Source organism: Nocardia puris (assembly GCF_003315035.1).
Lineage (GTDB): Bacteria > Actinomycetota > Actinomycetes > Mycobacteriales > Mycobacteriaceae > Nocardia > Nocardia puris.
On sequence record NZ_QNRE01000001.1, the window covers coordinates 97224 to 154894 of the forward strand.

At 69.4% G+C, this 57671-nt stretch carries 49 protein-coding genes and 2 pseudogenes (1 of these 51 only partly in view); 14 read left to right on the forward strand and 37 right to left on the reverse strand.

All coding sequences use genetic code 11. The annotated features are described in order from the left end of the window. The coding region (locus tag DFR74_RS00425) for a non-ribosomal peptide synthetase (protein ID WP_113974899.1) at nucleotides 1-9499 on the reverse strand (9499 nt) is incomplete at its 3' end. Nucleotides 9500-9720: 221 nt separating this feature from the next. On the opposite strand from DFR74_RS00425, the pseudogene DFR74_RS37885 reads away from it, so the two are divergent. Next, a pseudogene (locus tag DFR74_RS37885) lies at nucleotides 9721-10008 on the forward strand (cytochrome P450); the annotation flags it as partial. 162 nt (nucleotides 10009-10170) lie between these two features. On the opposite strand, the gene DFR74_RS00435 reads toward DFR74_RS37885, so the two are convergent. Further along, entirely contained in the window at nucleotides 10171-11916 is a 1746-nt protein-coding gene (locus DFR74_RS00435) for an ABC transporter ATP-binding protein (protein ID WP_067514502.1), read from the reverse strand. Then, the gene (locus DFR74_RS00440; protein WP_084538242.1) at nucleotides 11913-13757 is read right to left on the reverse strand and encodes an ABC transporter ATP-binding protein; all 1845 of its coding nucleotides are present in this window, start codon (nucleotides 13755-13757) and stop codon (nucleotides 11913-11915) included. The genes DFR74_RS00435 and DFR74_RS00440 overlap by 4 nt, the downstream gene beginning before the upstream one ends. Nucleotides 13758-14139: 382 nt before the next feature. Between DFR74_RS00440 and DFR74_RS00445 the strand changes: the two genes are divergently transcribed. Both DFR74_RS00445 and DFR74_RS00450 read left to right on the forward strand, forming a co-directional pair. Beyond that, complete coding sequence (locus DFR74_RS00445; RefSeq protein ID WP_067514499.1) at nucleotides 14140-15729, forward strand: NAD(P)/FAD-dependent oxidoreductase; 1590 nt, start codon at nucleotides 14140-14142, stop codon at nucleotides 15727-15729. Next, a complete protein-coding gene (locus DFR74_RS00450; protein WP_067514495.1) occupies nucleotides 15726-16997 on the forward strand; it encodes a salicylate synthase in 1272 nt (423 codons plus the stop codon). Before DFR74_RS00445 ends, DFR74_RS00450 begins: the two co-directional genes overlap by 4 nt. Before the next feature lie 98 nt (nucleotides 16998-17095). Here the strand turns inward: DFR74_RS00450 and DFR74_RS00455 are convergent, their stop codons facing one another. The 3 genes from DFR74_RS00455 to DFR74_RS00465 form a co-directional block, all read right to left on the reverse strand. Then, a complete protein-coding gene (locus DFR74_RS00455) occupies nucleotides 17096-18370 on the reverse strand; it encodes a cation:proton antiporter domain-containing protein (protein WP_067514489.1) in 1275 nt (424 codons plus the stop codon). A 114-nt stretch (nucleotides 18371-18484) separates the two neighbouring features. Continuing rightward, nucleotides 18485-18919 carry a Fur family transcriptional regulator gene (locus DFR74_RS00460; RefSeq protein ID WP_067514486.1) on the reverse strand — a complete coding sequence of 145 codons (435 nt, stop codon included), beginning with the start codon at nucleotides 18917-18919 and terminating at the stop codon, nucleotides 18485-18487. Nucleotides 18920-18938: 19 nt separating this feature from the next. Next, nucleotides 18939-20417 (reverse strand): MFS transporter, encoded by a 1479-nt coding sequence (locus DFR74_RS00465; RefSeq protein WP_232331943.1) that lies wholly within the window; start codon nucleotides 20415-20417, stop codon nucleotides 18939-18941. Nucleotides 20418-20493: 76 nt separating this feature from the next. Between DFR74_RS00465 and DFR74_RS00470 the strand changes: the two genes are divergently transcribed. Both DFR74_RS00470 and DFR74_RS00475 read left to right on the forward strand, forming a co-directional pair. After that, nucleotides 20494-21246, forward strand: coding sequence for a TetR/AcrR family transcriptional regulator (locus DFR74_RS00470; protein ID WP_113974900.1), 753 nt, complete (start codon nucleotides 20494-20496; stop codon nucleotides 21244-21246). A 498-nt stretch (nucleotides 21247-21744) separates the two neighbouring features. Further along, complete coding sequence (locus DFR74_RS00475) at nucleotides 21745-22356, forward strand: TetR/AcrR family transcriptional regulator (RefSeq protein WP_067509401.1); 612 nt, start codon at nucleotides 21745-21747, stop codon at nucleotides 22354-22356. 38 nt (nucleotides 22357-22394) lie between these two features. Here the strand turns inward: DFR74_RS00475 and DFR74_RS00480 are convergent, their stop codons facing one another. The 11 genes from DFR74_RS00480 to DFR74_RS00530 are packed head-to-tail and all read right to left on the reverse strand — an operon-like array spanning nucleotide 22395 to nucleotide 32974. After that, nucleotides 22395-23354 (reverse strand): MlaD family protein, encoded by a 960-nt coding sequence (locus DFR74_RS00480; RefSeq protein ID WP_067509403.1) that lies wholly within the window; start codon nucleotides 23352-23354, stop codon nucleotides 22395-22397. Continuing rightward, nucleotides 23351-24415 carry an MlaD family protein gene (locus DFR74_RS35780; RefSeq protein WP_170160683.1) on the reverse strand — a complete coding sequence of 355 codons (1065 nt, stop codon included), beginning with the start codon at nucleotides 24413-24415 and terminating at the stop codon, nucleotides 23351-23353. The genes DFR74_RS00480 and DFR74_RS35780 overlap by 4 nt, the downstream gene beginning before the upstream one ends. Next, complete coding sequence (locus DFR74_RS00490; protein WP_147265711.1) at nucleotides 24412-25446, reverse strand: MlaD family protein; 1035 nt, start codon at nucleotides 25444-25446, stop codon at nucleotides 24412-24414. Before DFR74_RS00490 ends, DFR74_RS35780 begins: the two co-directional genes overlap by 4 nt. A 50-nt stretch (nucleotides 25447-25496) precedes the next feature. Beyond that, complete coding sequence (locus tag DFR74_RS00495; protein WP_084537674.1) at nucleotides 25497-26504, reverse strand: MlaD family protein; 1008 nt, start codon at nucleotides 26502-26504, stop codon at nucleotides 25497-25499. Continuing rightward, nucleotides 26492-27493, reverse strand: coding sequence for an MlaD family protein (locus tag DFR74_RS00500; RefSeq protein WP_067509411.1), 1002 nt, complete (start codon nucleotides 27491-27493; stop codon nucleotides 26492-26494). The genes DFR74_RS00495 and DFR74_RS00500 overlap by 13 nt, the downstream gene beginning before the upstream one ends. Then, nucleotides 27490-28527, reverse strand: a complete 1038-nt coding sequence (locus DFR74_RS00505) for an MlaD family protein (RefSeq protein ID WP_067509412.1) — start codon at nucleotides 28525-28527, stop codon at nucleotides 27490-27492. The genes DFR74_RS00500 and DFR74_RS00505 overlap by 4 nt, the downstream gene beginning before the upstream one ends. Next, on the reverse strand, nucleotides 28524-29390 hold the full coding sequence (locus DFR74_RS00510; RefSeq protein ID WP_067509413.1) for an ABC transporter permease: 867 nt from the start codon (nucleotides 29388-29390) through the stop codon (nucleotides 28524-28526). Before DFR74_RS00510 ends, DFR74_RS00505 begins: the two co-directional genes overlap by 4 nt. Further along, nucleotides 29387-30235: an ABC transporter permease gene (locus DFR74_RS00515; protein ID WP_067509415.1), complete on the reverse strand. Its 849-nt coding sequence runs from the start codon at nucleotides 30233-30235 to the stop codon at nucleotides 29387-29389. The genes DFR74_RS00510 and DFR74_RS00515 overlap by 4 nt, the downstream gene beginning before the upstream one ends. A gap of 40 nt (nucleotides 30236-30275) precedes the next feature. After that, on the reverse strand, nucleotides 30276-30707 hold the full coding sequence (locus tag DFR74_RS37890) for a 2Fe-2S iron-sulfur cluster binding domain-containing protein (RefSeq protein WP_147265712.1): 432 nt from the start codon (nucleotides 30705-30707) through the stop codon (nucleotides 30276-30278). Between the two features lie 60 nt (nucleotides 30708-30767). Beyond that, nucleotides 30768-31955 (reverse strand): oxygenase MpaB family protein, encoded by a 1188-nt coding sequence (locus DFR74_RS00525; RefSeq protein WP_232331755.1) that lies wholly within the window; start codon nucleotides 31953-31955, stop codon nucleotides 30768-30770. A 2-nt stretch (nucleotides 31956-31957) separates the two neighbouring features. After that, a complete protein-coding gene (locus DFR74_RS00530; protein ID WP_067509417.1) occupies nucleotides 31958-32974 on the reverse strand; it encodes an oxygenase MpaB family protein in 1017 nt (338 codons plus the stop codon). Between the two features lie 186 nt (nucleotides 32975-33160). On the opposite strand from DFR74_RS00530, the gene DFR74_RS00535 reads away from it, so the two are divergent. Together DFR74_RS00535 and DFR74_RS00540 are read left to right on the forward strand one after the other, a co-directional pair. Further along, entirely contained in the window at nucleotides 33161-33817 is a 657-nt protein-coding gene (locus DFR74_RS00535) for a hypothetical protein (protein WP_232331756.1), read from the forward strand. A gap of 400 nt (nucleotides 33818-34217) precedes the next feature. Beyond that, complete coding sequence (locus DFR74_RS00540) at nucleotides 34218-34979, forward strand: SDR family oxidoreductase (protein WP_067509419.1); 762 nt, start codon at nucleotides 34218-34220, stop codon at nucleotides 34977-34979. A 42-nt stretch (nucleotides 34980-35021) separates the two neighbouring features. On the opposite strand, the gene DFR74_RS00545 is transcribed toward DFR74_RS00540, so the two are convergent. After that, entirely contained in the window at nucleotides 35022-35810 is a 789-nt protein-coding gene (locus DFR74_RS00545; RefSeq protein ID WP_147265713.1) for a hypothetical protein, read from the reverse strand. A gap of 123 nt (nucleotides 35811-35933) precedes the next feature. Here DFR74_RS00545 and DFR74_RS00550 point away from each other — a divergent pair, with 123 nt between their 5' ends. Together DFR74_RS00550 and ku are read left to right on the forward strand one after the other, a co-directional pair. After that, entirely contained in the window at nucleotides 35934-37034 is a 1101-nt protein-coding gene (locus DFR74_RS00550; protein ID WP_084537677.1) for a lycopene cyclase family protein, read from the forward strand. Next, complete coding sequence (gene ku, locus DFR74_RS00555; RefSeq protein ID WP_067509424.1) at nucleotides 37034-37954, forward strand: non-homologous end joining protein Ku; 921 nt, start codon at nucleotides 37034-37036, stop codon at nucleotides 37952-37954. The genes DFR74_RS00550 and ku overlap by 1 nt, the downstream gene beginning before the upstream one ends. A 19-nt stretch (nucleotides 37955-37973) precedes the next feature. Here ku and DFR74_RS00560 read toward each other — a convergent pair whose 3' ends face one another. The 3 genes from DFR74_RS00560 to DFR74_RS36540 are packed head-to-tail and all read right to left on the reverse strand — an operon-like array spanning nucleotide 37974 to nucleotide 39038. Next, nucleotides 37974-38255: a hypothetical protein gene (locus tag DFR74_RS00560; RefSeq protein ID WP_147265714.1), complete on the reverse strand. Its 282-nt coding sequence runs from the start codon at nucleotides 38253-38255 to the stop codon at nucleotides 37974-37976. Then, nucleotides 38245-38694: a MerR family transcriptional regulator gene (locus tag DFR74_RS36535; RefSeq protein WP_067509427.1), complete on the reverse strand. Its 450-nt coding sequence runs from the start codon at nucleotides 38692-38694 to the stop codon at nucleotides 38245-38247. The genes DFR74_RS00560 and DFR74_RS36535 overlap by 11 nt, the downstream gene beginning before the upstream one ends. Then, complete coding sequence (locus DFR74_RS36540; protein ID WP_067509429.1) at nucleotides 38691-39038, reverse strand: hypothetical protein; 348 nt, start codon at nucleotides 39036-39038, stop codon at nucleotides 38691-38693. Before DFR74_RS36540 ends, DFR74_RS36535 begins: the two co-directional genes overlap by 4 nt. Before the next feature lie 146 nt (nucleotides 39039-39184). Between DFR74_RS36540 and DFR74_RS00570 the strand changes: the two genes are divergently transcribed. Continuing rightward, the gene (locus tag DFR74_RS00570; RefSeq protein WP_067509431.1) at nucleotides 39185-39739 is read left to right on the forward strand and encodes a GNAT family N-acetyltransferase; all 555 of its coding nucleotides are present in this window, start codon (nucleotides 39185-39187) and stop codon (nucleotides 39737-39739) included. Nucleotides 39740-40024: 285 nt separating this feature from the next. Here the strand turns inward: DFR74_RS00570 and DFR74_RS00575 are convergent, their stop codons facing one another. Next, a complete protein-coding gene (locus DFR74_RS00575; RefSeq protein WP_067509555.1) occupies nucleotides 40025-41632 on the reverse strand; it encodes an alkaline phosphatase D family protein in 1608 nt (535 codons plus the stop codon). 290 nt (nucleotides 41633-41922) lie between these two features. On the opposite strand from DFR74_RS00575, the gene DFR74_RS00580 reads away from it, so the two are divergent. Both DFR74_RS00580 and DFR74_RS00585 read left to right on the forward strand, forming a co-directional pair. Continuing rightward, nucleotides 41923-43278: a lipase family protein gene (locus DFR74_RS00580; RefSeq protein ID WP_067509434.1), complete on the forward strand. Its 1356-nt coding sequence runs from the start codon at nucleotides 41923-41925 to the stop codon at nucleotides 43276-43278. A 191-nt stretch (nucleotides 43279-43469) separates the two neighbouring features. Beyond that, nucleotides 43470-44756 (forward strand): hemolysin family protein, encoded by a 1287-nt coding sequence (locus DFR74_RS00585; RefSeq protein WP_067509436.1) that lies wholly within the window; start codon nucleotides 43470-43472, stop codon nucleotides 44754-44756. On the opposite strand, the gene DFR74_RS00590 is transcribed toward DFR74_RS00585, so the two are convergent. After that, entirely contained in the window at nucleotides 44757-46307 is a 1551-nt protein-coding gene (locus DFR74_RS00590; RefSeq protein ID WP_067509556.1) for an acyl-CoA carboxylase subunit beta, read from the reverse strand. A gap of 130 nt (nucleotides 46308-46437) precedes the next feature. Beyond that, the gene (locus DFR74_RS00595; RefSeq protein WP_067509438.1) at nucleotides 46438-46662 is read right to left on the reverse strand and encodes a hypothetical protein; all 225 of its coding nucleotides are present in this window, start codon (nucleotides 46660-46662) and stop codon (nucleotides 46438-46440) included. On the opposite strand from DFR74_RS00595, the pseudogene DFR74_RS00600 reads away from it, so the two are divergent. Further along, nucleotides 46616-46957, forward strand: a pseudogene (locus DFR74_RS00600) (ABC transporter permease subunit); the annotation flags it as partial. The gene DFR74_RS00595 and the pseudogene DFR74_RS00600 sit on opposite strands and share 47 nt — an antisense overlap. A 40-nt stretch (nucleotides 46958-46997) precedes the next feature. On the opposite strand, the gene DFR74_RS00605 reads toward DFR74_RS00600, so the two are convergent. The 7 genes from DFR74_RS00605 to DFR74_RS00640 form a co-directional block, all read right to left on the reverse strand. Continuing rightward, the gene (locus DFR74_RS00605) at nucleotides 46998-47348 is read right to left on the reverse strand and encodes a winged helix-turn-helix transcriptional regulator (RefSeq protein ID WP_067509441.1); all 351 of its coding nucleotides are present in this window, start codon (nucleotides 47346-47348) and stop codon (nucleotides 46998-47000) included. Nucleotides 47349-48082: 734 nt separating this feature from the next. After that, on the reverse strand, nucleotides 48083-48973 hold the full coding sequence (locus DFR74_RS00615) for a CE1 family esterase (protein WP_067509446.1): 891 nt from the start codon (nucleotides 48971-48973) through the stop codon (nucleotides 48083-48085). A 250-nt stretch (nucleotides 48974-49223) separates the two neighbouring features. Continuing rightward, nucleotides 49224-50027 (reverse strand): esterase/lipase family protein, encoded by an 804-nt coding sequence (locus DFR74_RS00620; protein WP_147265715.1) that lies wholly within the window; start codon nucleotides 50025-50027, stop codon nucleotides 49224-49226. Nucleotides 50028-50125: 98 nt separating this feature from the next. After that, nucleotides 50126-50632 carry a GNAT family N-acetyltransferase gene (locus DFR74_RS00625; protein ID WP_067509450.1) on the reverse strand — a complete coding sequence of 169 codons (507 nt, stop codon included), beginning with the start codon at nucleotides 50630-50632 and terminating at the stop codon, nucleotides 50126-50128. 90 nt (nucleotides 50633-50722) lie between these two features. Next, on the reverse strand, nucleotides 50723-51166 hold the full coding sequence (locus DFR74_RS00630) for a DUF4189 domain-containing protein (protein WP_067509456.1): 444 nt from the start codon (nucleotides 51164-51166) through the stop codon (nucleotides 50723-50725). A gap of 71 nt (nucleotides 51167-51237) precedes the next feature. Next, a complete protein-coding gene (locus DFR74_RS00635; RefSeq protein WP_228788896.1) occupies nucleotides 51238-51648 on the reverse strand; it encodes a DUF4189 domain-containing protein in 411 nt (136 codons plus the stop codon). A 281-nt stretch (nucleotides 51649-51929) separates the two neighbouring features. After that, nucleotides 51930-52139 (reverse strand): hypothetical protein, encoded by a 210-nt coding sequence (locus tag DFR74_RS00640; protein WP_067509461.1) that lies wholly within the window; start codon nucleotides 52137-52139, stop codon nucleotides 51930-51932. Nucleotides 52140-52230: 91 nt separating this feature from the next. Between DFR74_RS00640 and DFR74_RS00645 the strand changes: the two genes are divergently transcribed. Further along, entirely contained in the window at nucleotides 52231-52668 is a 438-nt protein-coding gene (locus DFR74_RS00645) for a hypothetical protein (RefSeq protein WP_067509463.1), read from the forward strand. Between the two features lie 175 nt (nucleotides 52669-52843). On the opposite strand, the gene DFR74_RS00650 is transcribed toward DFR74_RS00645, so the two are convergent. The 6 genes in view from DFR74_RS00650 to sufB are tightly spaced (at most 34 nt apart) and all read right to left on the reverse strand, a layout consistent with a single transcriptional unit that may run on beyond the window. Further along, nucleotides 52844-53218, reverse strand: coding sequence for a metal-sulfur cluster assembly factor (locus DFR74_RS00650; RefSeq protein WP_067509466.1), 375 nt, complete (start codon nucleotides 53216-53218; stop codon nucleotides 52844-52846). Further along, nucleotides 53215-53673: a Fe-S cluster assembly sulfur transfer protein SufU gene (gene sufU, locus DFR74_RS00655; RefSeq protein WP_067509467.1), complete on the reverse strand. Its 459-nt coding sequence runs from the start codon at nucleotides 53671-53673 to the stop codon at nucleotides 53215-53217. Before sufU ends, DFR74_RS00650 begins: the two co-directional genes overlap by 4 nt. 3 nt (nucleotides 53674-53676) lie before the next feature. Continuing rightward, nucleotides 53677-54939: a cysteine desulfurase gene (locus DFR74_RS00660; RefSeq protein ID WP_067509468.1), complete on the reverse strand. Its 1263-nt coding sequence runs from the start codon at nucleotides 54937-54939 to the stop codon at nucleotides 53677-53679. 1 nt (nucleotide 54940) lies between these two features. Beyond that, nucleotides 54941-55717, reverse strand: coding sequence for a Fe-S cluster assembly ATPase SufC (gene sufC, locus DFR74_RS00665; RefSeq protein ID WP_067509469.1), 777 nt, complete (start codon nucleotides 55715-55717; stop codon nucleotides 54941-54943). A 34-nt stretch (nucleotides 55718-55751) separates the two neighbouring features. Next, nucleotides 55752-56960: a Fe-S cluster assembly protein SufD gene (gene sufD / locus DFR74_RS00670; RefSeq protein WP_407675059.1), complete on the reverse strand. Its 1209-nt coding sequence runs from the start codon at nucleotides 56958-56960 to the stop codon at nucleotides 55752-55754. Beyond that, nucleotides 56960-57671 carry the 3' end of a Fe-S cluster assembly protein SufB gene (sufB, locus tag DFR74_RS00675; protein WP_067509470.1) on the reverse strand. It continues 725 nt past the right edge of the window, so 712 of the gene's 1437 nt are visible here — the last part of the coding sequence; the start codon falls outside the window, past its right edge; the stop codon is at nucleotides 56960-56962. Before sufB ends, sufD begins: the two co-directional genes overlap by 1 nt.

Here is a 57671-nt window from a genome sequence, read left to right on the forward strand (position 1 = left end):
ACAGCGAGTCGCCGCCCGCGGCGAAGAAGCTCGTGTCCCGGCCGGGGAGTTCGCCGCCGACGATCTCCTGCCAGAGGCGGCCGATCCGGGTTTCCAGTCCGGGCCGCAGCGGTTCCGCCGGGCCGGACGCGGCAGTGCCGGTGGAGGTTTGGGCACGGTGCACGAGTGCGGCGTGGTCGATCTTGCCGTTGCCGGTCAGCGGCGGGTCGGGCAACGCGATCAACTCCGGCAACCAGCCCGACGGCAACCTCTCCGCCACGAACTCCGAAAGTCCCTCGGGTACAGCAGGTTCCACGAACGCCACCAGTCTCATCCGAGACCGCTCCCCCACCGCCACCGCGAACGCCCGCCGCACCTCCGGATGCGCCGCGATCGCCTGCTCGACCTCACCCAACTCCACTCGATGCCCGCGCACCTTCACCTGACGATCGGCCCGGCCGAGGAATTCGAGCGTCCCGTCGGGGCGGTATCGGCCCAGATCGCCGGTGCGATACCAGCGCACGCCGTCCGCTTCGGAGAACTTGGATCGGGTGAGTTCGGGGTCGCCCCGGTACCCGTGCGCGACGCCGAGGCCGCCGATCAGCAGTTCGCCCGGCACCCAGTCGGGCCGGTCGTGACCGGACTCGTCCACCACGCGGTATCGCTGGTTGCGCAGGGGGCGGCCATAGGGGATGGACGTCCACTCCGGGTCCACCTTCTCGACCTCGAAGTAGTTCGACCAGATCGACGCCTCCGTCGCCCCGCCCAGTGCGATCAGGCGACAGTCCTGGGACAGGGCCGCGAGTCGGCCGGGGAGGTCCAGGCCCACCCAGTCCCCGGAAACCAGTGCCAGGCGCAGCGTCGCGGGAAGGCCCGGCCCGGACTCGGCGGTGGTGAGCAGCATGTCCAGCATGGCAGGCACGCTGTTCCACACCGTCACCCCGTGCTGGTGAACCCGCTCCAGCCACCGACCCGCGTCGCGCCGATCCTCGTCGGCGATCAGAACGGCACGGCCACCCGCACCCAGCACGCCGAACAGATCGAACACCGACAGGTCGAAATCCGTTGCCGCCACAGCCAAGACACGATCGCTCGCGCAGAGTTCGTAGCGGCAGCGCAGGTCTTCGAGGGTGTTCACCGCACTGCCGTGCGTGATCTCGACGCCCTTCGGGGTTCCTGTGGAACCGGACGTGAAGATCACGTACGCGAGATCGCCGGGCGCACCCCGGTGCACCGGGGCCGGAGGCATCCGCGACGCGTCCGATATCGCCACGACGGCCACACCTTCGGGGAAGCCTCCGTGTCCCGCCACATCATCGCTGAGCACCACCGACACCTGCGCCTGCCCGAGGATGGCGTTACGCCGTTGCGGCGGTTGATCCTTCGCCACCGGCACATACACCGCTCCGGCGGCCAGCACCCCGTAGAGCGCCGCGACCTGCGCCGCACCGCGTGTCGCCGACACCGCGACGGCCACGCCGGGCCGCACGCCGTGCTCGCGCAACAGCGCCGCGATCCGGGCGGCCCGGTCCGCCAGCTCACCGAAGCCGACGGTCATGTCGTCGTGGTCGATGAGCGCCACACGGCCGGGGTCGGTGGCGGCGATGTCGAAGAGCGGCGCGTGCAGCAAGCCACCCCACCGGCTGTGTTCCGGTCCGGGCCCGGCGGTGTCGTTGACCCGCGCGCGGGCCGACCGTTGCCGCTCCGGCAGCACCGGCAGCGCCTCCGGCAGCGGGTGTTCCCAGTCGAGATCGCCGAGCCGGGTCAGGTGGTCGCGGTACCGGGCGAACATGTCGTCGACCAGGTCTTCGGGGAACAGTTCGTCCACCGAATCCCAGCTCAGCAGAACACCTTCCGGCAACTCGATGACCTGGTGGTCCAGCCACACCTGCGGCGTCTGCGTGCGCGTGTGGTCGGGCCAGCGGACCGAGCGCGCCAGGTCGTCGTCCACGCCGAGCATGGACGTGAACACCACCGGCACCGGCTCGGCCATCGTCGCGCTGTCCCTGGCCAGTTCGCGCAGCACGCGGACGGCGGACACCTGCTGGTGGTCGAGATCGCTCCACAGCTGTTCTTGCAGGCGCCGGGCGCGCGACAACCAGGTCTCCCCGGCGGCGGGCCGGTCGGCCACCAGCAGCAGCGAACTGAAATCGCCCACCACCCGCATGATGTCGGGATGCGCATCCCGGCGATCGAACCGGGTCAACGTGACCGTCAGATCACGCTGCGCACTCCACCCGCCGAGCACCCACGTATAACAGGACAGCAGAACAACACTCGGCGTCACACCGTAGTCCCGCGCACGGGCCACGATCCGCCGCCACGTGTCGAGGTCGAGGCGGAACTCGCGGCGACTGAACCTCGGACGCTCCACCGCCGCCGGTGAAACCCGCAACGGCAACTGCGGTCCGGGCGGCAGCTCGGGCAGGCGGGCGCGCCAATAGGACAGCGCCGCTCGCACTTCCGCCTCCGAGGGCGCAGAGCTGGTGACGTAGTCGCGGAATTCGAGGGCCAAGGGCGGCAATTCGAGATCGGGGTCGTCATAGAGCCGGGTCCACTCGGCGATGAGGACCAGCGCGCTCAATCCGTCCACGACCAAGGTGTCGAAGACCGCGCACACCCGGCTGCGCTCGCCGTCGCGGACGACACGGATATCGAACAGCGGCCAGGTGGTGGCGTCGAGGCACCCGTTCGCCATCTCCTCCCGCACCGCGACGGGGGCCTGCGCGCCCTCGAGCACCGGAATCCGGTAGGCGGGAACGTTTTCGAGTACGCGCTGCCGGCCGTCGGCGGTGAGCACGGCGCGCAGCATCGCGTGCCGGTCGACCACCCGCTGCCACGCCCGCGCCAACCGGGGCACGTCCACGCCGGGCCAGTCGTACTCGACGTACAACTGCGCTCCGACGCCGCCGAGATCGAAATCCGGTGATCGGCCCAGCCAGTAGGCCACCTGAATGTCCGTGAGCGGGAACGGTTCCCACCGGCGCGAGGGGTCGGCGGTGGCCAGCGGGGCCGGTGTCGTCGCCTCGGTGAGCGATCGGCCGCGGGCCAGGCCGGCGACCGTCGGGTTGGTGAAGAACTCGCGCAGGGTCACCGTCCGGCCGAGTTCGCGGGCGAGGCGGCTCACCAGCCGGGTGGCGGACAGCGAATCGCCGCCCGCGGCGAAGAAGCTCGTGTCCCGGCCGGGGAGTTCGCCGCCGACGATCTCCTGCCAGAGGCGGCCGATCCGGGTTTCCAGTCCGGGCCGCAGCGGTTCCGCCGGGCCGGACGCGGCAGTGCCGGTGGAGGTTTGGGCACGGTGCACGAGTGCGGCGTGGTCGATCTTGCCGTTGCCGGTCAGCGGCGGGTCGGGCAACGCGATCAACTCCGGCAACCAGCCCGACGGCAACCTCTCCGCCACGAACTCCGAAAGTCCCTCGGGTACAGCAGGTTCCACGAACGCCACCAGTCTCATCCGAGACCGCTCCCCCACCGCCACCGCGAACGCCCGCCGCACCTCCGGATGCGCCGCGATCGCCTGCTCGACCTCACCCAACTCCACTCGATGCCCGCGCACCTTCACCTGACGATCGGCCCGCCCCAGGAACTCGAGGACCCCATCCGGGCGGTACCGGCCCAGATCGCCGGTCCGGTACCAGCGCACGCCGTCTTCCTCGAAGAACCTGGCCGCGGTGAGCTCCGGGTCGCCCCGGTAGCCGCGCGCGACGCCGAGGCCGCCGATCAGCAGTTCCCCGGGCACCCAGTCGGGCCGGTCCCGTCCGGACTCGTCCACCACCCGGAAGTACTGGTTGCGCAGGGGACGGCCGTAGGGGATGGACGTCCACTCCGGGTCCACCTTCTCGACCTCGAAGTAGTTCGACCAGATCGACGCCTCCGTCGCCCCACCCAACGCCACCAGACGGCAATCCCGCGACAGTGCCACCAAGCGACCGGGCTGGTCCAGGCCCACCCAGTCCCCGGAAACCAAAGCCAGGCGCAGCGTCGCGGGCAGACCCGGCCCGGACTCGGCCACGGTGAGCAGCATGTCCAGCATGGCCGGCACGCTGTTCCACACCGTCACCCCGTGCGCGTGCGCGGCCGCCAGCCAACCCGCCGCGTCGCGCCGATCCTCGTCGGCGACGATCACGGCGCTGCCCCCGGCACCCAGCACACCGAACAGGTCGAACACCGACAGGTCGAAATCCGTTGCCGCTACCGCCAACACGCGATCGCCAGGACCGAGGTGGTACCGCCCCCGCAGATCGTCGAGGGTGTTCCGCGCACTCCCGTGCGTGATCTCGACGCCCTTCGGGGTGCCGGTGGAACCGGACGTGAAGATCACGTACGCGAGATCGCCGGGCGCACCCCGGAACACTGGGGCGGGGCGATGCCGGCTCGCCTCGGCGATCGGCACGATCGGCATTCCGTCGGGGAATCCGGCGACGTCGTCGGTGAGCACCGCCGACACCTCGGCCTGTTCGAGGATGCCGTTACGCCGTTGCCATGGTTGGTCTTTCGCCACGGGGACGTATGCCGCCCCGGCGGCCAGCACGCCGTAGAGCGCCGCCACCTGCGCAACGCCCCGCGCCGCCGACACGGCGACCGCAGCACCGGGACGCACTCCGTGCTCGAGCAACAGCGCCGCGATCCGCCGCGCGTGATCGGCGAGTTCCCCGAAGCCGACTTCGCGCGAACCGTCGATGATCGCGACGCGGTCCGGATCGGCCTCCGCGATACCGAACATCGGCGTATGCAACTGCGGGGCAGAAGAATTCACGGCAACGGGCTGGCCGGCCATGTTGACTTCGTCCCGGACGGCCCGCTGCCGGGCGGGCAGTACCGGCAACGCATCGGGCAGCGACGCGTCCCAGTCCAGATCCGCCAGCCGGGTGAGGTGTTCGTAGTAGGTGGCCAGCATGGCATCGACCATCCCGTCCGGGAACAGCTCGTCCACCGAATCCCAGCTCAGCACAAGCCCTTCCGGCAGCTCGACGACCTGGTGGTCCAGCCACACCTGCGGCGTCCGGGTGCGCATCCGGTCCGGCCAGCGCACCGAATGCGCCAGGTCGTCGTCCACGCCGAGCATGGACGTGAACACCACCGGCACCGGTTCCACCGGGGCGTCGTTCTCGCGGGCGAGTTCGCGCAACACGCGAACGGCGGACACCTGCTGATGATCCAGGTCGCGCCACAGTTGCTCCTGCAACCGCCGCACACGCCCCAGCCAGCTCTCCCCCGCCGCGGGCTGATCGGCCACCAGCAGCAACGAACTGAAATCGCCCACCACCCGCATGATGTCGGGATGCACGTCCCGGCGATCGAACCGCGTCAACGTGACCGTCAGATCACGCTGCGCACTCCATCCCCCCAACACCCACGTATAACAAGCGAGCAGAACAACACTCGGCGTCACACCGTAGCCCCGCGCACGAGCCACTATCCGCCGCCAGGTTTCCGATTCGACCCGAACCTCGCGGCGCCTGAACCTCGGATGCTCCACCGCCGCGGGCGACACCCGCAACGGCAACTGCGGACCGGGTGGCAGCTCCGGCAATCGCGACCGCCAGTACGTCAGGGCCGCTTGTACTTCCGCGTCGGACGGTAGGCACGTCGTCACGTAGTCGCGGAATTCGAGGGCCAAGGGCGGCAATTCGAGATCGGGATCGTCGTAGAGCCGGGTCCATTCCGACAGGAGCACCAGCGCGCTCAGCCCATCGACCACCACCGTGTCGAACACCGCGAGCACCCGGCTGCTCTCGCCGTCGCGAATCACGCGGATGTCGAACGGCGGCCACGCGCCCGCATCCGAACGCTCCTCCGGCCACTCGTCGGAGGACGATTCCGTCGGGCCGTCGAAAACCGGAATCCGGTACGCGGGAACCTCTTCCAGCACTCGCTGCCTGCCGTCGGGCTCGATCACCGCGCGCAACATGGCGTGCCGATCGACCACCCGGCGCCACGCCCGCGCCAACCGGGCCACGTCGACCCCCGGCCAGCCGTACTCGACCGCCAACTGGGCGGGGATACCACCGAGGTCGAAATCCGCGGATCGGCCCAACCAATAGGCGACCTGGATATCGGTCAGCGGGAACGGCTCGAACCGGCGCTCGGGATCGGGACGGATCGCCGGCACCGCCACCGCCGCACCCGGCGCGAGGTGCGCGGCGAACTCGGCGAGGGTGGGCGTCGTGAACAGCCGCCCCAGCTCGGCACCCGTCACTCCGGCCGCGCCGAGACGCCGGATCAGCCGGGTGGCCAGCAGGCTGTCACCGCCGAGGGTGAAGAAGTCGTGGTCGCGGCGGATCTCGTCGACGCCGAGCAGCTCGCGCCAGGCCTCGGCCACGATCCGCTCCAGCGGGCCGCGCGGCGACGCGCCCGCTCCATCGCCACCCTCGTGCTCGCCGGCGGCGGTGAGGGTGGCGTGCACAGCGGCGCGATCGACCTTTCCGTTGCGCGTGATCGGGAGTTCCGTCCGGCGCAGGATGCGCCGGGGAATCATGTAGCGGGGCAACCGATCCCGGAGCCACTCGCGCAGGGTGTTCTCGTCCGCGTCGCCGACGACGATCGCCGCGAGCGCCCTGGTGGGCCGCTCGAGCACCGCCGCGACCGCGGCGCTCACCTCTGGGTGCTCGGCCAGCACCGCTTCGATCTCGCCCAGTTCGATCCGGTGGCCGCGAATCTTCACCTGATGATCGGTGCGCCCGAGAAACTCGAGCGTCCCGTCCGGGCGGTACCGCACCAGATCGCCGGTGCGGTACCAGCGGACCCCGTCGCGCTGGACGAACTTCTCGGCGGTGCGCTCCGGGTCGCCGCGATAGCCGTGGGCCAAGCCTCCACCCGAGACCCACAGCTCACCGGGCACCCACACCGGACGGTCCCGACCCTGGCCGTCGACCACCCGGCAGGAAGCATGTGGCAGGGGCGCGCCGTAGGGCACGCTCGTCCAGTCGGGGTCCACCTCGTCGACCTCGCAGACGGTGGCGTGGATGGCCGCCTCCGTCATCCCGCCCAGTCCGGCGAACCGGCACCCGGGGACGAGCCGGCGCAGCCGATCGGGCAGATCGACGGTGACGCGATCGCCACCGAGCATGACCACCCGCAGCGCCGTACCCAGCCCGGTCTCGGCGGCGGCGATCAACAGCATGTCCAGCAGCGCGGGGACGGCGCTGACCACGGTGACGTCCCAGCGCCGGATCAGCTCCGCCCAGGCGGCGGCGTCGCGGCGCTGCCCCTCCTCGACCACCACCACGGAGCCGCCGACGGACAGGAACGCGAACAGATCGTAGGCGGAGAGGTCGAAGTCCAAGGCGGACAACGCGATCGTGCGATCGTCCGCGCCGATGCCGAACCGCAGGCCGACCGCGTCGACGGTGTGGGCGACCGCGCGATGCGGCACCTCGACGCCCTTCGGGGTACCGGTCGAACCCGACGTGAAGATCACGTACATCACGTCTTCCGAGTCCACCGCGACGAGATCGGCCAACGGCGCCACGGTGTGCGCCTGTTCGGGGAAGAGCAGTGCGATGTCGTCGGGCCACGGCGCAGCGGCGGCGGTGTCCACGTCGGTGACCACCAGCCGCGCGCCCGCCGTGCGGTAGACCCGCTCCCGCCGCGCGGGCGGCACATCGACGCCCGATGGAACGTAGGTCGCGCCCACGGCCAGCACCCCGAGGGCGGCCACGATCTGGTCGACGCCCTTGGGCAGGGTTATCGCCACACTGTCGCCGCGCCCGATTCCCTTGGCCGCCAACAGGCCAGCCATACGGCGAGCCCGGAGCGCGAGGTCGCCGTAGGTGATCTCCGCATCGCCCGCGATCAGCGCGGTCCGGTCCGGATGCTCCTCGGCGCGAGCGAAGAATCGCCGGTGCAGGGGAATGGGCGGCGGGGTGACGATCTCCCGGTACGTGCGATCGGTCACCGGCCACGGCGCGGCCCGGTCCCACGCGCCGTCGTCGTTCAGCAACAGCTCGACGAAACGGGTGTAGGCGCCGAACATCGCGTCCAGCATCCCGGGCGGGAACAGCGAGACGCGGGCATCCCAGTTGAGCAGGATGCCGCCGTCGAACTCGGTCACCTGCGCGTCCAGCCAGACCTGCGGGCCCTGCGACACCGTCCAACATGGCTCGCCCAGACACTCCCGCACCTCGGGCGCGTAGAGCTCCCCCAGACTCAGCGCGCTGGTGTACACGACGGGCGCCAGCACCCGCGCGCCGCCTTGGGCGCGGCTCAGGTCCCGCAGCACCTCGACACCGGTGTAGGCGGCATAGCCCAACGCCTCACGCAGGCGCTCGGTGATCGCCCGGCCCCGTTCGGTCACCGACATCGGCGCGGACAGATCCACATCGAGCAGCACCGAACTCGAGAAGTCGCCGACCAGCCGGTCCACCTCGTCGTGCAACGGTTCCCGGTCGAACACCGGCAGATTCAGCAGGAAGCGATCGGAGCGGCTCCACGCGCCGACCGTCTCCGCGAATACGGTGGCCAGCACGCTCGCCGTGGTCAGACCCGCACGGTGCGCCCGTTCCCGCAACAGCGCCGCGCGCTCCGGGGACAACCAGTGGTGGCGGCGGTCGACTCGCGGTCCCCCGGTGGCCGTCTCGGACGTGAGCACCGGAAGTTCCGGTGCCGCGGGCAGTTCCGGCAGTCGCGACTGCCACCAGGCGCGGGCCTGCTCGCGCGCAGCGGCTCGAACGCCCGCCCGATCCGCCAGATACTGCTGGTAGCTGTATCCGAGGGCGGGTAGCGCCGTGGGCCCTTCGGTGTAGAGCGCGGTCAGGTCGGCCAGCAGATTGCGCAGGCTCAGCGCGTCGGCGGCGATCATGTCCAGATCCAGGTGCACCCTGGTGCCGCCGTCGGGCAGCAGCGAGAGCTGGAGGTCGAACACCTCACCCGCCGCGACGTCCATGCTCCGGTGCGAGAGCGCGTCCCGCGTGCGCGCCAACCACCGGGTGCGCTCGGGTTCGGGCAGCGCCCGCAGATCGTGCACGGTCAGGCCCGGCCAGTGCCCGCGCTCGGTCACCCGCTGCATGCCCTCGGCGTCGATGGTCACCCGCAGCATCGGGTGTCGCGCCATCAGTGCGCGCACGGCGCGCTCCAGCCGCTCGGGTTCGAGACCTCCGGCGTGGTCGAACTCGCCGTACAGGTGCGCGGCCACCGCGCCCAGTTCCTGCGCCGAGGTCCGCCCGATCCAGAACGCGTGCTGCATCACCGCCAGCGGAAAGGGAGCCGCCGGGTCCACCGCGGTCGTCTCCACGGCACCCTCGGAGTCCCTGTCCTGCAACAACTTCCACCACGAGCCGAGTGTCGGGCTCCGGACCAGGTCGCGGTACTCCACCCGTTTGCCCGCGCGCCGTAGCAACCCCGAGATCCGCATGACGGTCACCGAGTCCAACCCCAGCGCCAGCAGATCGGTGTCGTCGGTCAACGCCGCGACGGGCACGCCCGCGAGCTCTCCGACCCACTCGCGCAGGGCGTCGATGCCACGGTTCCAGTCGAAGTCCCCGGCGGTGCGTCCGTGCGGTCGGCCGAGCTTTTCCTGCATCACACACCCCAACGCTAGCAAACGACAATCATTTTCATTAGTGCTACAATCTACGAGGTCCGCCCAACTCAGGTCAAGGCACTTCCCGAACTCCCAGATCGGAATACCCACGCGCCGAATGTGTTTCGGCGCGAACACAGGAAGTAGGGTTGATCGACAGCGCCGTCCTGTCCTTGATCACCCACCCCGCGCAATGGGACGCGCTGCGCGCCGATCCCGAATTGGCCGCTCCCGCAATAGAAGAGACCATGCGTTACTGGGGGCCGGTGGAATCGGCGACCGCGCGCTACGCCCGCCTGCCGATCGATCTGGCCGGGCGGCGCATCCAAATCGGCGATCGGGTGCTGGTGTTCCCGGCCGCGGCCAACCGCGACCCCGCCCACGTCACCGATCCGCACCGCTTCGACATCCACCGCGCACCGCGGCCGTACCGCGGGTTCAGCGGCGGCACCCACCACTGCATGGGCGCCGCGCTCGCGCGCACCGAAGGCCGGATCGCGCCCACCGCGCTGCTCGCCCGCTGGCCCGACCTGCGCTTGGCCGTGGACCCCGCCGAACTGCGCTGGCGCCCCGGCATGGGGTTGCGGGGGCTGCGTCGCCTCCCGGTGCGGCCCTCACCCGACGGAACGGCTGTCCCCGGCACGGTGATTCGTGCCGGGGACATATCTCCGCTAGGCCGAGGTGGGGACCCGCCAGTGCCGCGCGCGGGTCTGCGCCGACCACATCGACTGATACCGCCCGTCCGCGGCGATCAGCTCCTCGTGCGTGCCCTGCTCCACGATCTCGCCGTCCTCCAGCACCAGGATGCGGTCCGCCGCGACGACGGTGGAGAGCCGGTGCGCGACCACCACCACCGTCTTCTCCGCGACGAGCGCGTCGATGGCCTGCTGGACGTAGACCTCGTTCTCGGCGTCGAGCGCGGCGGTCGGTTCGTCCAGCAGCACGATCGGCGCGTCCTTGAGGATCGCGCGGGCGATCGAGATGCGCTGGCGTTCCCCGCCGGACAGCGCGTTGCCGATCTCGCCGGCGCGGGTGTCGTAGCCGTGCGGCAACCGCGCGATGAAATCGTGGGCGTTGGCCGCCCTGGCCGCGGACTCGATCTCCTCCTGGCCGGCGTCGGGTCGGGCCATCGCGATGTTCGCCCGGATGGTGTCGTCGAACAGGTACACGTCCTGGAAGACCACCGAGATGTGGCGGTAGATCTCGACCGGGTCCAGATCCCGCAGGTCGAGGCCGCCGATCCGCACCGTGCCCCGCTCCGGATCGGCGTAGCGGGTCAGCAGCCGGGTGATCGTGGTCTTGCCCGACCCCGAGGGACCGACCAGCGCGGTCAGCGACCGCGCGGGCAGGGCGAACGACACCCCGCGCAGCACCGGCGGTCCGTCCGCGTAGGCGAAGTGCACGTCGTCGAATGCCAAGTCGTGGCGGGTGATCCGGGCCTCGGGGTCGCCCACCGGCAGCGGATCGGTGCTCAGCACGTCGCCGATCCGCTCCAGCGCGGAGTCGGTGACCTCGAACAGCGACGACATCGACGCCACGTTCGACAGCGGCTCGGCGAAACGCACGGCCGCGACCACCACGGCGACCAGCAGCGCCGCCGAGATGTCCAGGTCCAGCACCAGCGCCGCGCCCACCGACACCATGGCGACCAGGCAGAGCTGGACGATGCTCGAGGCCAGCAGACCCGGCCACGTCAACCGGTTCTGCATGGCCGACATCGCCTCGTTCTGCCGCTCCAGCGTCTCGACCAGCCGCCGCGACGACGCGCCGACCTGTCCGGTCGCGCGCAGCACCGGCAACCCCTGCACGTACTCGACGATGCGGTTGGCCGCCGCGGCGTCGGCCTCGTCGGTCTCGCGCAGTCCCGCGCCGGACACCCGCTGGATGCGGCGGACGAACAGCGCGGCGAACGGCACCGACAACGCCAGCACCAGGCCCAGCCGCCAGTCGATGACCAGCACGATCACCCCGAGTATCGCGGGCACCGAGACCAGGCGCAAGAACCACAGCGCCAGCGTGGACGCGCTCACCGTGGCGTTGGCGACGGTGGCGCCCAGCAGCATGGTCAGGTCACCCGCCGAGCGGCGCTCCAGTTCGGACTGCGGCATGGTCCGCAGCTTCTCGCCCAACTCCAGACGCGTGGCGGCGAGCATATCGGCCCACCGGCCGAACTCGAATCGCAGCTCCCCGTAGTGGAATACGGCTTCCACGGCGTAGCAGGCCGCGAACACGCCGAACCACAGCCACGCGGCGCCGGTGTCGATCTCAGGACGGCTGAGTTCGTACAGGAGCGGCACGAGCGCGGCGTACGCCAGGGCTTGGGCGATCGCGGCGATCACCGCGCACCACAGCGCGCGGCGGAATTCGGCGCGATGGCTGCCCGCCGCGAGCAGCATCAGCCTCAGGATCCTTCTCATCGGACAGTCGTCTCCTCGGTCGCGCCGGCGTTGAGTCCCCAGCCGCGCGCGCGTTGATGGTGTTCCCAGAGCCCGGCGTACCGGCCTTGCGCCGCAAGGAGTTCGGCGTGCGTTCCGCGTTCGGCCACCCGGCCCGCGTCGAGCACGACGATCTGGTCGGCGTCGACGATGGTCGACAACCGGTGCGCGATCACGACCACGGTGCGTCCGCGGGTCAACGCGGCGACGGCGTCCTGGATCGCCGCCTCGTTCTCCGGATCGGCGAACGCCGTCGCCTCGTCCAGGATCACGATCGGCGCGTCGGCGAGCATCGCCCGCGCGATCGTGATCCGCTGGCGCTGGCCGCCGGACAGGCGCGCGCCGCGCTCACCGACCGGGGTGTCGTAGCCCTGCGGCAGATTCGTCACGATGAAGTCGTGCGCCTGCGCCGCCCGCGCGGCGGCCTCCACCTCGGCGTCGGTGGCCGAGGGCCGCGCGAGGCGAATGTTCTCCGCCACCGTGTCGGCCAGCAGGAACGGGTCCTGGAACACAAGCGTCACGTGACGCAGCAGTTCCTCGGACGGGATCTGGCGCACATCCACGCCGCCGACGAGCACCTGCCCCGCCGTCACGTCCCAGAACCGCGGAATCAGCCGCGCGACAGTCGATTTCCCGGAACCCGAGGCCCCGACCAGCGCGCACACGGCGCCGCTGGGAATCTCGAGATCCAGTCCGTCCAGCGCGGCCCGGTCCGCGCCCGCGTAGGCGAACTCGACACCGCGGAAGGAGATCGAGCCGTCGGCCGGGACGGCGGGCTGCGTCGGCTCCGGCAGCGCCGGGATGTCGAGCAGGTCGACGATGCGCGCCGCGCCCGCCTTGGACTGGTTGATCATGTTGGTCAGGTAGATCAGCGGCAGGATCGACTCCACCGGCAACGTGCCCAGCAGAATCACCGCGATCAGTTGCGCGGGCGACATCGACCCGGCGGAGATCAGCCAGATGCCCACCGGCAGCGCGAGCGCGAGCGTGAGCAGCGGGGCCATCACCTGGTTGGCGAAGATCATCGCGCCGCGACTGGAGTCCTGCCAGGCCGTGGTGGCCGCGGTGAACTCGCGGACGCGCTGTACGAAGCGCCGGAACGAACCGGCGCCGTCGTCGAAGGTGCGCACCACCGGCATGCCCTGCACGAACTCCACCACGGCCGCGTTGATCGCCTCGTTCGCGTCGTCGTAGCGGCGGCGGACCTCGGCGTAGTCGCGCATGGACAGCTGCATCCCGATCATCACCAGCGGGAAGATCGCCAGCACTGCCAGCAGCAGCCGCCAGTCCACGAAGCCGAGGGCGATCAGGGCCGCGATCGGTTGCGCCACACTGAAACCCGCCAGCGGCACGGAGTCGGCCACCGCGATGTGCAGACCGCGCACGTCGTCCTGGACGACCTTCTTCACCGCGCCCGCGCCGAGCCGCTGCACGTCCCCCAGCGGCACCCGGGCCAGGTGCGTGGCGATATCGGTGCGCAACCGCTGTTCCAGATCGAACGAAGCCATATGGGAGGCGCGGAACGACCACGCGCGCAATCCGAACCGGGCCAGCACCCCGACCGCGGCCACCGCCAGCCATCGCGTGACGCGACCGGAGTCGGTGTCGGCCTCCAGCAGTTCCCACAGCGCCAGCGCGATGCCGACGTAGCCGATCACGCCCGCGACAGCGCCCAGACCGGCGACCGCCAGCGCCAGGCCCAACCGTCCCCGGACCGGTGCGACCACGCGGAACAGCGCGCTCCCCGGCGTCGCCCCCGACGGCGGGTCCGCGCCCGGCTCGTCCTCGTTCACCTGCGGCGACACCTCGGCGTCAGCCTTCATCACGGCTCCTTGTCCGGTGTTCGGGTGGATCCCATCGCGGCCGCGTCCGCCCCTGCCGCGCGCAGCCGAATCGCCCTCCCGCGACACGCTACCCAAATCAGAAACGATTGTCATTACCGAGCTCGACGCCCGCAGCGCCATCGGCAACCAGGTCGGCGATACCCGAAGTCGTTGCGGCACAACCGATTACCCGGCACCACAGTGGACGGCCCGCGAATGAGCCGCTGGCGCAGCGGACGGACCTACGCTACTCTAGTGACAATCATTTTCATTAACCGCCACCGCGTAGGCATTCGCGCACGGTGGGCAGGGGCCGCTGGACTCGGCGGTGCGGGAACCCGCGCTGTCGAGTCGGCCACGAAGGGCACAAGGAGTTCGCGCCATGACACCGTCCACCGACACCGAGTACGACGTCGCCATCCTCGGAGCCGGGATCGCCGGTAGCACCCTGGGCGCCATCCTGGCCCGTCACGACGTGCGGGTGCTGCTGATCGACGCCGGCGTCCACCCGCGATTCGTGGTCGGGGAGTCCACGATTCCGCACGCGACCACCACGATGCACATCCTCGCCGAGCGCTACGACATCCCGGAATTCGCGCACCTGGCCAACTTCCAGGACACCGCCGAGCACGTGAGCACCACCTGCGGGCAGAAGCAGAACTTCGGATTCGTCTACCATGAGCCGGGCCGCGCGCCCGACCGGGACGCGGCCAATCAGGTCGTGCTGGCGTCGTCGTACCGCCGCGCCGAATCCCATTGGTTCCGCCAGGATATCGACGCCCACGTCTTCAATCTCGCCGTCCGCTACGGCGCGACGCCCCGATTGAACACGCGGATCAGCGACATCGACGTCGATCCGCAGCGCGGGGCCGAATTGCGGACCGCCTCCGGCGAGACCTTCCGCGCCCGATATCTGGTGGACGCCACCGGTTTCCGGTCCGTGCTGGCCGACCGGTTCGGGCTGCGCGAGGAGCCCACCCGGGCGCGCACGCATTCGCGGTCGCTGTTCACCCACATGATCGGCGTGCGCCCCTTCGACGAGGTGACGCCGGTGCCGTACGGGCAGCCGAGCCGGTGGCACTACGGCACGCTGCACCACGTCTTCGACGGCGGCTGGTTCTGGGTGATCCCGTTCGACAATAACGACAAGTCGCACAATCCCCTGTGCAGTGTGGGACTCACGCTCACCGGGGACGCGGTCTTCGACGACCGCGCCGCGCCCGAGCGCGAATTCGCCGACTTCCTCGAACGATTCCCCGCCGTCGCGGCACAGTTCCGCGACGCCAAAGCCGTTCGGCCCTGGGTGAGTACCGGGCGATTGCAGTACTCCGCGTCGAATACCGTCGGTGACCGGTTCTGTCTCACGGCGCAGTCGGCAGGCACCATCGACGCGCTGTTCTCGCGCGGACTCGCGAACTCCTTCCAGACCGTGAACGCGCTGGCCTGGCGGCTCATCGACGCGGCGCGCGCGAACGACTGGTCCACCGAGCGGTTCGCCGGCGTGGACGCGGTGCAGCAGCGGATGTTCGACGTGCACGACGATCTCGCCTACTCCTCCTACGTCGGATTCCGCCACTACCCCCTGTGGGACGCGATCGTGCGGGTGTGGCACACCTACAGCTTCTATTCGGATGCGGCCCTGGAACATTCGCTGTCCCGCTACCTGGGCAGCCGCGACGACTCGATCTTCCGGAACCTGGAGCGCAACGACTCCGCGCTGGCGAAGGCGCTGTCCGAGCTGCTGGCCACGGCGCGCACCACCTGCGAGGCGGTCGACCGCGGGGAGCTGGCGCCCGACGCCGGCGCGAAGGCGATCGTCGACCGGATCAACGAGCAGCGGTTCTGGCCCGACTACCTGCCGCACGGCAACCCCGACGTCAAGTACTTCGACATCAGCCAGGACGTCGCCATGCGGTTCATGCGCTGGTCCCGCACCGACGCGCCCGGGTTCATCAGGGACTCCTTCTTGTGAGATCCGCGCACACCGTGCGCCCACACCGCGGGGATCCGGTCGCGACGGCGGCCGCCGTCGCCGCGTCCGGGCTGCTCACCGACTACGTCGTGTACGAGCGGCCGGGACGCTGGTTCGTGGCGGGCAACCCGATCGGTGCGGTGCGCGTCTATCGCGACCGGGTGCACTCGACGCTCGGTGGTGAGTACACCGAACCCGCGAACGGCAGGCCGTGGGCGCAGATCCGGGACGCGCTGCACCGCGCGCCCACGCCGCGCTGGCGCGCGTACGGCTGGGCGGGTTTCGAACTCGGCCGGCCCGGCGCCGTCACCCACGACGGCGCCCTCGCCCACTTCATGGTGCCGGGCGTGGAACTCGAGATCACCGGCACCACGGTCGAAATCCACAGCTACGACACGTCATTCGACTTCGAACCCGAGGCGCTGCGCGCCGTCGACGGCGTTGCGGCCGCGGTGCGGACCGACGCGATCGACACCGGCTACCTGCGGCGCGTCCGGGCCGCCCTGGGCCGGATCGGGGACGGCGAATTCCAGAAGGTGATCCTGTCGCGCCGGGTCGATCTGCCCTTCGCGGTGGACATGCCCGCCACCTACGCGGCGATCCGCCGCGCGAACACCCCGGCCCGGTCGTTCCTGCTGGACCTCGGAGGCTGGCAGGCCGCCGGGGTCAGTCCGGAAACCGTGGTCGAGGTCGACGCGGGCGGTCTGGTCGCGACCCGGCCGCTGGCCGGGACTCGCGCCCGCACCGGTGACGCCGCGCGCGATCGCTCCCTGCGGGATCAACTGCTCGCCGATCCGAAGGAGATCTACGAGCACGCCACCTCCGTCCGGCTCGCCTGCGACGAACTCGGCCGGGTCGGCGGAGACGCCCGCGTCCGCGACTTCCTCGCGGTCGCGCAGCGCGGCAGCGTGCAGCACCTCGCCTCGCGCGTCGAGACACGGCTGCACGCCGGGCGGACCTGCTGGGACGCACTGGAAGCCGTGCACCCCTCGGTGACCGCGTCGGGCATCCCCAAGGCCGCCGCGCGCGCCGCCATCGGCGACCTCGAACCCGGTACGCGAGATCTCTACAGCGGCACCGTCGTTCGCGCCGACAGCGCCGGAAACCTCGACACCGCACTGATATTGCGCGCCGTCTACCAGCGCGCGGGCCGCAGCTGGCTGCGAGCCGGGGCGGGCGTCGTCGCGGGCTCGGCGCCCGAGCGCGAGCACGAGGAGACGTGCGAGAAACTCGCGTCCCTCGCGCCCTATCTCATCCCCGCGCGCTGACCTCTCGGCAGGCCGCACGTCGCCCGCTCAGCAGGTCGGATCCACACTTGCCGGCCAGGTGATCCGCCGAATCACCCACTGCTGATACAGCTTTCGGGTCAGATGCCGGAGCGGTCGGGCCGTGGCTCCCTATCGACAGCCGGTTCCCGGTCGGCCCGCGCGCAGTGCTCCGGATAGATCAGCGACAGCACGACGCCGGTCATCGCGGTAGTGACCAACGCCATCACCACCATCAGCGAATACAACTCGGTGTCGAGCACACCCAGCCCCAACCCGACGGTCAGCACGATCAGTTCGGTCAATCCGCGGGTGTTGATCAAGGTGGCGAGCACCGCCGAATGACGCGGCGGAATGCCGTGCACGCGGGCGCCCACATAAGCGCCGATTCCCTTGCCCCCGATGGCCACCAGCAGAATCAGGACCAGTTCCCCGAGCGCCGTCGCGCCGACACCGGAGAGGTCGACTTTCAATCCGGCGACCGCGAAGAACACCGGCAGCAGCAGGAGCGAGGACACCCGCCACACCCACGGCAGCGCCCATTCGCGCACCCGCCGTCCGTATTCGCGCGGCATGGCCGCTCCGAACAGGAACGCGCCGAAGATCAGATGCAGCCCCATCCACTCGGTCACCGCGGCCGAGAGGCCCAGGCCGACAGCGACAGCGATCACCACACCGACGCGGCCGACCCAGGTATCCCCCGCCTGCGCGCGCCGCTCGCCCAGCCTGATCAGCATCGGCCGGAGCACGAACAGCAGGAGCACCGCGAACGGCACGACGAGCATGATCTGCCACAACCCGGTCGCACCGCCGACCAGCGCGGCCACCACCGCGAGCAACGTCCACGCCACCACGTCGTCCAGGGCGGCACAGGTCACCGCCAGCGCGCCGATCGGCGTGCCCAACAGATCACGGTCGGTGAGGATGCGCGCCAGCACCGGAAAGGCCGTGACCGACATCGCGGTTCCCAGAAAAAGAATGAACGCCAACCGATGCTCGGTGGGATGCCGCTGGAACAGATACAGCGCCAGCAGCGCACCGAGCGCGAACGGGAACACGATCGAACTCAGCGCCACGCCCGACGCGATGCGGCCCTGCCCCCGCAGGAGCTTCTGATCCAGCTCCAGCCCGACGAGGAACATGAACACCACCACGCCGATCTCGGCGAGCACGGTGAGCGACGGACGGACCTCCGACGGGAACAGCGACCGGGTGAGCTCGCCGCCGAACAGCGTGGGCCCCAACAGGATTCCCGCGAGGATCTCCCCGATCACCGCCGGCTGCCCGATGCGCCGCACCGCCCAGCCGAGTACTCGGGCCGCCGTGACGATGACGATCACGGCCGCGATCAGGCGCAACAGAGTATCCGGAGCCATCGGCGCCCCTTCGCAGGTCGAGGTGTGAACGCGCGGCGCGGACACCGCATATCGCTAATGATAACGCTTTTCATTAACGCTGGACACACCCGACTCCGATTGCGGGAGACCTGATCAGGCCGAAGGCGGCGCCTCGGACGCGGCGCCGGACTCCCCCGAACACCCCGCGCACACCCCCTGCATACCGATGCGGAACTCCAGGTCGCCGAAGCCGTGCGCGTGCGCGAAGTCCGTCAGGAACCCGATCACCTCGGCCGCGTCGACGGGCTGCGCCCGACCGCATCGCTCGCACAGCGCATGATGCCGATGCCCGCCGGCGGGCGCCCTCCGGAAGCGCCGGACGCCGTCCCCGTCCCACATCGCCATGACCATTCCTTCTTCCACCATGCGGCCGAGGTTGCGATACACCGTGGCCCGGCCGATCCGGACGACTCCGGCGCTCCGGACGCCGCGGAACACGTCCTCGGCCGTGAGCGCACGACCGTTCTCGCCCAGCACGGCAAGGATGGCGTTGCGCCGGACTCCGGCGCCCCGCGAGTACGCGCGCACCTCCCCTCCGCCTCGGATCTCAGCTGTCGGAGGCGGTGCGCGAGGCGCGTGGCGCGGTGGCGGTGTCGGCGTCCGGCTTCGGCGCGGTGTCGGCGCCACGCGGAATGGACAGGCAGGCGAGAGCACCGAGGGCGACCAGTCCGGCCGCGCAGAGCAGGGCGGCACTGTAACCGGCGCTCGCCGCCGCGACGCCGGACTCGTCCGAGCCGCTGGTCACCGAGGCGGCCAGCGTCGCCAGCGCGGCCAGTCCCAGCGAGCCGCCCAGCAGCCGGGAGCTGTTGAGCAGGCCCGAGACCATCCCGGCGTCCTCCTGCGGGACACCGGTCGTCGCCGCCCCGCCCATCGCGACGAAACCGGCGCCGAGCCCCAGGCTCGTCACGATCGACGGCCCGAGGATGTCGGACAGGAACGTGCCGTCCGGACTGCCGAGCGAGAACCAGGCGATGCCGAGCGCGCCGATCAGACCACCGGTCACGAGCAGTGCGCGGGGGCCGAGGCGGGGCAGCAGCTTGGTGGCGATCGCCATCGCCACCGCCGATCCGAGGCAGAAGGGCAGGAACGCCACACCGGTGGCGAGCGCGTCGAAACCGAGCACCTGCTGCATGTGCAAGGACACGAAGAAGAAGCTGGCCAATTGGCCGCCCGTGACGAGCAGCGCGAACACATTGGCCGCGACCACCGCCCGGTGCCGGAACAGATCCAGCCGCATCATCGGATCGATCGCGCGGCGTTCGACCAGGACGAACGCCGCCAGAGCGGCCACACCCGCGACCGCGGGCCCCAGCGTCCACGGCGAACTCCAGCCCTCCAGCTCGGCCATCGACACACCGAACACCAGCGACGCCATACCCGCCGTGACGAGCACCGCCCCGGCGACATCGATCCGGATGCCCATCTGCGGCCGCTGCTCCGGCAGTCGCAGCACGGCCACCGAGCACGCCAGCACGATCGGCACGTTGACGAACATCACCGCACGCCAACCCCAGATCTCGGTCAGCACACCGGAGAGCACCACACCGAGCGCACCGCCGATCAGCGTGGCGCCCGCCCACAACCCGAGCGCCTTCGAACGACCTTGTCCCTCAGGGAAATACACTGTCACCAGCGCCAGGGCGGCCGGAGCCACCAACGCCGCGCCGAAGCCTTGCAAGGCGCGCGCCGCGATCAGCACACCGCCGTTCGGCGCGAGACCGCCCAGCACGCTCGCGATCCCGAACAGGCTCATCCCGATCACCAGGACGTGCCGCCTGCTGAACAGATCGCCGAGCCGCCCGCCGGCCAGCAGAAAACCGCCGTACAGCAGGACGTAGGCCGTGACGACCCAGCTCAGGGCGGCGTCGGAGAGGCCGACGTCGGCCTGGATCGCCGGGAGCGCGACATTGACCAGGGAGAGATCGAGCGAAACGAGGAACTGGATGCCCGCGACGCACGCCAGCACCCAGCCGACACCTCGGGGAAGCTGCGCCGAACGGGACTCGGACGCGGAAGTTTCGGCCACGACAACCTCATTTGTGCAGTGAACAAATGGACGGTGGATAGGCTAACAGAACACAACGCCGAGGTGGAGGGTCCGCATGAGCGCAACCGCATCGAACGCCCGCCGCGACCAGGCGGTCCGGCGCGCGCGTGGGCCGCGCACGGGCGCCGACGAGAGCCCGCTGACCGCGCACGACATCGTCGCCGCGGGCGTGCGGCTCACCGCCGCGCGCGGCCTGGCCGGCTGGTCGACCCGCGACCTCGCCGCGGAGGTCGGGTGCTGGCCGACCGCCATCGTGCACCGCGTCGGGGCCCGCCACGACGTCGAACTCGCGGTGGTCGACGCGATCGTGCGCCAGATCTCGCTGCCCGCACCCGATCTCACCTGGCGACCGTGGTTCACCGCCGTACTCGACGCCCTGCGCGTGACGCTCACGGCGCACCCCGGCGTCGCCCGCTGGCTCGGCATCGCCGCGCCGCTGGTCCCCTCCGTGATCACCCTGATCGACACCGGAGTGGCGAAGCTCGCCGACGCGGGACTAGGCGACGAAGCGCCCGCCGCGCACATCACCCTCCTCAACACCGCCGTCCACCTGATCGCCGCCGAAGACGAACGCGACGCCGACCCGAAACTGCTCGCCTCCCTCGGCGAAAGCCTTGTCGCCCTGCGGGATTCCCCCGACCACCCGGGGGCCGCGCGCATGGCCGCCGCGCTCACCGGCGGCTTCCATCGCGACGAGATCTACCGCTACTGCGTCGATCGCGCCCTGGACGGTGTCGCGACGCGCATCGCGGCCGTGGGATCGTTCCCCGGACGAGCGGACGGACCCGAGCCGCCGGTCCGCGCGTAGGCGGCAGGGGTCGCCGGCGCGGGCGTTCCGCGATCGACGGTCTACGGCGCCGGATTCCGGCGGAGTGGGCGCCGGACCGGAATCGGATTCGATCAGCGCCCCGCAGCGGCAGACTTCCGACGCAGCCTCGGGGCCGGCTTCTGGCTCGCTGGTGCCATGTCGCACAACGTTGGGGGTAGTCCGGCCGCCGGATCTTGGAGCCGACTGCGAGGTCGCGTATCGGTCCGGTGCTGTTGCGCCAGCGGACGTAATCGCCGATCGCGGCGTCTTGTTCTCCTGGCGGTGGTGGCCGGTGCCATCGAGGGCGAAGTACCGCAGCGCGGCGAACTCGCAAATGAACCTGAATCCCCCGGCGACTCCATGAAACCGGGGGAAGACCATCTCCGGACGTGCCGGGGGATTCATCACCGCCACAGGCGTTTCGCGTTGTTCCGGCCTGATGGGCGTGCCATTGGGCCCTGACCGCCAGGATAGGCTTGGGGGATGACAGGTGCTGGAGTGGATCTCGGGCAGTTGTTCGATGTCGGCCTGTTCGCCATCGATGACGAGCAACGCCGGCTGATGGAGACCGCCCGCGCCGAGTTCGTCACACATGGATTCCGTCGAACGTCGGTCGGTGATATCGCACGCAGCGCGAAGGTGTCCCGGCAAACGGTGTACCGACGGCTCGGCGACAAAGAAGACATCGTCCGCACCGTGACCGTCAACGAGGTCGTCACGTTCTTCACCGCGATCAGCGAGCAAGTGCTCGCCCACGATACCCCGGCCGATCGTGCCGTGGAGGCTTTCGCACTCGGGGTACGCGAGTGCAGAACGAATCCATTGATGGCGGCGTTGCGGCAGTTCGAGCCGGATACGCTGCTGTCACTGCTCGCTGATCAGGCGTCGGCTCTCGAACCGGTCCGCGCACTGATCGCGATCGCGATCGTTGCCGACGACATGCCGATGGACGCCGCGCTACGCGCCGCCGATCTCATGCTGCGGCTGACGGCCTCGCTGCTGATGGTGCCCTCGGAGATGGTACCGATCGAGACGGATGAACAGGCCAGAAGGTTCGCCGCGACCTACTTCACGCCGCTTATCGAGGCAGCCAAGTCCGATCAGTGCTGACCGCCGGCCCAGCGGGGCTCGACACCGCCTCGGACTGCTCAGCGAACTGCGATCCGCAGACGCACACCGGCGCCGTCGCCCGACATCGCCAGTGCTCGCGATATCAGGTCACTCAGATCTACGCGTGACACGGCCGTCGTCGCCGTCGAAGCCAGCGGCTCGAATACCGGTAGTAAGGAACGCAATTCGGGTCCTAGTACGTCGAGCTCGTCCGAGAGTCCTTCCAGGAACGGCACCAACCCGGTGCCGGTGCGATAGGTCTCGGGGAAACCATCGCCCCGCATGAGGTGTTCGAGATGTTCGACGACCTCGCGCACTCGTTCGCCGAACTGGTCCCAGTATGGTCCACCCTCGATCATGCTGTGCGCGACCGGGTCCAGCGTCATACCGACTTCCTGTATGTCGGTGAGCAGACCGCGCAGTTGCGGCAGTCGGCTCAACAGGGTCGCGGCTAGCAACTCCCCCGCGTAACCGATGCGCGGAAGCAGATCCTCGATTTCGCGCATCCCGTCGAGCACGGTGGTGGTGAGGTCGCGTAGCTGTGTGGGCTCGAGTTGATCGAGCAATCCGCTGATGACCGTGGCCATCTGAGCGATGGACAGCGGCGGCGACACGCGATCGGCATCAACCTGTTGTCCGTCGCGCAGGTACGGGCCGCCGACCGCTTCGGGGATGAACTCGAGATAGGGCTCCCCCACCGCGGAGAGTGCCTCGATGCGCGCGGTGCTATCGACCGGGATGCGGTAGCGCTCGGCGACCCGCAACCGCACTTCTACTCCGTTGACGAGATTGTCTACCGCCACCACCTGGCCGACCTCGATCCCCGACATCAACACCGGCGAACCCGAAAGCAGACCACCGGAATCGGGTGCGGCCATGGTGACTGTCATGTATTGCCGGAACCAGTCCACGCGCACCACCCCGAACGCCAGATAGGCCGCACCGAGTACGAATATTGCGAGAATCGCGCCCAGTGAGAGCACGGGACCCGGCTTCACCGGACGACCCCGATCATGCGGAGCGCGGAGACGAGCACATCCAGTCCTTCCTCTCGCGACAGTACGTCGGGGGGGCGCCCCTCGACCTGGACGCCGGTGACCGCCACTACGGGGCCGCGTTCGATGAACGGCAGCACTCGGTTCTCCAGCAGATCGATCAGCAGCCGCACGTTGGCCGGCACCGACAGATCCACCGACGCCGCGCCGAGCACCATCGGGAGGAACGCGCCGGCGGCCTCGTCCCCGGCCGCGGCGAGCGGCGCCAGCCACGTCACGGCATCGGCGACGTTGTCGAGTTCGCCGAGAATGCCGAGCAGCCGGGCCAGTGAGCCGGTCGCTGCGGCAACCTGGCCGGCACCCGGCTCGGAAAGCAGTTCGCGCAACACTTCGGCGTTGGCGAGGATGACCTCGGTATCGGCGACGGCCGCCGCGGCGAACGCATCGAGGCGGTCGAGGTTGCCCGCCAGGTCTGTCAGGTTCGCCGTAATGGTCTCGGCGATCCGACCGGTCTCACGCCGGTCCCGCGGCAGGGCGCTGTTCACGCGGTGCACGATGTCCTGCATGGTGAGCAGGGCGCCACCGTTGGTGAAGGTCGCCAGACCGGCGAGGGTGTCTTCGATCGACAGGGGCGGCTCGGTATCGGCTATCGGGATCGTGTCGCCGGGCGATATCAGCGGCCCGACCGCCCCGGCAACGCTGGTGAGCGCGATGTGCATCTCCCCCAGGACAGTATCCTGACGTAGCCGCGCCCTGGTACCGGCGGACAGTTCGACGGTCGCTTCGATATCGAGGTCGGCGACGACGTGGCCCGGCCGGTGAGCGGTAGGGGCCACCACAGTGACACCGGCGAGGGTACCGATTTCGGCGCCGTCAGCCATGACCTTGGCCCGAGCCGGCAGGTTCAGGACGTCGCCGAACTCGATATGGATGCGGTACGTCGGTCCGGCGATTCCGGTGCCGGGCACCGGAATCGCCGCCGGATCGAATCCGCACCCGGCAACGATCGTCAGGGCGGCCAGCACGGTGGTCCACAGGCATGCGCGCGGTGGTCGGCGTGTCATCGGGCGCTCACCAGCATCGTCAGTAGATCGGCCAGGGTGACCGGCGCGCCCGGCGCGCAGACAGGCCCGTGAACAACCCCGCCGCCGCACAGGGCGTCGGGCGCCGAGGCAGGCAGGGCCACGGTCGGGGACCGATAGGTGAGCACGACTTCGCCGGTCGCCGGATCGGTGACGCGGTCGAACGCCTGGATCAGGGCGGGGACGAGTTCGGTCGAGGCGCGCAACGATTCCGCGTGCCCGGCGACAAGGCGCAGCGCCGGGACGGTTGCGCCCAGCCCGCCGAGAATCGCGTCTCCGTACAGTGTCGTGATCTCGTTGGCCATCGGAAGCAGGACAGCGAGGCTGTCGATCAGTCCCGAGAGCCGAGCGAAGATCTCGTTGTTGATTTGGTCGAAGACCCCGGGGAAGCGTGTCAGCACCGAGGTCAGCTCCTCCCAATTGGCCGATACGCTCGCCGACAGTGAACTGAGTGCGTCGATAAGCGATCCGACCGTGGCCACCGACGTCTCCGGCGCGTCGGCCAGTTCCCCCAACTGGGTGATCAGGCGTTCGAATTCGGGACCCGTTCCCGCCGCCGCAGCGTGCACTGCCGCCAGCGCATCGCCGACCACGTTCGGCCCTCCGGGAGTCCCGCCGAGTTCGCCCACGAGGTCCGAGGCGGCCTGCATCGTGCGGGAGATGCTCAGGGGCGTCAGTGTCCGCGCGATGCACCGGTCGGAATCCCATTCGGTCCCGCCAGGGGAATCGGACAGCACAGCCAATCTACGGTCGGCGGTCAAGGTATCGGCCACTGTGGTCGCGCCGACCTCACCGCGCAGCGGTCGCTCGGCATCGACGGTGAAATCGACACGAACGCCGGCACCTTCGTGCGCGACCCCGGTGACGGTCCCGACAACGAGGCCGCGCAGGGTGACATGGCTGCCCGGGTACAGGCCGATCGCATCCGGCATCGTCGCGCAGTACGAACGCATCGGCTGCACCGGTCCGGTGACCACGACATATCCCACAACTGCTGCCACCGCGGCGACCACAGCGCCCACCAGCGTGACGAACCCCTTGGAGCCGACGAAGCCGTGCACCGTCAGCACCCCCTTCCGGCCACCGGGACGCAGATGCCCGCGGGGTCGGCCACCTGGTCGGCGAATCGAGCCACTCGCAGACCTAGATCGTGCAGGCCGACGATGCTCACATCGAGGCGCCTGCCGAGTTCCTGGAGGTCGGGCATCGCAGCGGCGAGTTCTTCGACCAGCGGCTGCAATGTGCCCCGGTATGCGGGTTCCAGCGCCGCGATACGCGACAGGAGTCGGATCGTCAGCGGTAGAGCGGCGTTGATCTCGTCGCGCTTATCGATGAGGATCGTCTCTACCTCGCCGATGCGCGCAACCAATCGGCCGATGACCGATTTCGCCGAGTCGAGCATGCCGATGTATTCGTCGGCCATCGCCAGCGCGGCCGTGACATCCTCGCGTTGCCGGTTCAACACCTCCGTGAGCGCACTCGCCGCGTCCAATACCCGCCGCAGTCCGTCCGGGTTGTCGCCGAGCGCACCGGACAACGTGGTGAGGCTCCGTCGCAACGCGCTCGCGTCGAGATCGGCGACCGGCGCCTGCGCATCCTGGAAAACTCGGATGAGGCTGTAGGGCAGGCGGATTCTCTCCGGAGGGATCGCCCCGTCACCCAACGGAGCATCGCCTGCGGGAAGCACGGCGACGTAGTGACCGCCGATTGCGGTGAGCATGCGCACCTCGAGCGAACTCGCGTCTCCGAGCGTCGTTCCATCGTCGACAGTGAAGCTCATCCGAACGTGTTCGTCGTCCATCCGCAGCGCGGTGACCTCACCGACCGGGATTCCCGCGATGCGTACGTCGTCGCCCACCCGGATTGCTCCGGCGTCCGGCAGCAGGGCGGTGTAGGTCGTTTTACCCCACGGCAGTATGTATACCGCCGCGCACAGCGCAAGCAATGCCGCCACCGCGAGTCCGCCGAGCAGTCCCGAACGCAACTCACGCCGATCCGGTGTCGAGACCGCCCACCACCGGGCCGGGAACCGCGACCGGTGCCATTCGAATCGCCCAGTCATCGCTTGCATATCGAAATCCTTTGCCCACCGATGAGTATCGCCAATGGTTCGGGGACCTCGGCGGGTCCGTGACCGCAAACCGACAACGCCTCCGGGACCGGTACCGCCGCCCCGAGCGACTGCAGCAGTGCGGGTATGCGCGCCAGCAGATCGCGGGTCGCGGCCGGGTCGGGGATGAGCTCGCGCAGTCGCCGATCGAACTCGTCTGCGCGCTCCGGCGCCAATCCCACCGACGCGGCCAGCCGGTCGAGCGGCTCGAACAGAGAGGGAATCCTCTCGGAGTACTCCACGACCCCGTCGAGTTCTCCCTCGAGAACGGTGAATACGTCGGCCAACGCGGTGAACAACGTCACCGTATGCGGCGAGCGCCCGACCAGCTGATCGGAAAGCAGTCGTAGATTCCGCAACAGTGTCGACAGCACGGCCTGCTGATCGACCGCGTAGCCGCTCAGCTCCTCGACGGCCTCGAGCGCGGGGCCGATCCGCGCCTCGTCCCCGTCGAACAGCGCCAGCATGTTCTCGGCGAACCTGTTGACCGCCTCGGGCGACATCCTGGTGAGCACGGGCTGTAAACCGTTGAACAATGCGGTGATATCGAATGAGCCCAGGGTGTGTTCGGTCCCGATGACGGCGCCCTCGGCGAGTTCGACGCCCGGGTGTGCCGGCTGCCGCAGATCCACGAAGCGCTGCCCGGTGAGGTTCTGATACCTGATGGCGGGCACGGTCTCCTCGTAGACCGGATGCTCACGCCGCACGGTGAAGCGCACCTCCGCGAGGTGGTCGCGCAGCCGCACACTGCCGACCTTGCCGACCTGCACCCCCTGCAGGCGCACATCGTCACCGGCGCGCAGCCCGCTCGCATCGGTGAACAATGCTGTGTACGCCCTGGTGTCGCCCGCTACAGGCCGGTCGATCACGGTGATCACTCCGCCGAGCAACGCGGCCATCACCAAGGCGAAGAGCCCGGTCCGCCAGGCGCCCGCGGGTATCCGGGTCATCGCGGCGCTCCCGCCGTGGGTGCCGGTGATCCACCCAGTATGGGCACCAGATCGAGTGCGAGGTCTACGGTCGGCACCGGACCGTCGACGGTATCGATGAAGGCTCCACCGAGACGTTCGATCAGCAAACGCAATTCGGCGCCGGACTGCTGCGGTGCCGAGACGATCCGCGCGACCGCTTGGAGCAATGGCGTGACCAGATCGGCGTAGCCGCCCACTCCGCGGTGTGCGGTGCGGCCGATTCTCGTCAACGCGGGGAACAGTTCGCCGGTGAGGAAGTCCACCGAGCCCTCGAACATTTCCCGGTCGGAACGCAGAACCTCGATCTCACCGAGATTGTGCAACAGGCCGACACCCCCGTCCACCAGTGAACCCAGTCCGTACAGCGCCGAGGTCGCGGGATCGATCAGGGTGGACAACGGCTGCCGCTGGGTATCGGCCATGAGCCGTCCGAGTTCGACTGCCGCCTGCACCATCGGCAACAGCACTGTCAGCTCGTCGGAGGACCGCATCACGAGCTCGGTGAGGTCGGGGGTCAACGCCTCACCGGTAAGCGCGGCGAGCCGGTCGAGCAGGACCCCGACCGAGGCATCGTTGACTCGTCCGGGCGCGGTCAGATCCAGGACCATGCCCTCCCGCAAGGCCGGGCCGCCGGCGCCCCGGCGCAGCACGATCTCGGTGATACCGAAGAAATTGCCCGCCGTGTAGTCGACGGTGAGGTTGCCGGTCAATCCGAGGACTCGATCGCCGTCCAAGACGACGACGATGCCCCGCTGCCGATCCAGTACGTCGATGCGGTCCACAACACCGATGGTGACGCCGTCCAGACGCACGGTTGAACCGGGAGCGATACCGGGCCCGATGTGATCGGTGCGCAACTCGACCCGGATACGACCGTCGGGGAGTTCGCGGTCGACGCGCAGGAGAAGCGCCGAACCCGCGACCACCATCACCACGGTCAGCAGGCCGAGAATCCGTGCACCACGCCGCTGTACGGCGGTTCCGGGCAATCCGTAGACGGGCACGGCGCTCACCCCGTGAACTCGACGGCCGTGTCGATGCCCCACAGCAGCATGGTGGCGAGCATGTCCAGGGCGATGATCGTGACGAAGCTGGCCCGCACCGCACGGCCCGACGCCAACCCGACACCTTCCGGACCGCCGCTGGCGAAAAACCCGTAGTAGGCGTGGATCACGATGGTGACCGTCACGAACAGCAGCACCTTGATCACCGCCGCGATCACGTCCCATCCGCCGACGAACTGGAAGAAGTAGTGGTCATAGACGCCGCGGGACTGGCCGTGCAGCAGGACTACCACGGCGGCGCAGCTGAGGTAGGCCATGATCAGCGCCACCAGAAAGGTCGGCACGATAGCCACCGCCCCCGCGATGACCCTGGTGGTCACCACGAACGGAACCGACCGCAGCCCCATCGATTCCAGCGCGTCGATCTCCTCCGAGATGCGCATCGCGCCGATCTCGGCGGTCATCCGGCATCCCGCCTGCGCCGCGAAACCGATACCTGCCGCGATGGGTGCGAGCTCACGGGTGTTCGCGAAGGACGAGATGATGCCGGTCAACGGTCCCATGCCGAGGATGTCCAGCATGGCGAACGCTTCGACACCGGTGCCGGCGCCCATCACGATGCCCAGCACCACCAGCGTCGGCACCGCACCACCGCCGACGATGAGCGAGCCACGGCCCCAGGTCATATCGGTGATGCAGCGCACGGTCTCACCGCGATACCGGCGTATGGTCAACGGGATCGACGACATCACCTGCCAGCAGAAGGCGACGGCGAAACCGATCGTGTCGATCCACGCCAGCGGCGCGCCGAGGCCGCACCGGTACCTCCGTGTCCATCGGATTCCCTTGGGGGCGTAGCCGCTGGCGGTCATGCCACACGCACCGGCAGGAACATGGTGACCAGCTGCGTCGCGGCTACGTCGACCACCGCGATGGACACGACCGACAGCACAACCGCGCCGTTCACACCGTCGGCGACGCCGCGTGGACCGCCGCGCGCCTCCAGGCCGCGCTGGCAGGCGATTACAGCAACCAGGAAGCCGAACAGCATCGCCTTCCCCAGCGAGATCCAGACATCGGCCAGAACGGTGAAGGAGCCGAACGACAACCAGTACCCACCCGAGGTGACCCCTTGCACAGTCACCGCCATCGCATAGCCAGACGCGATTCCGACCGCCATGATCAGAACGTTCAGCAACGGCGCCACGATGACCGCCGCCACCACACGCGGAACAACCAGGCGCGGGATGGGATCGATTCCCATCACTCTCATCGCATCGATCTCGTCCCGAATGGTCCGCGCGCCCAGATCCGCGGCGATTGCCGATGCGCCCGCACCTGCCAACATCAACCCGGTCGCCAGGGGCGCACCGCGCTTCACCACGCCCAGCCCACCCGCGGCGCCTACCAGTGAATCGGCGCCGAACTGCTGGATGAGGTTGCCCACCTGGACCGAAACGATCACCCCGAACGGGATCGCCATCAGAATGGCGGGGACAGCGGTAACCGTGATCAGGTACCAGCTCTGCTGCCACATCTCCCGCCATTGGAAACGGCGGGTGACCAGGTCAGCGACCGCCACACAGACCGCATGAACCGCAAGCTCCACGGCTCGGCCGAATGTGCGGATCGCACCGAAACCGGTATCGGTGACGGATCGGACCGCAGTGCCGAACAGCGTCGCCTGTTCCGGAGCGCCAGGAGCGGACAGACTCATCGATCTCACTTTCTTTCCCCGGGGACGGTGGCCGTCATCGCTACAGATCCAGCACAAGCCGGGTGAGGCGACCCGGCTCCGCCACACATACGCGAACGCCGAGATACCCACGCTTCGACACCATCCCGACGGGGGGCGATCCCGCAGCGAATTCCGCTGCAACGACCTCGATCTCACAGGAGCCGCAGATACCCGAGCCACACAGCGACCGGACCGGAACCCCCAGGTCGGTGAGAGCCTCCAGAACAGTCGAGTGGCCAGGTACCGTCAAACTCGCACCGGTGCGCCGCAATTCGACGACGAGACCGCCGGGCTCGGGGTGTTCGGGCCCGTCACGGCGGGCCGCTCGCGCACTCACCGGACGGGGCACACGGCGAGGCCGGCGGCGGTTCCGTCGTGTTGGTCGTACGGTGTGCCGTGTACACCGACCCGCGCGGCGAGATGCCTCGTAATCCGGGTGTTCATCCGCCATGCCGGATCGTCGCCATCGGTTCGGCGGCGCATCCGGGAATTCGCACCCGGTATCCGATCGTCAACTCGGCGCAACAACACGTTGGTCCGGGCGACTGCCCCGGTGAGCCACGACCAGGGTTGTACCGGCACCGACCGCAAGACGGGTGCCCGCCAGCAAGGCCCGAACGAGGGGCTCAGTGCTGTAGTACGACATCAACCCCACCACCGGTGCCGCCGCGGCCATCCGCATCCGGGCACGCGGGCCCGGATGCTCCAGCGACGCGGTAGCCGCCTTGGCCATTCCATCGGTCCACTCCGGCGCGGAACCCGCTGTGGCGACCATGTAATCCGACATTTCCATGGCTTCGAGCGCATTGGCGGGAATCAGTTCCTCGGCTACGCCGAACACGGAGGCGATATACGCCCAGTAATGCGCTACGGCGTCGAAGTCGGCCATGATGTGGCGGCGGCCGTGAACGTGATCGAAGCACATCGGTGAGATCCCGAAGGTGACCGCCGCACCCATCATGGTCGCGTTGGAGATCGGGTTCCCGTGAGAGGCGAAATGCTGGTCGCCCCAAACCTTCCTGAGTCCCGCACGCACTTGAGCGTGCATGAGGCGCACCCGTACGGTGTCCTTGAACACCGGGGACCACCGCGCCAAACCGTCGGGTCTGGTTACGTTCCAGAACCATGTCGCGGTCTCGAGACTTCGACGGTAGGGATCGTTGACGAATCGGCCCGTCGCACCGGTCGCCGAAGCGACCTCGGCACCGACGAAGGTACCCATGAAGTCCTGGACACCCATGGCCAGTTTGCCGGAGGTGGACACGTTGATCCACAGGCGCCGACCGTGCTCCCACAGCTGCGGGTCGTACCACGACGGCGGTGTGTCGAGCTGGTCGAACAACGCGACCAACTCGGCGGGCGGGTCGTCGACGGCGTCGATTCCGTGGTCGAGTGCCGTCTCCAGCATGCGCCTGCCACGGGCCGTGCCGATCCGCCCGAATGCCTCTACCACCCCGTCCATCTGCTCGTCCCCCTGCCACAGGTGATCCGCCATCAGACGGGTACGCGGCGTGTCGACCGGCTCCGGACGGACATTTATCCAGGGCGAGAGCATCTTTCGGCGCGCTTCCCACCAGAGCTCGGACGGGATGGCGCGAGGCGGCGCGGGACGCAGCGGTTTTCCGGGCCGATAGTAGTAGTCGAACGGATGTTTCTGCGAGGCAATGACGGCGGAGCCGTCCTCGTCGGTCTGCCGCATCGTCAAAATCCTGTCAGTTGCCTGAGCTTGGTCGTGGTGTCCGTGCCGAAATCCGCATGGACCGGGCAGTAGTGCCGCGGGTCGTCGCGGTGCTCGGGTGCGGGCCAGAAGAGTTTCGGCGACTCCGGTGGCGCCAGCGTGGCCGGCCGTTTACCCGCCGCACGCCGCCGCGCCGCTCGGATTCGCGGGAAGAAATACCTGAGGGCATCCGGAGTCAGTGCGTCCATCACGGTGAAGATCCGGCATATCGCCCGGAACTGCCGCTCCTGCCGCGCCGTCCAGGTGAATCCCATAGTTCTACGGATGGCGGGATCACACAACCCGATCGTGAAGAAGTGATAGAACCGCGCTCCCGGAGGTCTGATCACCTTCTCCCACAAGGGTTTCGGAATCCAACGTACGATCGGGAAGATGGGCACGGGCGCCGTCTCGGCGAGGTGCCATACATCCCATGCAGCCGTGGTCGGTTCGAGGACGTTCTCGCACATGTCGTCCCAGTAACGCTGGAATTCCTCCCAGGTCTTGGGCACCACGCGCATGCTCATCCCGTACATCTCGTACCACTGATACTGCTCTCGCCACAGCTGTTCCTTCTGCGCATCGGTGAGTCCGCCCATCAGCAGATCTCCCGCGCGAAGCGTCTCCATGAAGAACACGGCGTGCGCCCAGTAGAAGGTGCCGGGCTCCAACGCGCTGTAACGCCGCCCCTGCGCGTCGGTTCCTTTGATGCTCCGGTGGTAGTCGACGATTTCGCGCGCCGTCTGCCGGGCCCTCGGCCCGTCGAAGATCACGCCGACGATCGGATAGGCCGAGCGAAAGACCCGCTGATAGAACTCGTCCTGGATACGGGAGTGGAACTCCACCCCCGCCCCGAGCCCTGGGTGCATGTTCTGCACCATGCCGAGAAACAGCCCGGTAGGGGCGAAGTAGAGGGACCCGAAGATCTTCCAAGTCAGCGAATCAGGGCCGAGAGGTACCGGCTCACTCGGCGGTTCAGCAACTGAGCCATGTGACAACATGACAGAAGTGTGACATGGTAACTCTTGCCACCGCAAGGGGCATCTTCCGCCAGTCAATCCTGGCGGACACGGGAGAGGTATGCGATCCATGCAACTATCTAGCAATTCATTGGCAATCTGCGAGGGATCCGGGGCCTGCCGTGGAGACGGATCGAACACCGGCGTTTCGCGGATCGCGGAGTTACCGTGAACGGCGATGCGGGCAAGGCCCTCGACCACACACCCGAGGACGAGCCGACCGCCGAGAACGGTTCGGATCCCACGGATTCCACGGTCAGCGCTCTGCGTCAAGGTCGGCCGTCGATCTCGGACCGCCCCCGCGCGGCCGTTTCGCTACAACTGTCGAGCATCGTCGCAGGCGCAGCGATCGCCATCCTGATCGGCGCGGTCGGCGTTCTGTCGGTCATCCTCTGGACAACACGCAGCGACGTCGCCGCGACTCGCGCCGGAATCGACAACGGTCGGCGCGCCGAACAAATCGCCACCGACTATGCCGTCGGCGCGTCCAACATCAACTTTCAAGAAGCCAACGTCTGGCTGGAGAAGCTCAAGGCCAACACCACCCCGCAATTGGCCAGCAAGTTCGACGCTACGACCCCCGCGCTACACGAGATCCTCGTGCCCCTGCGGTGGACCTCCACCGCGACACCGATCGCTGCCAAAGTCACGTCCGAGTCCGGTGGCATCTACACCGTCCACGTCTTCCTCGACGTCACCTCCACGAACGCTCGAACCCCCGACGGCGCCAGGACCACCGTCACCTACACCGTCGCCGTCGACACGAACTCCGACTGGAAGATCACCGATGTCAGCGGACTCGGCGGACCACTGCCCGCCAACTGACGGAAAACTCGGAGAACTCGAGGACCGTTCACTTGCGGTATCCTCGGTCGCCGCGGTGCAGACCGGCTTCGACACTTTGGCGATCTTGTCCCCGATCCTGGCGGCCGCGGTAGCGGAAACCGTTGCGCAGCAGGTGGATTATGCAGGTTTGGCTGATCGTTTCGACCGGCCTCCGACATGCCCTGAGACCGTCGCGGACCAACATCGACACGTCACGATGCCACAGTTGCGCAACTCGGTGAACGCGTGCGGGCCGGCCGACCCCATCCGCTCGCCCGTACCGGCCTCCACCCCCTTCGGCTCCCAGACAGGAGAACTCGTGCCGGTCGACTCACCGAGCATGAGCACATACGCGCAGCAGAAATGCTGTCGTCAGGTGACTGAAGTAACGTGCCTCCACATGAGTGATCTGTTGGGTAAGAGTGCGCTGGTGAGTGGGGCGAGCCGGGGGATCGGGAAGGCGGTGGCGGCGGAGCTGCTGCGGCGCGGGGCGAATGTGGTGATCACCGCGCGCAAGCCGGAGCCGTTGGAGGAGGCGGCGGGCGAGCTGCGGGCGCTGGGGCATCAGGGCGAGGTCGTCACGGTGGCCGGGAATTCCGGGGACGCGGAGAGCCGGGCGGCGGCGGTCGGGCGGGCGGTGTCGGAGTTCGGATCGCTCGACATCCTGATCAATAACACCGGGATCAATCCGGTGTACGGGTCGCTGATGGACGCCGATCTGGACGCGGTGCGCAAGATCTTCGACGTGAACGTCGTCGCGGCGCTCGGGTACATCCAGGAGGCGTACAAGGCGTGGATGCGGGACAACGGCGGCGCGATCGTGAACGTGGCCAGCGTCGCCGGCATCCGCTCCACCGGCCTGATCGCCGCCTACGGCGCCTCGAAGGCCGCGCTCATCCGGCTCACCGACGAACTGGCCTGGCAGCTGGGCCCGAACATCCGGGTGAACGCGGTCGCGCCCGGCGTGGTGAAGACGAAGTTCGCGGGCGCGCTGTACGAGGCGGGCGAGGAGCAGGCGGCGTCGGTGTATCCGATGAAGCGGCTCGGCGCGCCCGAGGATGTGGCGAAATTGATCGGCTTCCTGGTCTCCGACGAGGCCGCGTGGATCACCGGCGAAACCGTGCGCGTCGACGGCGGGCTGCTCTCCACCGGCGGCATCTGATCTGTCCGACGGCGCGGCACCCGGCCGCGCCGCCGGTGCGGCTCAGCGGAACAGCAAGGCGCCCTTGATATCCGCGTGCCGGTAGCCCAGGTAGCGCTGGACGGTCTCGGACGGGAAGCCGGGGGCGCCGGTGGCCAGGGTCATCACGACGTACCGGTCCACGTTCTCGATCGACCAGGAGTTGGTCGCGGCGCCGGCGAGGTAGCTGCCGTCGCGGAGCCGCAGCTCCTCGGTGCGCAGGCGGGACACGGCTTCGGCGGCCTCGTCGTCACCGCGCATGGTGACGACGAACTGGGTGAGCATCACGTTCCCGTTCTCGGTGCGGAACGCGGCCTCGGTCGCGAACTCGCAGCCGAGTCCGGTGAGGGTGCCCGCCGTCTCGATCTCGGCGCAGTTTTCGTGGTCGACTCCGTCGACGTATTCGGCGTGCAGTTCCACGCCGCCGAACCGGAAGTCCCAGTCGTGGCCGAACTCGGACAGGGTGTAGTGCGCGGGTGCGTCGGGTTCGGTGGGCAGCGTGATGCCGGGGCGGTCCGCCGCCTGCCGGAGACGGTCGGGCACATACCACAGCAGCACACCCGATCCGATGATGAGCGCGAGCACCGCGACCACCGCCCGCACCAGGCACCCGTTCGGCGCCTTTCGTCGCGCTCGACGCTTGGGCGGCTGCTCCGAGCCGTAGCCCGACTCCAGTGGCGGAATCTCCCACGCCGACTGCGCCGGCCCCTGCGGCCGGACACCGTACTGCGGCGGCTGCCCCCACCCTTGCGGTTGACCCCAACCCTGCGGCTGTCCCTGACCGTGCGCCGGGGAACCGTTGCCGAACACCATCAGACCTCCCCATCGGGCAAACCAACCGCCACCCGGCCGATTCGCGCCCTCGCACCTTACCCGTCCAGATGCGCCGATCCGCCCCGGAGCTAGGCTCCCCGTCGAGCGATTCGAGGAGAGGCCATGGGTGCGGAGGTGGTGGTCTGCGGGCTCGGGCCTGCGGGGCGGGCGCTCGCGCATCGGTGTGTGGTGCGGGGGATGGCCGTCACCGCGATCGATCCGGCGCCGGAGCGGCCGTGGGTGGCGACGTATGGGGCGTGGGCTGATGAGCTGCCGGAGTGGTTGCCGGCCGGTGCTGTCGCGGCGAGCGTGACACGCCCGGCCGCGTGGGCCGAAACGCGGCATGCGCTCGATCGCGCGTACGCGGTGCTGGATTCCGAGGGGTTGCGCTCGGGGCTGGTTATCTCGGGTGCGCGGGTGGTGGCCGAGCGGGTGGTTCGGGTGGAGCGCAACGCCGTCACGCTCGCGTCGGGTGCCGTCGTGACGGGTGAGCGCGTGATCGATGCGCGAGGACTTGCCCGCTCCCCCGCTCGCGCCGAGCAGACGGCTTACGGCATCGTTCTGCGCGCCGCGGACGCGGAGGCATTGTTCATGGACTGGCGCGCCGACAACGGCGCGAATCCCCTTGCGCCCCGGTCGTTTCTCTATGCCATTCCACTCGGGGACGGCGAGTTCCTTTTCGAGGAAACCTGCTTGGCGGGCCGTCCCGCGCTCGGATCGGACGAACTGCGAAACCGATTGCTGCACAGATTGTCTTCTCGCGGAATAGAATTCGATGCGAATACGCGCGTCGAGCGCGTTCGATTTCCGGTGGAAGGCGGCAAACCCGGTCGGGGAAGATTCGGCGCGGCGGGTGGATTCACCCATCCGGCAACGGGTTACAGCGTCGCAGCCGCACTCTCGGCCGCTGACGCGGTCGCGGCGGGCCAGTCGGTCTGGCCGGCTTCCGCACGGGCCGTGCACGCCCTGCGCGCCGCGGGTCTGCGGGCCTTGCTTGCCCTACCACCCGCCGACGTGCCCCAGTTCTTCGAGGCGTTCTTCGAGCTCCCCGCCGAACGGCAACGCGCGTATCTGTCGGGTCGCAGCGACCTGACCGGCACCGTCGCCGCTATGGGCGGACTGTTCCGGAGACTGCCGCCCCGATTGCGCGCGCGAATCGCCGCGACGACCCTCGGGATTCACGTTGGCTCGCCAGCGACCGGCCCTTCGGCCATGATGGAGTGATGGCACGGGCGATATGGAAGGGCTCGATCGCGTTCGGGCTGGTCAATGTTCCGGTCAAGGTGTATACGGCCACCGAGGACCACGACATCAAATTCCATCAGGTGCACGCCAAAGACGGCGGACGGATCAAATACCAGCGGATCTGCTCGATCGACGGCAAACCCGTCGATTACGTGGATATCGCCAAAGCGTACGAATCCCCCGAGGGGGAGACGGTGATCCTGTCCGACGAGGATTTCGCCCGCCTGCCCGCCGCCGAGAAGCACGAGATCCCGGTACTCCAATTCGTGCCGTCCGAACAGATCGACCCGATGCTGTTCGACAAGAGCTACTACCTGGAGCCCGATTCCACCACGCCGAAGGCCTACGTCCTGCTGGCCACCACGCTGGAGCGCATCGACCGCACCGCGCTGGTGCATTTCACGTTGCGCCAGAAGACGCGGCTGGCGGCGCTGCGGGTGCGCGACGGCATGCTCGTGATCCAGACGCTGCTGTGGCCCGACGAGGTGCGCTCGGTCGAATTCGAGTCCCTGCGCGACGCGGCCGAACCGCGCCCGCAGGAGATCGCGATGGCCGAGACCCTGGTCGAGACCATGTCCGACGATTTCGATCCCTCGCTCTACACCGACGAGTACCAGATCGAGCTGAAGAAGATGCTGGACGCGGCCATCGAGGCGGGCGGCACCGTCACCGCCGAACCGGAGGAGAAGCCGGCGGAGATGGACGCCGAGGTGGTGGACCTGGTGGCCGCCCTGCAACGCAGCCTGGAGGCCAGCGGGCGGCGCGGCGCCGAAGCGGAGAAGAAGGCGCCCGCCAAGAAGACCGCCGCGAAGAAGGCTCCGGCGAAGAAAGCCGCGGCCAAGAAGACCACGGCGGCGAAGGCCCCGGCCAAGAAGACCGCTACACGCAAGGGGGCATAGCGCTAGGCGGGCCGCACCATCACGCGGTGACGCAACCGCACCCGGACTCACTCGAACAGCCTCCGCTCGCCCCGCACTCCCGCCGGCTCGCGCGCACCCTCGACCAGACCACTCCCACCACACCGACCGCGATCAACACGAACCCCAGCGGCTCCCACCACGACATGCTCAGCAGCGCGACACCACCGCCGGCGATACCGAGGTCCGCCAGCAGCGGAACGAGGCAGCAGCCGACGCAGATCGCCGCGCCCACGCCGATCGTCGCGAGCCACCGGCGGGGAGTACGGGATTCAGCACCCACAGCGTCCTCCGTCCCGCACGTCGTCGACGTCCATCGGGATCGGGCATTCGGGGCTCGCGCCGCAGACGAGCAGGTCGTCGCAGCCGGCGGCCAGCGCGGCGCTCAGGGTGTCGCGGACCGCCCGCAGATCGGCGAGTTTCGCGTCGATCTCGGCCAGTTTGGCCGCGGCCCGCGCCTGCAATCCGGCATCCGAGCGGCGGCGCGCGCGGGTGACCTCGAGGAGTTCGGCGACTTCGTCGAGGGTGAACCCGAGCCGCTGCGCCGCCTTGATCACCCGCAGCAGCGTCACCGCGTCCTCGGGATACAGGCGGTGGCCGCCCAGCGAGCGGCGCGGCTCGGCCAGCAACCCGCGCCGCTCGTAGTACCGCAACGTCTGCGCGTTCACCCCGGCCGCCGCCGCGAGTTCGCCGGTGCGCAGTCCGGTTTCCGGCCCGTTCACGCCCGCGCCTCCCCCGCGCGGCTCGCCAACCCGTCGAGCACGTCGACGCGCGTGGCGGGCACCTCCACGTCCATGCGCACCGTCCGCGCGCCCGAGGCCGCGAATCGGAACGTGAAGAACGAGCAGCAACCGGATTCGCGCGCCGCGAGATCGCGCGCCGTCGCCTCGGCGGCGCCGTCGAGTTCGAGGCGCAACAGCGTGGGCGCGACCCGGTCCACGCGGCGCACCGAGGTGGCGAACAGCGTGTCGAACTCGGCGAGCCGCACCGGGCGTTCGGGGGTGGGGAGCGTGCACGCGTCGACGTCGGTCCACACCGCGTCCGGGCGCTCTGATCGCGAGGCCATGACCTGTACCTTCCTGCCTGTCGAGGCCGGTGGTGGCCCCGTGATTCGATGCTGAGCCTGTACCCGGGTACCGGATACAACCCCGGATTCGGCACCTCGCGCGCGAGCCTGCGCCCGGCCCCGCCACCAGCTGGCAAACTGTCGGCATGGATGCCGACGTAGCGATCGTCCCGATGGGTCTCGGCCACCTGCGCCAGGTCCTCGATCTCGGCCACCAGGTGTTCGACACCGGCACCAAGCCCTACACGTCGTGGTCGCTCACCAGCGTCGCCGAGCACTTGGACAGTCCGGACAACGCCTGCTGGGTGGCGCTGGATTCCGACCGCGTCGTCGGATTCGTGCTCGGCTCCATGGAATTCGAGTTGCGCGACGACTGGGGCTATCTGGAGTGGATCGCCGTCGCGCCCGATATGCAGGGCCACGGCATCGCGGGACGCCTGGTGGAAGCGTGCTCGGCGGCGCTGTTCGCGCGCGGCGCACGGCGCATCGTCACCGACGTGGAGAGCTCCAACACCGCCTCGGCGACCCTCATGACGCGGCGCGGTTTCCACCCGGCCGCCACCGTCACGCTGTTCGTGCGCCCCAACCCGAACGACCCCGACGCCGCCGACGACGCCGCCCTCCCACCCATCGCCCCCGGCACCAAACGCGACTTGATCCGCCGAGGCCGCCTCGCGGGCGACGGGCGCGGAACTCGCTGAGCTCCGAGTCTGCCGACAAGCCGACGCCGCCCACGACCACCGCGAACCGCCCCGCCGTCCGTGCTCCGACACGCGAACCCAACGCCGCACCGATCGGCCGTCCATCGACCAGCCTCGGCAGGGGACGCCCGACACCGCGGCGGCGCGTACCGGTACCTAGCTCGTCGACATCAACCCTGGTGATCCCACCGGCTCACGCGGCCGATTCACCGCCGCGCCGGAGCATCCACGCCGCACGCCGTCGCCGAATCGGGTCGGTCGCCCGGTTCGGCCTGCGGAGCCCGCTCACACCACCGCCCGCACCCCCATCGGCGCGGAACCCGTTCCCCCGTGGCCGGTTTCGTACGCCGCCCCGTGGCGCAACGTCGCCGCCGGGTCGGTCGGGTGCGACACGTAGAACCAGTCCATGCGGGCGAGGGCCGGGGTGACTTCCAGGACGGAGAAGCCGTGGGAGTCGAAGTCGAGGTAGCGCACGTGGGGGTTGGCGGCGCGGATCGCGGCTTCGGCGCCGAGGGTGACCGTGCGCGGGGGCAGACCGAGGAAGTCGTCGGCGTTCTGGGAGGTGACCGAGGTGGCGACGAACTCGACGGCGACCGGCGGGGTGGCCGGGTAGGCGGGGGTGTCGAGCGGCACGTCGTTGGCCCAGGACGAGTGGATGTCGCCGGTGAGAAACACGACACCGGTGATCCCGGCGAGGCGGGTGAGCAGCCGGTGCCGCTCGGCGCTGAACCCGTCCCATTGATCCAGGTTGATCCCGAGACCCTGGCCCGACGCCGGGAACGATTCGGAGCCGATGGTCGCCGCCACCGCCTCGGCGAGCCGGGGATCCAGCAGCGGCAGTTGCAGCGGCGCGATCATCACCGAATTGCCGATCAGCTTCCAGATCGCCGGGCTCGACTCGATTCCCGCTGCCGCCCAGGCGAATTGCTCCGCGCCCATAATGGTGCGGTCCGGGTCGGCAGCGCGCGCGGAGCCCGCTCCGGCGGTCAGTTCCGCGCTGCGGTAGGTGCGCAGGTCCAGCATGGAGAGTTCGAGCAACGTCCCGTAGCGGAGCCTGCGGTAGATGCGATCACCGTTGGGCCGCACCGGCATCCACTCGAGGTAGGCCTGCTTCGCGGTCGCGCGGCGCGCATTCCAGTCACCCTCGGTGGCGGGATCGTGGTTGTCGGCGCCGAGGGAGTGCGCGTTATTGGTGAATTCGTGGTCGTCCCACGTGCAGATCCACGGATGCGCGGCGTGGGCGGCTTGCAGGTCCGGATCGGCTTTGTACTGGGCGTGGCGGGTGCGGTAGTCGGCGAGCGTGACCATTTCGTGCGCGGGTTCGTGCGCACGCACGATCGCGTGGTCGGCGCCGTATTCGTAGAGGTAGTCGCCCAATTCGATGACCACGTCGAGGTCGTCGCGCGCGGCGAGGTGCCGGTAGGCGGAGAAGTAGCCCGCCTGGTAATCGGAGCAGGAGACCACGGCCGCGCGAAATACCTCCGGCGTGGCGCCCGCGCTCGGCGCGGTCGCGGTGCGCCCGACCGGTGAGGTCACCCCGCCCACCGTGAATCGGTAGAAGTACCGGGTGCCGGGAGCGAGGCCGGACGCGTCGACCTTGACCGTGAAATCCCCTGCTGCCGTGGCGGTTACGGTGCCGCTGGTGACGACGGCACCGAATCCTTCGTCGCGCGCGACCTCGTATCGCACCGCGATCGGAGCATCCACATCCGAGACCCGCGTCCACAGAATCACCCTGTCCGGCAACGGATCTCCCGAGGCGACACCGTGGGCGAACACCGGCGCCGTGGCACCGGCCCGTCCCGCGCCGAGCGCCACGGTGGCCGAGGCGGTGACCGCCGAGGTCGCCAGGAATCGCCGCCGGTTCACTCCAAGATCTGGACGCTTGTTCATATCGGCCACCCGATCACCCTCGCACAACCGTCCGGAAAACCTCCGGTAACCGGGAAGTGGATCGGAGCCGACCGCGTTGTGCCAGGTGAGGCCGTGCGCACTGTGACGGGAAACGAATCGGGCGAGCCAGGATTCTCACCTGCGTGCAGTGACTGGGACACCGCAGGGCACGGACAATTCGATCATGGGGACCCGTCCGGTTCCCCGTGCACCGGCGACCGGGACCGCCGCACTCCGGCGGCCACCAGTGCGGCGACGGCCATCGTGGGCCGCCGCCCGGAAGGGACATCATGACCGTCGAAGCCGACGTCGCGAGGTATGACGCACCCCAGGAACCGATCCCCTTCCCCGACGAGCGGCAGCCACTTCTGCCCGAGGCGGACCCCTTCTACCTCCCACCCGCGGGCTGGGAGGCGACCGCGCCGGGGACCATTCTGCACGTCCGCACCGCAACGCTCAGCGCGTTCGGCCTGGTCCGGCAGCCGATCACCTCGTGGCAGCTGCTGTATCGCACCACGGATCTGGACGGGAAGCCCGACACGGCGGTGACCACCGTGCTGGTGCCCGAGACCGCCGACGACGCGCCGCGCCGGGTCGTCGCGTTCCAATGCGCCATCGACGCGGTCTCCTCGCGCTGCTTCCCCTCGTACTCGCTGCGCCACGGCGCGCGGGCGCTCGGCTCGGTACCGCAGTTCGAGTTCCCGTTCCTGATCGCGGCCGCGCTCGAACGCGGCTGGATCGTCAGCGTCGCCGATCACGAGGGTATGCAGGGCGCGTTCGGCGCGCCGCGCGAGCCCGGATACCGGGTGCTCGACGGCGTGCGCGCCACCCTCGCCTTCGCACCGCTGGGTCTGCCGTTCGGCACGCGGATCGGCCTGTTCGGGTATTCCGGTGGCGGGATGGCGACATCCTGGGCGGCCGAGATGGCGGCCGCCTACGCGCCGGAGCTGAACATCGTCGGCGCCGTCGCGGGCGCGCCCGTGGGCGATCCGGCCTCGACGTTCCTGCGGCTGAACAAATCGCTGCACGCGGGGCTGCCCGGTCTGGTGGTCGCGGGCCTGCGGCGGGTCTCCCCCGCACTGCGCGCGGCGCTCGAGGACGTGGCGACCACCGACGCGCAACGCCGCCTGGACGACATCGCGGGCCGCACCACTGTCGTCGCCGTCGTGCGGAATATGCGCATGGACTGGGACGATCTGACCACCACACCGCTCGCCGACGTGCTGGCCCGCCCCGAGATCGTCGACCTGATGCAGAGTCTGCAGCTCGGGCGACGGACGCCGGCCATGCCGATGTTCGTCGTGCAGGGCGTGTACGACCAGATCATCTCGGTGGACGACGTGGACGGCCAGGTCGAGCGCTACCGGGCCGGGGGTGCCCACGTCACCTATCTGCGCGACCGCCTCAGCGAACACCTCAGCCTCGCGATCTTCGCCGCGCCCCTGATGTTCGCGTGGCTCGCCGACCGTTTCGAGGATCGTCCGCTGCCCGCCGGCGAGACCACCACCGTGCGCAGCGTGCTGGGAAGCCGGTCGACGCTGGCCGGGCTGGCCCACCTGATCGGGCTCACGCTCCGGATCCTGCTGGGCATGCGGGTCACGGGCGCACCGCGCACACCGCTGCGGGAGCGCTTCGCACGCAAGTAGGCGCGCCGGCCCACGGCACACTGTGCGGGCGGACACGTCGCGGGTCGAGCCCACCTGACCCGGAACCGGACTCCCGCCACCCTGTCCGTTTTGTCGGCTTCTCTCTACACTGGAGTCCATCGTCGAGACGGAAGGATCATGGACGACAGTCCGGGCCCGAGAGCGCCCCGCTACGCGACGGGTGCGGTGCGATGAGCGCCGACACGCTCCTCGACTTCGGTCTGGTGCTGCTGTTCGTCCTGCTCGGCGGGGTGTTCGCGGCGACCGAGATCGCGCTGGTGACGCTGCGGGAAAGTCAGATCCGGCGGCTGTCCCGGCGCGGTAGGCGCGGGGCCCGCACCGCCGCACTCGCCCGCGACCCCAACCGGTTCCTCTCCGCCGTGCAGATCGGCGTCACGGTCGCGGGCTTCTTCTCCGCCGCCTACGGGGCGTCCGCGCTGGCCCCGGATCTCGCGCCCACCCTGCGCGCGTGGGGGCTGCCCGGCGGCTCTGCCGACGCCGTCGCGGTGATCATGACGACGCTGCTGGTCTCGTACCTGTCCTTGGTGCTGGGCGAGCTTGTGCCCAAACGCCTTGCGCTGCAACGCGCCTCCGCGACGTCGCTGGTGACCGCCCCCGCGCTGGACCGGTTCGCCACCCTCATGCGCCCGGTGATCTGGCTGCTCTCGGTCTCCACCGACGCCCTGGTGCGCGTGCTGGGCGGCGATCCCTCGGTGAAGAACGAGGACATCACCCACGAGGAGCTGCGCGATCTGGTGCTGGGCCACAGCGCCGTCCCCGAGGACGAAAGGCTCATGCACTCGGAACTTTTCGACGCGGGCGACCGCAGGCTCACCCAGGTGATGCGTCCCCGCACCGAGGTCGATTTCCTGCACGCGCACACCCCGATCACCGCCGCGCGCGCCACCGCGCTGGCGACCGCCCACAGCCGCTACCCCGTGATCGGCGTGAACGCCGACGATCTACTCGGTTTCGTGCACCTGCGCGATCTGCTCGCCGCCGACGACGACGCCACCGTCGCCTCGGTGTGCCGCCCGATCGCCGCGATGCCGGGCGCCAAACCCGTGCTCGCCGCGCTCACCGCGCTGCGGCGCGAGAACGCCCAGATCGCCGCCGTCATCGACGAATACGGCGGCACCGCGGGCATCGTGACGGTCGAGGACATCGTGGAGGAGATCGTCGGCGAGATCGGTGACGAGTTCGAGCCCGCCGAGCCGATTCCACCGCCCGTGCCCGGCCCGGACGGCCCGCCGCCGCACCAGCAGGTCGACGGCCTGCTCCTGCTCGACGATTTCACCCACCTCACTGGTATCACCCTCGCCGAGGGGCCGTACGAGACCGTCGCGGGCTACGTCCTGCACCACTTGCGCCGGCTCCCCCGCCTCGGCGACAGCATCACCGTCGACGGGAATCGGCTCACCGTCAGCGAATTCGACGGCAACCGCATCGCGCGCCTGCGCCTGACCCGCCGCCGCTGACTACATCGGGTACAGGCTGTGCTTGCGCGGATTGTGGTCGGTCACCACGTCTTTGTCGCGCAGCAGCCGCAGCGCCGATCGCAATTCCAAACGCGTGCGCGAGGGTTCGATCACCGCGTCGATGTAGCCGCGTTCGGCGGCGATCCACGGCGTCGCGACGGTGGCGTTGTATTGATCGATCATGTACTCGCGCACCGCGGCCCGCTGATCCTCCGGCACCTGCATGAGCTGGCGGCGGCCCACCAGGTCGACGGCGCTCTCCGCGCCGATCACCGCGATGCGCGCCGTGGGCCAGGCCAGGCTGATGTCCGCGCCGAGCTGCTTGCACGCCATGAAACCGTAGGAGCCGCCGTAGGATTTGCGCACCACCAGGTTCACGATCGGCACGGTCGCCTCGATGATCGCGCGGAACACCCGCCCGCCGCGCACGATCACGCCGTTGCGCTCCTCCTCCACGCCGGGCAGCACGCCGGGCGTGTCCACCACGAAGATCAGCGGCAGTCCGAAGGCGTTGCAGAGCCGGATGAAATGCGTTGCCTTGTCGGAACATTTCGCGTCCACCGCGCCGCCCAGCACCAGCGGCTGATTGGCCACCACGCCCACGCTGCGCCCGTCCACGCGCGCGAAACCGGTGATGAGGTTGGCGGCCGTCTCGGCCCGGATCTCGTGGAAGTCGCCGTCGTCGAAGATGCGCAGCAGGATGTCGTGCATGTCGTAGCCGGCGCGGTCGGAGTCCGGGATGATCCGCTCGAGTTCCAGGTCGGTGGCGGTGATCTCGGGCTCCAGACCGGGATTCACGATCGGAGCCTGCTCCAGGCAGCTGGACGGCAAGTAGCTCAAGTACTTTCGCGCCCAGTCGAACGCGTCGCGCTCGGTGGCGGCCACGTGGTGGATCACGCCGTTGGCAGCCTGCACGCGCGCACCGCCCAGCTCGTCGGGGGTCACGTCCTCCCCCGTCACCGCCTTGATCACTTCCGGACCGGTGACGAACATGTACGAATTCTCCGTCGCCACAAGCACATCGGTGTTCACCGGCCCGTACACCGAACCGGCCGCGCACTTGCCGAGCATGATCGAGACCTGCGGCACGAAACCCGACAACCGCTCCTGGCGGCGGCTCATATGGGCGAACCACGCCAGTGAGGTGACCGCGTCCTGGATGCGGGCGCCGCCGGAATCGTTGATCGCGACCACCGGGCACGCCTTCTCGTAGGCGAACTTCAGGATGTGAGCGACCTTGCGCCCGAACATCTCTCCGACCGAGCCGCCGTAGACGGTCTGGTCGTGCGCGATCACCACCACCGGCCTGCCCTCGATGCGGCCGTGCCCGGTCACCACACCGTCGCCGTACTTGGCGTCGGGCTGGCCCGGTGTGCGGGCCAGCGCGCCGATCTCGATGAACGTTCCGGCGTCGAGCAGGGAGTTCACCCGTTCCCGTGCGCTGGGAATGCCTTTGGCTTCGCGCTTGGCGATGCCCGTCGCCCCCGACGGTTCGGCGGCCACCGCCAGCACCCCGCGCAAATGCTCGAGCTTCTCCCGCGTGCCGACCATGTAGCCGCCTTCCGACATCCGATACAGCCACGGCCGAGCGTAGGAAGCCGGCGGCGCGCGCACCGGAGCCGAGCGCGATCCTTGGGCAACTCACAACGCGCGATCGATCGCCCTTGGCCGCGATCCCAAGCTACTTCCGGAAGTGCTCCTGCAGTTCGGCCGGCGTCGCCTGGAGATCGGCGGGATCGTTGGTCTTGAAGATGCCCTGGTAGCCGGTCTCGGCCTGCACCGCGGCCTCGACCTCCGGGTCGTGGTAGAGCCGCGCGACGGCGAGCAGCGTGGGATCGTCCTTGCCCTCGGCGCGGGCGGCGAAGATCGTGGAGCAGAACCTGGTGACCGTCGATCCCGGCGTCATAGAGGCGGCGCGCGCCGTCGGCGCCGGACCACTGCGAATCATCTTCACCCTGTTGATCCCCGAGGCCCTCGGCCCGCTCATCCTCGGCTACACGTTCGTGGTGATCGCGATCGTCGACATGTCGGCCATGGCGGGCACCGTCGGCGGCGGCGGACTCGGCGACTTCGCCCTGGTGTACGGGTACCAGCGGTTCGACTGGCAGGTCACGCTGGTGGCGACGCTGATCATCATCGCGGGGGTGCAGGGGATTCAGTTCTTCGGGAACTGGTTGGCGCGCAAGGTATTGCGGAGGTAGATCGTGGGAGGTCCGCGGGACAGAGAGTAGCCCGCGGACCTCAGCGCTCGCCGATCCCCAGCAACGTGTCGAGATGCGTTCGCGACCACGCGCACAGGCCATACACCGTCGCCAGCAACTCCGACCCGGCCGGGGTCAGCGCGTAGTCCACGCGCGGGTTGGCGGTGGCGTGGTCGTGGCGGGCGACGAGTCCGTCGGATTCCAGGGCGCGCAGGGTTTGGGTGAGCATCTTGTGGCTGATGCCGTCGAGGGCGCGGTGGAGTTCGGCGAAGCGGCGCGGGCCGTCGGCGAGTGCCTCGAGCGCCGTCAGCGCCCACTTCGTCGACAGGGTGGCGAAGATTCGCCGGGCCAGGGCGTCGGCGAGGTCGCGGTCGGTCGGGTGGGCGGACACGGGTACCTCTTACTCGAATGTGCGTACTTACCTATCGTAAGCACCCGCCGTAGCGTGCGGGAGGTGCAGATCCTCAAGACCTACGCCCGCCTGTTCGTCACCGCCCTCGATACCGCGCTGCCCGTCTACGAACGGCTCGTCGGCAGGCCCGCCGACCTGCGATTCCCGTTCGCCGACGCCGAACTCGCCGCCGTGGGCGACCTACTGCTGATCGCGGGGCCACCCGCCGCCGTCGACGCCTACCGCACCACGGTCGGCCCGCTCGTGGTGGACGACCTCGGCGCGCCGCGGCGTTCGTCGCCGAAGTCGGCGGCGCCGTCACCGGCGGGCCGTTCGAATCGGCCAGCGGGCGATTCCTGTACGCGCGGCACCCGGACGGCGCGGAGATCGAGTATGTCGAATGGTCGCCCGACATCCGGTCCGCCGTCCTGGACCGGGATGGCCGAACCCGCACTGTCGACAGCAGAGATCCCCTCAGCTGAACTCAGGCACGTCAGTTTGGGTCGTTGTCGCAGGCGCCGCCCGGCGGGTACGTCCGCGAGCGCGGTGAGCACCAGCACCATCTGCTCGGCACAGCCTTCGACAAGGCGGTCGCAATCGGCGGCGCGAGCGGCCAGGGCACGAGCGCTTCCACGGACAGATGCCGCCGATCGGGGCCGAACCGCGTTAGCAGGTAACAAGATTCGACTCCGGCGAAGTCCGGTGCGGTTCGCGCCGCACCGGACCTCCGTCCCCTACTGCGACGGGTGCCGGTTGGCGTCGAACAGCTGCCACATCCGGTTGCGCACGTCCGCGCCCCGCGCGCCCGTGGGCCAGTCGTGGGCGAGCCACGGATTATCGGGTCCGTCGTACAGGCGGTAGACGACCTCGGTGCCGGCCGCGCACGGGAATCGTTGCCCCCGCAGCACTCCCGGCCCCGATTCGCTCTGCTCGGCGCCGCAGTTGTTCTTCTCGCGCCAGTGGTCGCGGTGCTGCTCGGCGACCACCTGCATGATGAAGGGATCGTTGTCGTTGAGCATCACGCCGAACGCGACGGGGCGGGTGGTGGGGCAGTCCGCGAGATCCCACGCGCCCTTCGGCCCCGCCCACACAGCGGCCGAGGCGATGAGATCGTCCGCCTCACACACGATTCGGGTGGTCATCTGCCCGCCGTTGGAGTGCCCCGCGACATGCACCCGGTCCCGCGCCACACAGTAGGTGCCGGAGATCTCGGTGATCACTTCGCGCAGAAACGGCACGTCGGGGCCGGTGTTGCGCGCGAACTCCCACGCCCAGAAGTCTTCGTGCTCGAGCCCCTCCTTCTTGCTCCCGCGCGGATACGCGACGATCACCTTGTTCGTCTTCGCGAACTCGGTCCACCCCATCTGGGTTTCGATGGTGTTCGGATTGCTCCGCCCACCATGCAGAGCGACGATCAGCGGGGCCGACCCGGAAATGCCTTCCGGCACGAACAGGTTGTACGGCCTGTCGTCGATGTCCCGCCGCTCGGTCCCATTCGTCGGCGTGGTCGAACACGCCGCCGCGGGCTGCGCGCCCACCTGCGCGGGGATCACCACCCCGGCGAACGCGACCGCGGTCAGCACCCCGACCGCCGCCACCACGAGGTTCCTGATTCCTGTCTTCACTGAATCCACCTGCCTATCGGCTGTTTCGCGTGTGCGCTGGCGAAACACCGCGATTGGCAAGGCGATCTCCCGTCTCGCCACCCCGCAGACACCGAATCACGCTCCCGCCGAACACCTGCCGGGCCGTTCAGCACCCGGCAGCGTGCCCAGCATCCGGCCCGCCCGCCGCCTCCGCAACGCCCGAATTCCACGGGCAGCGCGGGGCGCGCCGGTCATGACATAGTTGCTCGGTTCGGCTGTTCCGGCTCGCTCAGCGAGTCAGCAGATCGGTGACCCAGGTGAGGACGCGCGGATCCTGCGGCAGCGTGCCGTGCGCGAAACCACCGTCGGGCCACCGGTTTTCGGCGAGGAGATTGACCACACCCGGTTCCTCGATGAACGAGACCATGCCCCCCGGGCTGGACACTTGGTCGTGCGCGCTCGCCAGGATCGTGTACCGCACACCGGGCGCCGCGATCGGCGGCGCCGTGAGTTCGGTGATGAACCGCGAACCGCGCACCATATCGGCGCACGCCGGGCACACATTGGCGCGCAGCACGTACTCGGCGGCGGGGCGCAGACCAGCCTCGTCCACGGCGGTGACCAATCCGCCCAGCGTCGTACCGTGCGTCGGCGGCGCCAGCAGCACGGCGGTGCCCACCTTCTCGGCGCCCAGCTCACGGGACACGACGAGCGACAGCAGCCCGCCTTCGGAGTGCCCCACCAGATCCACCCGCGCGGCCCCGGTCCGCTCCCGGACCTGCTCGGCGAACGCCGCGATCTCCGCCGCCGATTGCGCCAGCGGCGCGAACCCGTTGACCTGCCCGAATGTCCGCGGGTCCTTGCCGTACTCCAGCGCGAACACGCATCTGCCGCGCTCGGCCAGGCGCGGCGCGAGGTCCCGCCACGCCCCCACCCCGTCGGCGATCCCGTGCACCAGCACCACCGGCCGCGGCTGCTCCGCCGACGGGCGGCAGTGCCAGTCGTTCAGCGCGGCCGGCTCGGCCACCGCGGACACGGGCACCCCGAGCACCATCAGAGGAAACACCAGGGCGAGAAGACGAGCGGCCCGCACGACACCACCTTCACCGACGAGATCGTTGCGAACACCTTGACATATCCCGCCCACCCACGGCAGTCATATCTGGACATTCGCCCAGATCGCGCGAGGGCCTACACGGCCTGGATGTACCAGTCGAGGCGGCCCTCACCGGGTTCGTCGGTGCCGCGCAGGTAGCGGAAGCGGGCGCGGCGGGCGACGGCCACGGAGGCGGCGTTGGAGGGGTCGATGCGCAGGACGGCCTCGTCGGCCATGCCCGCGGCGGCGAGGAAGCGGCAGCCGAGGATGACGGCGCGGGTGGCCAGGCCGCGGCCGCGCCACTGCGGGTAGATGCCGTAGGCCAGATTCGCCTGGCCCTTGGCGAGAAAGGGTTGCTCGACCTCGACGTCGAGGGTGCCGACGAGGGCGCCGCCCTCCTGTTCGAGGATGGCGAAGGTGCGGGTGGCGCCGTCGGATTCCCAGTCGGCCACGCGCTCCTCGAAGTAGGCCCGCACCCCCTCGGGTGTGCCCGGGCCGTCGTTGAGCCAGCGCACCAGCTCGGCGTCCTCACCGGCCAGATGAGCCGGGGCGTCGTCGACCGCGATGGGGCGCAGCGTGATCACACCGTCTGATAGCAACACAGCACCATGATCCTCAACAAGATCACGATTCGGCAACCCGCCCTCCGCCGTCCGTTCCCGGACGGGGAGGGCGGTCGCGGTTACCGCAGGTCAGCCCACGTTCGAGGTGCAGGCCGAGAGCACGGTGTGCGCCGGGCGCGGCGAGGCGCTGCCCAGGTCGGGGAACGGCGGCGCGCTCCAGCCGAGCACGTCGATGGCCCGGCGCTCGGCGTCGGGCTTGGTGCGGTCCCACGCCCAGCCGAGGCGGCCGTCGGCGCCCTGGGCCACCGCGCCGCACGCGTTGCGGAACTCGACGACCACCTGGCAGTCCCGCGCGCCGCATTCGGCGATGGCGTTGGCGTTCGCCGCGCCCTGCGAGGCGTAGTTCACGGCGTAGGAGACGGCGCCGGTGTCGCGCGACACCGCCATCGCCCCGTGCAGGTTGCCGCTGGCGGCCTCGATCGGCTCCGCCTGGGCCGCCGCGAGCGACCCGGTCGCGGCGAGCACGGCCCCCGCGGCCATCGCGCACGCGATCCTCTTGCGCGACAAGGACATAGACTTTCCTCCCCGTTCAGAAAACGATTCCCCTCAGATCATTGTGGACGGGGAGGAGATGTCCAAATCGTTTATCGCGCGTTCTGCGTGCAGGCGGAAATCGCCACGTCGGCGGGCCGCGGCGCGGCGCTGCCGAGGTCGGGGAACGGGGGCGCGCTCTGCCCCAGCGACTCCACCGCCAACCGTTCGGCCTCGGCGAGCGATCCGGCCGCCGCCCACCCGTACCGGCCGTCGGCGCCGCGCGCGATGGCGCCGCAGCCGTCCACCACCTGGAGCACGAGATCGCAGTCGTAGACGCCGCATTCGCGGATCGCGGCGGCGTCGGCCTTCACCTTGCTGGCGTGGTCCATGGCCGCGACGACTTTTCCGGTGCTCGGCGACAGCGCCAGCGTTCCGTAGTACTGCCCGGCGGCTCCCGCTGGTCCGGCCCCGACCCCGATCACCGCGGTGGCCGACAACACCGCCACCGCCGACTTACCCATCACGGACACAACGACTCTCCCGTCCGACGAACCTTGAACGCCGCGATCTTCCCCGACCGCGCCCGGAATGTCCATATCCCGAGGGGTTTTCGCGCGGGCGCTCAGAAGTCGAGGCAGGGCATCGGATGGACCGGGAAGTACAGGTGCGGGTAGAGGCCCTGGTTGTCCAGGGGGTTCGGATCGGGCGTGTCGGCGGTGACCGAGGCGGCGACCGGTTCCACCGGACGGATCCCCGCGAGGTCGAACAGCGCCGTCCGCCCCGGCTCGACGACCTCGGCGCGCTACTCCCCCGCCACCCCGAAGGCGACCCAGTACCGGGCCACGACGCCGCGCGCGGGACCAGGCCCCGCGTTGTGCACGGCGATCTGCAACTGCTGCGGATACCCGCACCGCACCCACACCCGCAGGTCGGCCGGTGCCTGCGCGGCCGGACTCCCCAGCACCAGCGCCACGGCCGCACCGAGCGCACCCAGCGTCGCGGTTGTCCTCATCTACTCGAGGTAGGGCGGCGGCAAGGCCCTTACCAGCCCCTCTTTCGGTGGGCGGTTCCGCGCAGCCGACGCCGCGCTAACGTCTACCGACGTGTCGTACCAGTGGAATCCGCCGCACCAACCACCCGCGCACCAGCCCGCGCCGCCGCAGGTCCCCGTTCACATCGGGGCGGAGGAGCCCCTGCGCCCACGCTGGCACGCCCTGCCGATGATGGCCGAGATCGCGCCGCTCGGCCTGCGCATCCGGGTGGAGCACGGGCTCGGCTCGATCACGCTGCCACCCGGCCACTACACCATCCACTTCTGGTCCCAGTACGTTCTCTGGCGGGTGGGCAAGGCGTCGCTGAACTTCGACACCACGCGCGGACCGGTCTGGCTGTACTACGCCGCGCCGCACACGATCTACAGCGCGGGCGCGGCGGGGTTCGAACCGCAGCAGCGTCCCGGCCGCTCGGGTCTGTACGTGATCTTCGGCCTGGCGCTGCTCGTCCCATTGCTCGTGGTGCTGATCGCCCTGCTGACCCGCTGAGCGAGCGCGCGCACGCCGAGAACGAGGTACGTCACGCCGGCGCCGAGAGTTCGGCGACGTCACCGCGGCCTCGCCCCTCGGTCGAGGAGACCGGACCGGCGGGCGAACTCATCCGACGACCGGAAACGCGACGGCGCGGCGGCCCCGGGAGGAGCCGCCGCGCCGAAGGCGATTGCTAGACCGTGAAGCCGAGGGCGCGCAGTTGTTCGCGGCCGTCCTCGGTGATCTTGTCGGGACCCCACGGCGGGATCCACACCCAGTTGATCTCGAGGTCCTCGACCAGGCCGGAGCGGACCAGCGCGTTGCGGGACTGGTCCTCGATGACGTCGGTCAGCGGGCACGCCGCCGAGGTCAGGGTCATGTCCAGCTTGGCGATCTCGTTCTCCACGCTGATGCCGTAGACGAGCCCGAGGTCGACGACGTTGATGCCGAGTTCGGGGTCGACGACGTCGCGCATCGCCTCCTCGATGTCCTCGAGGTGCTTGATCTGCTCGGCGGACAGCTCCACCTGCTCGGCGGGCTCCGCCTCGGTCACGGGTGTCTCACTCATGACGCCTGCCCTTCTCGTTCGGAGGTAATCCGAATCACCGCGTCCTTGAACGCCATCCAGCCCAGCAGCGCGCATTTCACCCGCGCCGGGTACTTCGCCACGCCCGCCAGGGCGATGCCGTCGCCGATGACGTCCTCGTCACCTTCGACGGTACCCCGGCTGGAGATCATCTCGTTGTAGGAGTCGACCACCTTCAGCGCCTGCTGCACCGGCAGCCCGATCACCTGATCGGTGAGGATGGAGGTGGCGGCCTGGCTGATCGAGCAGCCCTGCCCGTCGTAGGAGACGTCGGCGACGTCACCGTTGTCGTCCAGGTGCACGCGCAGGGTCACCTCGTCACCGCAGGTGGGGTTCACGTGGTGCACCTCGGCACCGAACGGCTCCCGCAGCCCGCGGTGATGCGGCCGCTTGTAGTGGTCCAGGATCACTTCCTGGTACATCTGCTCCATGCGCATGGTCTATGCAACTCCGAAGAAGCTTTGAGCCTTCCGCACCGCCGCGACCAGCGCATCCACCTCGTCCAACGTGTTGTACACGGCGAACGACGCGCGCGCAGTCGCGGCCACGCCGAAGCGCCGGTGCAGCGGCCACGCGCAGTGGTGGCCGACGCGGATCGCCACGCCCTGGTCGTCGAGAATCTGGCCCACGTCGTGCGCGTGGATGCCGTCCACCACGAACGCCACCGCGCCACCGCGCTCGACGTTCTCGGTGGGACCGATGATCCGCACGCCCTCGATCGCGCTCAGCCCGGCCAGCGCGGCGTCGGTGAGCGCGTGCTCGTGCGCCGCGACGGCGTCCATGCCGAGGGCCTCGAGGTACCGCACGGCCGCGCCGAGCCCGACCACCTGCGAGGTCATCGGCACACCGGCCTCGAACCGCTGCGGCGGCGGGGCGTAGGTGCTGTGGTCCATGAAGACGGTCTCGATCATGGAACCGCCGGTGATGAACGGCGGGGTCTCCTCGAGCAGCGCGCGGCGGCCGTAGAGCACGCCGACGCCGGAGGGGCCGAGCATCTTGTGGCCCGAGAACGCCGCGAAGTCCACACCGAGCGCGCGGAAGTCGACCGGCATGTGCGGCACCGACTGGCACGCGTCGAGCACCGTCAAAGCGCCGACTTCCCGTGCGCGGCGCACCAATTCGGCCACCGGCGCGACCGCGCCCGTGACGTTGGACTGGTGGGTGAAGGCCACGACCTTCGTCGCGGGCGAGAGCACCAGCGAATCCAGGTCGATGCGACCGTCATCCGTGACGCCGAACCACTTCAGCGTCGCGCCGGTGCGCCGCGCCAGCTCCTGCCACGGCACCAGATTCGCGTGATGCTCGAGCTCGGTGATGACGATCTCGTCGCCCGGGCCGACGTGGTGGGGGAACCGGTCGTCGCCGAACGCGTGGGTGACCAGGTTCAGCGATTCCGTCGCGTTCTTGGTGAACACGATCTCGCCCTGGTCCACGCCGACGAACCGCGCGATATCGGCGCGCGCGCCCTCGTAGGCGTCGGTCGCCTCCTCGGCCAGCTGGTGCGCACCGCGGTGCACGGCCGAATTGCTGGTCACGAGGAACGCGCGCTCGGCGTCGAGCACCTCGGTGGGACGCTGCGAGGTCGCGCCGGAATCCAGGTACACCAACGGCTTCCCGTCCCGCACCGTGCGGTGCAGGATCGGGAAGTCGGCCCGGATGCGGGCCACGTCGAGGGCGCGACCCGTGATGGGCGCCGCTGTCATATCAGGCTCCAGCTGCCGCGGTCTGCGTGAAGCGGACGTAGCCGTTGGCGTCGAGCTCTTCGGCCAGCTCGGGCCCCCCCTCGGCGACGATGCGCCCGTTCACGAATACGTGCACGAACTGCGGCTGGATGTAGCGCAGGATGCGAGTGTAGTGCGTGATGAGCAGCACGCCACCGTTCTCCCGCTCCTTGTACTTGTTCACGCCCTCGGAGACGATGCGCAGCGCGTCGACGTCCAGGCCGGAGTCGGTCTCGTCGAGGATGGCGATCTTCGGCTTGAGCAGGCCCAGCTGCAGGATCTCGTGGCGCTTCTTCTCTCCGCCGGAGAAACCCTCGTTCACGCTGCGCTCGGCGAAGGCCGCGTCGATCTCGAGCTCCGACATCGACTCCTTCACCTCCTTGACCCAGTGGCGCAGCTTGGGGGCCTCGCCGCGCACGGCGGTCGCGGCGGTGCGCAGAAAGTTCGACATCGAGACGCCCGGCACCTCGACGGGGTACTGCATGGCCAGGAACAGGCCCGCCCGCGCGCGCTCGTCCACCGACATCTCCAGCACGTCCTCGCCGTCGAGGGTGATGGAGCCGGAGGTCACCGTGTACTTCGGGTGCCCGGCGATGGCGTAGGACAGCGTCGACTTGCCGGAGCCGTTGGGGCCCATGATGGCGTGCGTCTCGCCCGACTTCACGGTGAGGTCGACGCCCTTGAGGATCTTGATGGGCTCGCCCGACTCGTCGGGGTTGGCGACCTCGACGTGCAGGTCCTTGATTTCCAGGGTGGTCATGGGAATTCCTTTGCGGGGGCTGTGGTTTCGGTGGTCAGACGCCGATGGCGGCGAGTTCGGCCTCGATGGCCGCCTCGAGCCGCTCCCTGACCTCGGGGACCGCGATCTTCTGGATGATCTCGTGGAAGAAGCCGCGCACCACCAGGCGGCGGGCGGCGTCCTCGGGGATGCCGCGGGCGCGCAGGTAGAACAGCTGCTCGTCGTCGAATCGTCCGGTGGCGCTGGCGTGTCCGGCGCCGGCGATCTCCCCCGTCTCGATCTCGAGGTTCGGCACCGAATCGGCGCGCGCGCCGTCGGTGAGCACCAGGTTCCGGTTCACCTCGAAGGTGTCGGTGCCCTCGGCCGCCGCGCGGATCAGCACGTCGCCGACCCACACCGTGCGGGCGTCGCCCTTGGGGGAATCCGGATCGCCTTGCAGGGCACCCTTGTACAGCACGTTGGACTTGCAGTGCGGCTGCGAATGATCCACCAGCAGGCGCTGCTCGAAATGCTGGCCCGCGTCGGCGAAGTAGAGGCCGAGCAATTCGGCGTCGCCGCCAGGGCCGTCGTACTTCACGGTGCCGGTCAGGCGCACCAGGTCGCCGCCCAGCGTGACGGCGGTGTGGCGCAGCGTGGCGTCGCGCCCCAGCCTGGCGTGGTGCGCGGTGGCGTTCACCGCGTCGTCGGCCCAGTCCTGGACCGCGACCACGGTGAGCTTCGCGCTGTCGCCCAGCACGAATTCCACGTTCTCGGCGTAGGTTCCGCTGCCCCGCTGGTCCAGGACCACGGTGGCGGCGGCGAAGGCGCCGAGCCGGATCTGCAAGTGGCCGTAGGCCGTACGGCCCTCACCGGGGCCGGTGACCGTGACGACGACGGGCTCGGCGACCTCGGTCTCCGCACCCACCGACACCAGCGTGGCCGATTCGAACCCCGAATACGCCTGCGCCGCGACACGATCGGCGGGCACGCCGGCCTCGCCGAGGCGGGCGTCGGTGCGGTCCACCGTCTCGACGGTGACACCCTCGACCTCGGTGACCTCGACGACGGCCTGCCCGTCGCGCACGGCGGTGCCGTCGTGCAGCCCACGCAGCCTGCGCAGCGGGGTGAAACGCCACTCCTCGTCGCGACCGGACGGCACCTCGAACGCGTTCACGTCGTAGGAGGTGAAGACCTCGCCCTTGTTGACCGCCGCCGCGGCACCCCGGTTCTGAGCCGGCCGGGCCGGGTTCTCGCCCTCGACCGCTCCCATCACACCAGTCGCCATCAGCCGACGGCCCCTTCCATCTGCAGTTCGATCAGGCGGTTGAGTTCGAGCGCGTACTCCATCGGGAGTTCCTTGGCGATCGGCTCGACGAAGCCGCGCACCACCATCGCCATCGCCTCGTCCTCGGTGAGACCGCGGCTCATCAGGTAGAACAGCTGATCCTCGGACACCTTCGAGACGGTCGCCTCGTGGCCCATGGTGACGTCGTCCTCGCGGATGTCGACGTAGGGGTAGGTGTCGGACCGGCTGATCGTGTCGACCAGCAGCGCGTCGCACTTCACCGTCGACTTCGACCCGTGCGCGCCCTTGTTGACCTGCACCAGGCCGCGGTAGGAGGCACGGCCGCCGCCGCGCGCCACCGACTTCGACACGATGGTCGAGGAGGTGTGCGGCGCCAGGTGCAGCATCTTCGCGCCGGTGTCCTGGTGCTGGCCCTCGCCGGCGAACGCGACCGAGAGCACCTCGCCCTTGGCGTGCTCGCCGGTCATCCAGACCGCCGGGTACTTCATGGTGACCTTGGAGCCGATATTGCCGTCGATCCACTCCATGGTCGCGCCCGCCTCGGCCTTGGCCCGCTTGGTGACCAGGTTGTAGACGTTGTTCGACCAGTTCTGGATGGTGGTGTAGCGGCAGCGGCCGCCCTTCTTCACGATGATCTCGACCACCGCGGAGTGCAGCGAGTCGGACTTGTAGATCGGCGCGGTGCAGCCC

What these genes read in the sequence shown, in the direction of transcription:
- DFR74_RS37890 (WP_147265712.1), bottom strand. Translation starts at nt 30,707, where the DNA reads ATGGCGGATGAACACCCGGATTACGAGGCATCTCGCCGCGCGGGTCGG.
- DFR74_RS00500 (WP_067509411.1), bottom strand. Translation starts at nt 27,493, where the DNA reads ATGACCCGGATACCCGCGGGCGCCTGGCGGACCGGGCTCTTCGCCTTG.
- DFR74_RS00595 (WP_067509438.1), bottom strand. Translation starts at nt 46,662, where the DNA reads ATGACGCCGGGATCGACGGTCACCAGGTTCTGCTCCACGATCTTCGCC.
- DFR74_RS00550 (WP_084537677.1), top strand. Translation starts at nt 35,934, where the DNA reads ATGGGTGCGGAGGTGGTGGTCTGCGGGCTCGGGCCTGCGGGGCGGGCG.
- sufD (WP_407675059.1), bottom strand. Translation starts at nt 56,960, where the DNA reads ATGGCGACTGGTGTGATGGGAGCGGTCGAGGGCGAGAACCCGGCCCGG.
- DFR74_RS00530 (WP_067509417.1), bottom strand. Translation starts at nt 32,974, where the DNA reads ATGTTGTCACATGGCTCAGTTGCTGAACCGCCGAGTGAGCCGGTACCT.
- DFR74_RS00435 (WP_067514502.1), bottom strand. Translation starts at nt 11,916, where the DNA reads ATGAGAAGGATCCTGAGGCTGATGCTGCTCGCGGCGGGCAGCCATCGC.
- DFR74_RS00495 (WP_084537674.1), bottom strand. Translation starts at nt 26,504, where the DNA reads ATGCAAGCGATGACTGGGCGATTCGAATGGCACCGGTCGCGGTTCCCG.
- DFR74_RS00660 (WP_067509468.1), bottom strand. Translation starts at nt 54,939, where the DNA reads ATGACAGCGGCGCCCATCACGGGTCGCGCCCTCGACGTGGCCCGCATC.
- DFR74_RS00590 (WP_067509556.1), bottom strand. Translation starts at nt 46,307, where the DNA reads ATGGTCGGCACGCGGGAGAAGCTCGAGCATTTGCGCGGGGTGCTGGCG.
- DFR74_RS00525 (WP_232331755.1), bottom strand. Translation starts at nt 31,955, where the DNA reads ATGCGGCAGACCGACGAGGACGGCTCCGCCGTCATTGCCTCGCAGAAA.
- DFR74_RS00575 (WP_067509555.1), bottom strand. Translation starts at nt 41,632, where the DNA reads ATGAACAAGCGTCCAGATCTTGGAGTGAACCGGCGGCGATTCCTGGCG.
- sufU (WP_067509467.1), bottom strand. Translation starts at nt 53,673, where the DNA reads ATGCGCATGGAGCAGATGTACCAGGAAGTGATCCTGGACCACTACAAG.
- DFR74_RS00440 (WP_084538242.1), bottom strand. Translation starts at nt 13,757, where the DNA reads ATGAAGGCTGACGCCGAGGTGTCGCCGCAGGTGAACGAGGACGAGCCG.
- DFR74_RS00585 (WP_067509436.1), top strand. Translation starts at nt 43,470, where the DNA reads ATGAGCGCCGACACGCTCCTCGACTTCGGTCTGGTGCTGCTGTTCGTC.
- DFR74_RS00635 (WP_228788896.1), bottom strand. Translation starts at nt 51,648, where the DNA reads ATGGGTAAGTCGGCGGTGGCGGTGTTGTCGGCCACCGCGGTGATCGGG.
- DFR74_RS00540 (WP_067509419.1), top strand. Translation starts at nt 34,218, where the DNA reads ATGAGTGATCTGTTGGGTAAGAGTGCGCTGGTGAGTGGGGCGAGCCGG.
- DFR74_RS00640 (WP_067509461.1), bottom strand. Translation starts at nt 52,139, where the DNA reads ATGAGGACAACCGCGACGCTGGGTGCGCTCGGTGCGGCCGTGGCGCTG.
- DFR74_RS00650 (WP_067509466.1), bottom strand. Translation starts at nt 53,218, where the DNA reads ATGAGTGAGACACCCGTGACCGAGGCGGAGCCCGCCGAGCAGGTGGAG.
- DFR74_RS00470 (WP_113974900.1), top strand. Translation starts at nt 20,494, where the DNA reads ATGAGCGCAACCGCATCGAACGCCCGCCGCGACCAGGCGGTCCGGCGC.
- DFR74_RS00545 (WP_147265713.1), bottom strand. Translation starts at nt 35,810, where the DNA reads ATGGTGTTCGGCAACGGTTCCCCGGCGCACGGTCAGGGACAGCCGCAG.
- ku (WP_067509424.1), top strand. Translation starts at nt 37,034, where the DNA reads ATGGCACGGGCGATATGGAAGGGCTCGATCGCGTTCGGGCTGGTCAAT.
- DFR74_RS36540 (WP_067509429.1), bottom strand. Translation starts at nt 39,038, where the DNA reads ATGGCCTCGCGATCAGAGCGCCCGGACGCGGTGTGGACCGACGTCGAC.
- DFR74_RS00630 (WP_067509456.1), bottom strand. Translation starts at nt 51,166, where the DNA reads ATGTCCTTGTCGCGCAAGAGGATCGCGTGCGCGATGGCCGCGGGGGCC.
- DFR74_RS00445 (WP_067514499.1), top strand. Translation starts at nt 14,140, where the DNA reads ATGACACCGTCCACCGACACCGAGTACGACGTCGCCATCCTCGGAGCC.
- DFR74_RS00570 (WP_067509431.1), top strand. Translation starts at nt 39,185, where the DNA reads ATGGATGCCGACGTAGCGATCGTCCCGATGGGTCTCGGCCACCTGCGC.
- DFR74_RS00455 (WP_067514489.1), bottom strand. Translation starts at nt 18,370, where the DNA reads ATGGCTCCGGATACTCTGTTGCGCCTGATCGCGGCCGTGATCGTCATC.
- sufC (WP_067509469.1), bottom strand. Translation starts at nt 55,717, where the DNA reads ATGACCACCCTGGAAATCAAGGACCTGCACGTCGAGGTCGCCAACCCC.
- DFR74_RS00580 (WP_067509434.1), top strand. Translation starts at nt 41,923, where the DNA reads ATGACCGTCGAAGCCGACGTCGCGAGGTATGACGCACCCCAGGAACCG.
- DFR74_RS35780 (WP_170160683.1), bottom strand. Translation starts at nt 24,415, where the DNA reads ATGACACGCCGACCACCGCGCGCATGCCTGTGGACCACCGTGCTGGCC.
- DFR74_RS00515 (WP_067509415.1), bottom strand. Translation starts at nt 30,235, where the DNA reads ATGAGTCTGTCCGCTCCTGGCGCTCCGGAACAGGCGACGCTGTTCGGC.
- DFR74_RS00510 (WP_067509413.1), bottom strand. Translation starts at nt 29,390, where the DNA reads ATGACCGCCAGCGGCTACGCCCCCAAGGGAATCCGATGGACACGGAGG.